The following is a 46,298-nucleotide window of genomic DNA, read 5'->3' as shown; positions in this document are numbered from 1 at the left end:
CCCGCCAGCTGATGGCGCTAATGGGCTGAAAGGCCTTTTTTCGTCTGTTGCCCGCACAAAAAACAAACGCCCCGAACAAGTCGGGGCGTTTGTTGGGCTGGCCTTCAGTGTGTTTTCACACAGTCTGCGAAGGTGCCGTTTCTGTTTGCTACCGATAACGCTTAAGCGATCAGCCCGCCAGGCCCGATTGCTGAACCAGGCTCAGCAGCGGTTGTGGGTACAGGCCGAGGAAGAACGCCAGTACCGCGATGGCCAGCAGCATCACGCCGCCTGCACGTTGTTCCCAGTGCAGTTGCGCATCGTGGCGACGCAGGTTCGGTTCGATCAGGTACAGGGTGACCATCACACGCAGGTAGTAGAACACGCCGATGGCGCTGCCCAGTACCAGCGAGCCGACCAGCCACCACTGCCGGGATTCGACGCCGGTGGCGATGATGTAGAACTTGCCGATGAAGCCTGCGGTCAGCGGGATACCGGCCAGGGACAGCATCATCACGGTCAGTACGGCGGTCAGGTACGGACGGCGCCAGAAGAGGCCGCGGTATTCGTACAGGGCATCCGCGTCACGACCGTTGTACGGCGAGGACATCAGGGTGATCACGCCGAAGGCGCCAAGGCTGGTGATCACGTAGGTGACCAGGTACACGCCAATGGCTTCCACGGCCATGCCCTTGCTTGCCACCAGGGCAATCAGCAGGTAACCGAAGTGGGCGATGGACGAGTAACCCAGCAGACGCTTGAGGTTGCTCTGGGTCAGGGCCAGCAGGTTACCGAACAGGATCGACGCGATGGCGATGATGGTCAGTACGTTGCTCAGCACGCCGCTGCTTGCTGCTGGCGAGATCTGGAACAGACGCACCATCACGGCAAACACGGCAACCTTGGAAGCAGTCGCCAGGAACGCTGCGACCGGGGCCGGAGCACCTTCGTAAACGTCCGGGGTCCACAGGTGGAACGGTACCAGCGACAACTTGAACGCCAGACCGATCAGCATCATGCCCAGGCCCAGTTGCGCCAGCGAGCTTGGCAGACCGGTAGCCGCCAGCGCCTGACCGATGCCAACGAAGCTCAGGGAGCCGGAGTCAGCGTAGAGCAGGGCCATACCGAACAACAGGAACGCGGAACCGGCCGCCGACAGCACCATGTACTTGATGCCGGCTTCCAGCGAACGCTTGTTGAAGAAGGCGTAGGCCACCAGACCGTAGACCGGCACCGACAGCAGTTCCAGGCCGACGAACAAACCGGCCAGGTGCTGAGCGCTGACCAGGACCAGGCCACCGGCAGCGGCCATCAGGATCAGCAGGTACAGTTCTTCACGGTTGCCCGGGTATCCCGAACCGCCATCGCCGAGGTAGGCGTGGGCGAGGGTGACGCAGGCAAGGGTGGCGACCAGGATCAGCGCCATGTACAGGCAGGCAAAGGTGTCGATTTGCAGCAATGGCGTCACGGCCAGGGGCGCGACTTTCAGGGCTGGCAGGATCGACAACAGTGCCAGGTTCAGACCCGCCACGGAAATCAGGAAGGTCTGCGAGTGGTTGCGGCGCCAGGCGATCGCCAGCATCACCACGACAATGGTGAGGCTGGTAATCAACAGCGGCGCTAGCGCGATAAAGTGTTGAGTCGTGAATTCCATAGCGCTCTTACCGGGCCGAAGCGAGTTGAGTGAAGGCGGTGCCGAGCCACTGCTGCACGCCATGCATCGTAGCGGCAGAGGTATCGAGGAACGGTTGCGGGTAGACGCCGATGTAGATCAGCAGCGCTGCCAGACCGACCACCATGATCATTTCGCGACCGTCCATGCCATGCATCACGGCATCCGACTTGGCCGGGCCGAAGTAGGCACGGTGGATCATGATCAGCGAGTAGACCGAACCGAACACCAGGCCCGACGTCGCAATGACGGTGACCCATGGCGCGAACGGGAAGGTGCCGATCAGGATCAGGAACTCGCCGACGAAGTTACCGGTACCCGGCAGGCCCAGGGAGGCGGCGGCGAAGAACAGGCTGATGGCCGGCAGGTAAGCGATCTTCGACCAAAGGCCACCCATTTCACGCATGTCGCGGGTGTGGGTGCGCTCGTACAGCTGACCGCTGAGGATAAAGAGTGCCGCGGCCGATACACCGTGCGCCAGCATCTGCATCACCGCGCCCTGCAGCGCCAGTTGGCTGCCGGAGTAGATGCCGATCAGTACGAAGCCCATGTGGGAAACGGACGAGAAGGCGATCAGTCGCTTGATGTCGGTTTGCGCGAACGCCAGGAACGCACCGTAGAAGATCCCGATCAGACCCAGGGTCATGGCGATCGGTGCGAACTCGGCCGACGCATTCGGGAACAGCGGCAGGGCGAAACGCAGCAGGCCGTAGGCAGCGGTTTTCAGCAAGATACCCGCCAGGTCCACGGAACCTGCGGTCGGCGCCTGGGCGTGAGCGTCAGGCAACCAGGAGTGGAACGGTACGACTGGCAGCTTGACCGCGAAGGCGATGAAGAAGCCGAGCATCAGGATGTACTCGGTGGTCATCGACATCTTGGTTTTCAACAGGTCGGCGTAGTTGAAGGTAATCACGCCGGTGTTGTTGAAGTTGACCAGTACCAGGCCCAGGATCGCCACCAGCATGATCAGGCCGGAAGCCTGAGTGAAGATGAAGAACTTGGTCGCCGCGTAGATCCGGGTTTTCTTGCCGTCCGAAGAACTGTGACCCCAGAGCGCGATGAGGAAGTACATCGGCACCAGCATCATTTCCCAGAAGAAGAAGAACATGAACAGGTCGAGGGCCAGGAACACGCCGACGACACCGCCCAGGATCCACATCAGGTTCAGGTGGAAGAAGCCAACGTGGCGCTGGATCTCTTTCCACGAGCAGAGTACCGAGAGGACACCCAGCAGACCGGTCAGCAGGATCATCAACAGCGACAGGCCGTCCAGGGCCAGGTGCACGTTGATGCCGAAGCGCTCGATCCACAGGTGCTTGAACTCAAGCGACCAGGTCGGAGCGGCACCCGGTGCCGGAGCAAATGAATAGTCACCGTGGGCCCACAGCCAGAGGCCGAGCGCAAGCAACAGGGACATGGTGATCAGCGCAATCCAGCGGGGGAGGGTGGCGCCGAAGCGCTCACCCAGCCAGCACAGCAGGCCGCCGATGAAGGGGATCAGGATTAGCCAAGGCAGAATCATGACGGGCTCAATTCCTTTCGCAAGTTCGCAAGGTTCATATCAGACCGCTACCAGCACGACGGCGCCAATTACCAGCACGGCACCAGCAGCCATCGAGGCGGCATACCAACGCAGTTGACCGGTCTCGGTACGGCTCAGGGCGGTGTGACCGCCTTTGGCCATGCGCGGGATCAGACCGATGGTCTGGTCGAGCGGGTCTTTGCGCAGGATGTGGCTGATCGCCAGGTATGGCTTGACGAACAGTTTGTCGTAGATCCAGTCGAAGCCCCAGGCAGCGAACCACCAGGCCGACAGGAAACGGCCGATGCCGCTGTTGGCAATGGCGGTCACGAAGCGACGCTTGCCGAGGAACAGCAGCGCGGCCAGCAGGATACCGGCCAGGGCGATGGCGCCCGAAGCGATTTCCAGACTGTGCTTGGCTTCGCCACCGGCATGGCCGACGCTTTCCGGCAGCACGCCGTGCAGCGGTGGAACGATCATCGCGCCGACGAAAGTCGAAAGGACGATCAGCACCGACAGTGGCAGCCAGTGAGCAATGCCGTGACCGGCGTGGGCTTCGGTCTTCGCTTCACCGTGGAACGTGATGAAGATCAGGCGGAAGGTGTACAGCGAGGTCATGAATGCGCCGACCAGACCTGCGTAAAGCAGACCGTGGTTACCGCTGGCGAACGCTTCCCAGAGGATTTCGTCCTTGGAGTAGAAGCCCGCGGTCACCAGTGGCAGGGCCGCCAGGGCTGCGCCGCCAACGATGAAGCTGGCGTAGGCCAGAGGCAGTTTCTTCCACAGGCCACCCATCTTGAAGATGTTCTGCTCGTGGTGGCAGGCAACGATCACCGCACCGGAGGCAAGGAACAACAGGGCCTTGAAGAAGGCGTGGGTCATCAGGTGGAAGATCGCGCCATCCCAGGCACCGACGCCCAGGGCCAGGAACATGTAGCCGATCTGGCTCATGGTCGAGTAGGCGAGGATACGCTTGATGTCGGTCTGTACCAGTGCGGCGAAACCTGCAAGAACCAGGGTCACGCCACCGACGATGCCCACCAGGTGCAGGATTTCCGGCGCCAGGGTGAACAGGCCGTGAGTACGGGCGATCAGGTAGACACCGGCGGTCACCATGGTCGCGGCGTGGATCAGTGCCGAAACCGGAGTAGGACCGGCCATCGCGTCCGCCAGCCAGGTTTGCAGTGGCAGTTGCGCGGATTTACCGACAGCGCCGCCCAGCAGCATCAGGGTAGCCAGGACCATCCAGAGGTTGCCGGCCTGGAATTTCTGCGGTGCCAGCACCAGCAGTTCCTGGATGTTCAGCGTGCCCAGTTGAGCGAACAGGATGAACAGGCCGATGGCCATGAACACGTCACCGATACGGGTCACGATGAAGGCCTTGAGTGCCGCGTTACCGTTGTTGCGGTTGCTGTAGTAGAAACCGATCAACAGGTACGAGCACAGGCCCACGCCTTCCCAACCGAAGTACAGGAACAACAGGTTATCGCCCAGTACCAGGAACAGCATGCTGGCGATAAACAGGTTGGTGTAGGCGAAGAAGCGCGAGTAACCGTCTTCACCGCGCATGTACCAGGACGCGAACAGGTGGATCAGGAAACCGACACCCACCACCACGCCGAGCATGGTGATCGACAGGCCGTCGATGTACAGGGCGAAGTCAGGCTTGAAGCCTTCGACCGCCATCCACTTCCACAGCACCAGGGTGTAGTGACCACCCTCGGGCGGCGCGACGTTGAATTGCCAGATCACGTAGGCCGCGACCACGGCGGACAGGCCGACGGAGCCGACGCCGATCAGTGCCGAGAGGTTTTCCGAGAGGCGCCCGCGGGAGAACGACAGCAGGAGAAACCCGATCAGGGGGAATACGAAGGTCAGAAAGATCATGTTCATCCGCGCATCTCACTGGCAGCGTCGATATCGAGCGTGTGGAAGCGGCGATACAGTTGCAGCAGGATCGCCAGGCCGATACTGGCCTCGGCGGCTGCCAGGCTGATCACCAGGATGAACATGATCTGTCCATCCGGCTGCGCCCAGCGGCTACCGGCAACGATGAACGCCAGCGCGGAGGCATTCATCATGACCTCCAGGCTCATCAGCACGAAAAGGATGTTGCGGCGGACCATCAGGCCAACCAGACCGAGGCAGAACAGGATGCCGGCGACCGCCAGACCATGCTCCATGGGGATAGCAGGCATCGTCATTGCTCCTTGGCTTCGTTGCGGCCCAAGTGGAACGCCGTGACGGCTGCGGCGAGCAGCAGCATCGAGGCGAGTTCAACCACCAGCAGGTAAGGACCGAACAGGCTGATGCCCACGGCCTTGGCGTCTACGGTGGTGTGGCCGACGGCCTGACCGCTCTGGTGGGAGAACAGCACATACAGCAGTTCCACCAGCAGCAAGGCGGCGAGGGCGACAGGGCCGCCCCATATGCCGGGCTTGAGCCAGACGCGCTCTTGCTGAACCGAGGCCGGGCCCAGGTTCAGCATCATCACCACGAACACGAACAGCACCATGATGGCGCCAGCGTAGGCGATCACTTCCAGCACACCGGCAAACGGCGCGCCGAGGGCGAAGAACGTCATGGCCACGGCGATCAGCGAAATGATCAGGTAGAGCAGGGCGTGCACGGGGTTGGTGTTGGTGATCACGCGAAGCGTGGACACCACAGCGATACCCGATGCGAAATAGAAAGCGAATTCCATCTTTCTTCCTTAAGGCAGCAAGCTCTTCACGTTGATCGGTTCGGCTTCATTCTGCGCGGAGCCTTTCGGCTTACCGGCAATCGCCATACCTGCAACACGATAGAAGTTGTAATCAGGGTTTTTGCCGGGGCCGGAGATCAGCAGATCTTCTTTCTCGTAAACCAGGTCCTGACGTTTGAACTCGGCCATTTCGAAATCCGGCGTGAGCTGGATCGCGGTGGTCGGGCAGGCTTCCTCGCAGAGGCCGCAGAAAATGCAGCGCGAGAAGTTGATGCGGAAGAAGTCCGGGTACCAGCGACCGTCTTCGGTTTCAGCTTTCTGCAGCGAGATGCAACCGACCGGGCAAGCCACGGCGCACAGGTTGCAGGCTACACAACGCTCTTCGCCGTCGGGGTCGCGGGTCAGGACGATACGCCCACGGTAGCGCGGCGGCAGGTAGACCGGTTCTTCCGGGTACTGCAGGGTGTCGCGCTTGCGGAAGGCGTGGCCGAAAATCATCACCAGGCTGCGAAGCTGGGTGTAGAGGCCATGCACGATGTCAAATATGTACTTCATGATTCTCTATCCTCACTGAGCCGCGACGGCGGGCGTGTTGAGCAACACGATCGCAGCGGTCACCAGCATGTTGACGAGGGTCAGCGGCAGGCAGAACTTCCAGCTGAAATCCATCACTTGGTCATACCGTGGGCGCGGAATCGAAGCACGCAGCAGGATGAAGATCATGATGAAGAACGCGGTTTTCAGTGCGAACCAAATGAACGGGATCTGCGGCAGGATATCGAACGGACCGTACCAGCCACCGAAGAACAAGGTCACCAGCAGCGCCGAGATCAACACGATGCCGATGTACTCGCCGACGAAGAACATGCCCCATTTCATGCCGGCGTATTCAATGTGGTAACCGTCGGCCAGTTCCTGTTCCGCTTCCGGCTGGTCGAACGGGTGACGGTGAGTCACGGCCACGCCAGCGATGAAGAAGGTCAGGAAACCGAAGATCTGCGGAATGATGAACCACAGGTGCTGGGCCTGGTAATCAACGATGTCGCGCATGTTGAACGAGCCGACCTGGATCACGATGCCCATCAGCGACAGGCCCATGAACACTTCGTACGACACGGTTTGCGCCGAAGCCCGCAAGCTGCCCAGCAGGGCGAACTTGTTGTTGCTCGACCAGCCGGCGAACAGCACCGCGTAGACCGACAGACCGGCCATGGCGAAGAAGAACAGGATGCCGATGTTCAGGTCCGCCACGCCCCAGGTCGGGGTGATCGGGATGATCGCGAAGGCAATCAGCAGGGCGCTCATGGCCACGACCGGTGCCAGGGTGAAGATCATCTTGTCGGCGAACGGTGGCGTCCAGTCTTCCTTGAAGAACATCTTGATCATGTCGGCGGCGATCTGGAACGCGCCGAACGGACCCACGCGGTTCGGACCGTAACGATCCTGCCAGAGGGCGAGCAAACGACGCTCGACCCAGCTCAGCAGCGCGCCGCAGACCACCACGGCCAGCAGAATCACGACGGCCTTGAGGACCGCGATGATGATGTCGATCACTTCAGGAGTGAACAAGGTCATTGAGCTGCCTCCTGCAGACCGTCAACGGATTTGCCAAAGATCGCTGGCGGAATGCCGGCGATGCCCGCAGGCAATGCCACCAGGCCGGCGCCCAGTTCTTCATTGATGCGCAGTGGCAGACGCAGGGTCTGGCCAGCCACGTTGAAGCTCAGCATTGCGCCATCGTTGACACCCAGGCGATCGGCTTCGGACTTGGCCAGTGCGACGTAGGCCGCCGGGATGCGTTCCTGAACCGGAGCGGCTTTCGAAGAGGTTTCTTCGCTGCCGAACAGGTGGAAGAACGGCACAACCTGCCAGGTGCCCTGGGCCGGGTTGAACGTGCGCGGGACGTTGGCGAACCAGTTCAGCGAGTCACCGGTGCTTTCGATCAGGCGGGTGCCCGGGTCGCCAGCGCGGATGTGACCACCGACTTCGTCCTGGAACTTGTTCCAGGCTTGCGGCGAGTTCCAGCCCGGAGACCAGGCGAATGGCACTTGCTGACGAGGCTCGACCGAACCCGAGTAACCTTCCATCGAGAAGGCGAACGCGGTGTCCTTGTCCTGCGGAGTACGTGGCTCGTGCACGCTGATGTCGGCGCGCATGGCGGTACGGCCGGAGTAACGCAGCGGTTCGCGCGCCAGTTTCAGGCCCTTGATGCGGAACGCGGCGGACGGTGCAGCGTCGACGATGGCCGCCAGTTGCGGGGTGCTCGAGGCGACCGCAGCGGTGACGTGGTCCAGTTGCGTCCAGTCGATCGGCTGGTTCAACAGGGTCGAACGCAGGGCATGCAGCCAGCGCCAGCCTTCGTGAACCAGGATGCTGGCGTCCATGTATTGCGGGTCGAAAACCTGGAAGAAGCGCTGGGCACGGCCTTCCTGGCTGACCAGGGTACCGTCGCCTTCAGCGAAGCTGGCGGCTGGCAGGACCAGGTGCGCACGATCGCTGGTGGCGGTCTTCTGATGGTCAGCCACGATCACCACTTTCGCGGCGGTCAGGGCAGCGTCGACCTTGGCTTTGTCGGTACGGGTGTACAGGTCGTTTTCCAGCACGACGATGGCGTCGGCCTTGCCGTCGATCACCGCTTGCAGGGCTGCATCGACCGATTCGCCACCGAGCATGGCCAGGCCGAGGCTGTTGGCCTCTGGCACGATCAGGCTGATGGAGCCGTTCTTCTCGCGCAGCTTCAGGGCCTTGGCGATGTTCGCGGCGGCTTCGATCAGGGCTTTGGAGCCCAGGGAAGTACCGGCGATGATCAGCGGGCGCTTGGCGGCGAGCAGGGCGTCGGCGATGCGCTTGGCCAGTTCGAGGGCTTCGGCGTCCAGGCCTTCAACGGCAGGCGCGCTGGCGTCGAGGGCGTGAGCCACGGCAAAACCGATGCGAGCCAGGTCGTCCGGAGCGGCATGAACGCACTCTTCCGCCACGTCGTCGAGCTTGGTCTCAGCCAGGCTGGCGATGAACAGCGGGTTCAGCGCGTGCTGGCCGATGTTCTTCACTGCGGCGTCGAGCCAAGGCTGTACGCGCATGGCTTCGGCCATGTCTTCGGCCTTGCCCTTGACCGATTGGCGCAGGGCCAGGGCCATGCGTGCAGCGGTCTGGGTCAGGTCTTCGCCGAGGACGAACACGGCGTCGTGGTCCTCGATGTCGCGCATGTTCGGTACTGGCAGCGGGCTGTCTTTCAGCACTTGCAGGACCAGGCGGATGCGCTCCAGTTCGGAGGCTTCGATACCGGAGTAGAAGTGCTCGGCACCCACCAGTTCGCGCAACGCGTAGTTGCTTTCGAGGCTGGCGCGTGGCGAACCGATACCGACGATGTTGCGACCGCGCAGCAGGTCGGCGGCTTTATCCAGCGCTTCGTCCAGACCCAGCTTGGTGCCGTTGGCCAGCAATGGCTGACGCGGACGGTCTTCGCGGTTGACGTAGCCATAGCCGAAACGGCCACGGTCGCACAGGAAGTACTGGTTCACCGAGCCGTTGAAACGGTTTTCGATACGACGCAGTTCGCCGTAGCGCTCGCCCGGGGAGATGTTGCAACCGCTGGAGCAGCCATGGCAGATGCTCGGCGAGAACTGCATGTCCCACTTGCGGTTGTAGCGCTCGGAGTGAGTCTTGTCGGTGAACACACCGGTCGGGCAGACCTCGGTGAGGTTGCCGGAGAACTCGCTTTCCAGGGTGCCGTCTTCAACGCGACCGAAGTACACGTTGTCGTGGGCGCCGAACACGCCGAGGTCGGTGCCGCCAGCGTAGTCCTTGTAGTAGCGCACGCAGCGATAGCAAGCGATGCAGCGGTTCATTTCGTGGGAAATGAACGGGCCCAGTTGCTGGTTCTGGTGGGTACGCTTGGTGAAGCGGTAACGGCGCTCGTTGTGGCCGGTCATGACCGTCATGTCTTGCAAGTGGCAATGACCGCCTTCTTCACAGACCGGGCAGTCGTGAGGGTGGTTGGTCATCAGCCATTCGACAACACTGGCGCGGAAAGCATTGGATTCTTCATCTTCGATGGAGATCCAGGTGTTGTCGGTGGCAGGGGTCATGCAGGACATGACGATGCGACCACGGGTGTCGTTCTCGTCGGTGTACTGCTTGACCGCGCATTGGCGGCAAGCGCCAACGCTGCCCAAGGCAGGGTGCCAGCAGAAATAAGGGATATCGAGGCCTAGCGACAGACATGCCTGTAACAGGTTGTCTGCCCCATCGACTTCGAGCTCTTTGCCGTCTACGTGGATAGTGGCCATGGTTCAAAGTTCTTCGTTGGCCCGGTGTCAGCGGGCGTGGCTAATGGAATCTTGTTGTTCGTCCGAATCCAAACAGCCCTTGAAAGGCGTCATCGAACGAAAGACGAAGGGCACGGACCCTTCGCCTTTTTAAGCATTTATGCGCCGACTACGATCGGCCTTGCCAGAGGCGGGGCGGCGGCGCTGGTAGGCGCGATGCCGGCTTCGAACTCTGGGCGGAAGTATTTGATTGCGCTGCCCAACGGCTCCACGGCGCCCGGTGCGTGAGCACAGAAGGTCTTGCCCGGGCCGAGGAAACCGACCAGACCCAGCAGGGTCTCGATGTCGCCTGGCTGACCCTGGCCGTTCTCGATCGCCATCAGGAGCTTGACGCTCCAAGGCAAGCCATCGCGGCAAGGGGTGCAGAAACCGCAGGATTCGCGAGCGAAGAACTGCTCCATGTTGCGCAGCAGGGACACCATGTTGACGCTGTCGTCGACCGCCATGGCCAGGCCGGTACCCATACGGGTGCCCACCTTGGCGATGCCGCCGGCATACATTTGTGCGTCCAGGTGCTCTGGCAACAGGAAACCGGTACCGGCGCCGCCAGGCTGCCAGCACTTGAGCTTGTAACCGTCGCGCATGCCACCGGCGTAGTCTTCGAACAGCTCGCGCGCGGTCACGCCGAATGGCAGTTCCCACAGGCCAGGGTTCTTGACCTTGCCGGAGAAGCCCATGAGCTTGGTGCCCATGTCTTCGCTGCCTTCGCGGGCCAACGATTTATACCAGTCCACGCCGTCGGCAATGATCGCCGGCACGTTGCACAGGGTCTCGACGTTGTTCACGCAGGTCGGCTTGCCCCACACGCCAACGGCGGCCGGGAAGGGCGGCTTGGAGCGTGGGTTGGCGCGGCGGCCTTCGAGGGAGTTGATCAGTGCGGTTTCTTCACCGCAGATGTAACGCCCGGCACCGGTGTGCACGAACAGCTCGAAATCGAAGCCGCTGCCGAGGATGTTCTTGCCCAGCAGGCCTGCGGCCTTGGCTTCTTCCACGGCACGGTTGAGGTGCTTGGCGGCGGTGGTGTATTCGCCACGCAGGAAGATGTAGCCACGGTAGGTTTTCAGCGCGCGGGCACTGATCAGCATGCCTTCGATCAGCAGATGGGGCAGTTGCTCCATCAGCATGCGGTCTTTCCAGGTGTTGGGCTCCATTTCATCCGCGTTGCACAGCAGGTAGCGGATGTTGATGGATTCGTCTTTTGGCATCAGGCCCCACTTCACGCCAGTGGGGAAGCCTGCACCGCCACGACCCTTGAGGCCGGAGTCCTTCACGGTCTGGACGATGTCGTCCTGGGCCATGTCGGCGAAGGCCTTGCGGGCGGCGGCGTAACCGTTCTTGGCCTGGTATTCGTCGAGCCAGACGGCTTCGCCGTCATCACGCAGACGCCAGGTGAGCGGGTGAGTCTCGGCCGAACGCTTGATGCGGTTGGCCGGACCGAAGGAAGTCAGGGTCATACGTAGCCCTCGAGCAATTTGGCAACGCCTGCTGGCTGCACATCACCGAACGTGTCGTCGTCGATCATTAACGCCGGCGCCTTGTCGCAGTTGCCGAGGCAGCAGACCGGCAGCAGGGTGAAACGACCGTCGGCGGTGGTTTGACCCAGGCCGATGCCGAGCTTGCTCTGGATTTCGCTGACCACGGACTCGTGGCCGCCGATGTAGCAGACCATGCTGTCGCAGACGCGAATGATGTGACGGCCAACCGGTTGACGGAAGATCTGGCTGTAGAACGTCGCCACGCCTTCAACGTCGCTGGCCGGAATGCCGAGGATCTCGCCAATGGCGTACAGGGCGCCATCCGGCACCCAGCCACGTTCCTTCTGGACGATCTTCAGGGCTTCGATCGACGCCGCGCGCGGGTCTTCGTAGTGATGCAACTCGTGCTCGATGGCCGAGCGCTCGGTTTCGCTCAGGGCGAAACGGTCTGTCTGGATAAGCGTGCTGTTCATGCTTAGCGGTCCACGTCGGCCATAACGAAATCGATACTACCCAGGTACGCAATCAAGTCCGCGACCATGCTGCCTTTGATCACCGAAGGGATCTGCTGCAGGTGCGGGAAGCTTGGGGTGCGAATCCGGGTGCGGTAGCTCATGGTGCCGCCATCGCTCGTCAGGTAATAACTGTTGATGCCCTTGGTCGCTTCGATCATCTGGAAGGATTCGTTGGCCGGCATGACCGGGCCCCACGAAACTTGCAGGAAGTGCGTGATCAGGGTCTCGATGTGCTGCAGGGTGCGCTCTTTCGGTGGCGGCGTGGTCAGCGGGTGATCCGCCTTGTACGGGCCTTCCGGCATGTTGCGCAGGCACTGGTCGATGATCTTGATGCTCTGGCGCATCTCCTCGACGCGCACGATGCAGCGGTCGTAGGCATCGCCATTGGCCGCCAGCGGCACTTCGAATTCGAAGTTCTCGTAGCCCGAGTACGGACGCGCCTTGCGCAGGTCGAAGTTGCAACCGGTCGAACGCAGGCCGGCACCGGTGACGCCCCATTCCAGGGCTTCCTTGGTGTTGTAGGCCGCGACGCCGATGGTACGGCCGCGCAGGATGCTGTTGTCGAGGGCGGCTTTCTGGTATTCGTCCAGACGCTTTGGCATCCACTCGACGAAATCCTTGACCAGTTTCTCCCAGCCGCGCGGCAGGTCATGGGCGACACCACCGATGCGGTACCAGGCCGGGTGCAGACGGAAACCGGTAATGGCTTCGATCACCGTGTACGCCTTCTGGCGGTCGGTGAAGGTGAAGAACACCGGGGTCATGGCGCCAACGTCCTGGATGTAGGTACCCAGGAACAGCAGGTGGCTGGTGATCCGGAAGAACTCGGCCATCATGATGCGGATGACGTCGACCTTCTCAGGCACCTTGATGCCGGCCAGCTTCTCGACGGAGAGCACGTACGGCAGGTTGTTCATCACGCCGCCGAGGTAGTCAATACGGTCGGTGTACGGAATGAAGCTGTGCCAGGACTGACGCTCGGCCATCTTCTCGGCGCCACGGTGGTGGTAACCGATGTCCGGTACGCAGTCGACGATCTCTTCGCCGTCCAGCTGCAGGATGATGCGGAACGCACCGTGCGCCGAAGGGTGGTTCGGACCGAGGTTGAGGAACATGTAGTCCTCGTTCGGGCCGGAGCGCTTCATGCCCCAGTCTTCCGGCTTGAAGCGCGCGGACTCTTCCTCGAGTTGCTGCTTGGCCAGGTTCAGGGTGAACGGGTCGAACTCGGTGGCGCGCGCAGGGAAGTCCTTGCGCAGCGGGTGACCTTCCCAGGTCGGCGGCATCATGATGCGCGACAGGTGAGGGTGGCCTTTGAAGTCGATGCCGTACATGTCCCAGACTTCACGCTCGTACCAGTTGGCGTTCGGCCAGATGCTGGTGACGGTTGGCAGGCTGAGGTCGCTCTCGGACAAGGCGACCTTGATCATTACGTCACTATTACGTTCGATCGACATCAAGTGATAGAACACAGAGAAGTCGGCGCCGCTTGGCAGTCCTTGACGCTTGGTGCGCAGACGCTCGTCCACGCCGTGCAGGTCATAGAGCATGACGTACGGCTTGGGCAGGTTGCGCAGGAATGTCAGGACTTCGACGAGTTTGGCACGGGCAACCCAAAGCACCGGCATGCCGGTGCGGGTAGGCTGGGCGGTGAACGCCTCGGGGCCAAAACGGTTGTTCAGTTCGACGACCACATCCTGGTCGTCTGCCTTATAAGGCGGGATGTACAGAGCACTGCCTGTAGTCATGGTTATTTATCGCTTTCGGTCAACGTAAAGAATGAAGCCAGCTTCTCGTTTCTTTGAAACAGCAGATCTGGATCAGACTTCGTCGGGGCTGCGCAGGTTGGTTACCTGAATACGCTGTTCGCGGCGCTTTTCCTTCTCGGAAGGCATCTCGGCGCGATAAACGCCTTGATCACCTACGACCCAGGAAAGTGGGCGACGCTCCTGGCCAATCGACTCCTGCAACAGCATCAAGCCTTGCAGGAAAGCTTCAGGGCGGGGCGGGCAGCCAGGCACGTAGACGTCCACGGGCAGGAACTTGTCCACCCCTTGAACGACAGAGTAGATGTCGTACATGCCACCGGAGTTGGCGCACGAACCCATGGAGATGACCCATTTTGGTTCGAGCATTTGCTCGTAGAGACGCTGAATGATCGGCGCCATCTTGATGAAGCAGGTACCGGCGATAACCATGAAGTCCGCCTGACGCGGTGATGCCCGGATAACTTCGGCGCCAAAGCGCGCGATGTCGTGGGGCGCCGTGAAGGCGGTGGTCATTTCCACGTAGCAGCACGAAAGACCGAAGTTATACGGCCACAGGGAGTTCTTGCGCCCCCAGTTGATCGTGCCGTTAAGCACGTCTTCGAGCTTGCCCATGAAAATGTTTTTGTGGACTTGATCTTCTAACGGATCGGAAACGGTTTCCCGTTCGCCAATCGGGTACTGCTCGTTAGGAGCATCGGGGTCGATCCTGGTGAGATTGTATTGCATTGCCAAAGCCTCATTGTTTCAGCTTCGCTTGCCGCTTGCGCCGAGCTTCCGGAGCCCAGTCAAGGGCGCCCACTCGGAATAGGTAGACAAGACCTGCCAACAGAATTGCTATGAAAACGAGAGCTTCGACGAATCCGGTCCAGCCGCTTTCGCGGACGGACACAGACCATGCAAAGAGAAAGAGGGCTTCGATATCGAAGATCACGAACAACATCGCGACCAGATAGAATTTGGCTGAGAGCCGCAAGCGGGCGCCACCTGTAGGTAGCATGCCGGACTCGAACGGTTCGTTTTTGCTGCGGCCCCAGGCTTTTGACCCAAGGAGGCTGGAGACGCCGAGCATGAAGGCACAGAGGCCGACTACGCCCAGAAGGAAAATGGCAAAGCCCCAGTTGTGGGCCATGAGTCCTGTCGCTTCGGGCATGCTGGTAATCCTTAACAGAGAGCAAAGGTCTCTGAGCTTGAAAAGAAACAAAGCAGTGACGATATGTCGCAGCAATCAATCCCGCTGATTTTATGGCTAAACACCCGGCAAGTAAAATTCCTATAGCGAAATTATTTATAGGAATAAGGACATAGCGAGCGACAAAAGCGCCGTGGCCCTTGTGTTGCGGGCATTAGCCGGTTTTTCGTCAACAATGTTTTGTAGGGAATGTAACGAACATAGCTAGGCCTAAATGATAATCAATATTGTTTGAGTTGGTTTTTATTCTGTTTAACGGGCTGGTGTTCGTGAAGTTGTCTTATATGCGCGTTACTGCAAGTAGCGGCGGTGATCTTTTTAGCGGATTTTTCCGATGCTGATGCCGCTCTGGATCAGTATTTTTCCAGATCGCCACCAACCCCTGCAGGAGCGAGCTTGCTCGCGATGGTGGTCAACGATGACGCTGGGGGCCTGACACCCCGCGGGGTCCTCAGGGGCATCGTGAGCAAGCTCGCTCCTGCAGAGGGGGCGTTCATTGAAACGCAGGCAAAAAAAACGCCCCGAACCAGTCGGGGCGTCAGAGGTGCAGCGCTGCGGTTAGCTTTCTATTCGTCCGCAGCGGCCGTTATTTCAGGTGAAGCAGATCAGTGGAACTGTTCTTCTTCAGTCGAACCGGTCAGCGCGGTTACCGAAGACGAGCCACCCTGGATCACGGTGGTCATGTCGTCGAAGTAGCCGGTGCCCACTTCCTGCTGGTGAGCCACGAAGGTGTAGCCCTTGGCGGCGTCAGAGAATTCCTGCTCTTGCAGTTTCACGTAGGCGGTCATGTCGTTGCGGGCGTAGTCGTGCGCCAGGTTGAACATGCTGTGCCACATGTTGTGAATGCCGGCCAGGGTGATGAACTGGTGCTTGTAACCCATGGCGGACAGTTCGCGCTGGAACTTGGCGATGGTCGCGTCGTCCAGGTTTTTCTTCCAGTTGAAGGAAGGCGAGCAGTTGTACGACAGCAGTTGGTCCGGGTATTCCTTCTTGATCGCTTCAGCGAAGCGACGAGCCTCTTCCAGATCCGGCTTGGCGGTTTCGCACCAGATCAGGTCGGCGTACGGCGCGTAGGCCAGGCCGCGAGCGATGGCCTGGTCGAGACCGGCGCGAACTTTGTAGAAGCCTTCCTGGGTACGTTCGCCAGTGACGAATGGCTGGTCGTATGGATCGCAATCGGAAGTCAGCAGGTCAGCAGCGTTAGCGTCGGTACGAGCCAGGATGATGGTCGGAGTACCGGCAACGTCAGCCGCCAGACGAGCAGCGGTCAGCTTCTGTACGGCTTCCTGGGTAGGAACCAGAACCTTGCCGCCCATGTGGCCGCACTTCTTCACGGAAGCCAGCTGGTCTTCGAAGTGAACGCCGGCGGCGCCTGCTTCGATCATGCTCTTCATCAGTTCGTAAGCGTTCAGTACGCCGCCGAAACCGGCTTCGGCGTCTGCCACGATTGGTGCGAAGTAGTCGATGTAGCCGTCATCGCCCGGGTTCTTGCCGGCTTTCCACTGGATCTGGTCGGCACGACGGAACGAGTTGTTGATGCGCTTGACCACGGTTGGAACCGAGTCCACCGGGTACAGCGACTGGTCTGGGTACATGGATTCGGCGGAGTTGTTGTCCGCGGCTACTTGCCAGCCCGACAGGTAGATTGCCTGGATGCCGGCTTTCACTTGTTGTACAGCCTGGCCGCCGGTCAGGGCGCCCATGCAGTTGACGAAATCTTTCTCAGGACGGAAGGCTGGCTTGGCACCCTGGGTAACCAGGTTCCACAGCTTCTCGGCGCCCATTTTTGCAAAGGTGTGCTCAGGTTGAACCGAGCCACGCAGACGGACGACGTCAGCAGCGGAGTAAGTGCGTGTCACGCCTTTCCAGCGCGGGTTTTCAGCCCAGTCTTTTTCGAGGGCTGCAATTTGCTGTTCGCGTGTCAGTGCCATGGGAGATAAACCTCGTCGCGTCTTTATGGAAAGTTGTTCTGCGGTGGAAAATTCCTGCGCTCGCTGACCAGAAGCTTAAGCGGTCAAGCCGGGTTCGGCGGGGGTGGCGACGGGATGAACGATGGGCTCGAGGGGAAGTGAGCAGGTAAGGGCGATACTGGCGGGCGCATTCGGGCGTCGTGGGCCTTGGTGCGAACTTCAGTGTGATGCCGGGTTTACCTAAATACGCTTCCGTCCCTCGGGACAACTTCGTTCCAGTCGGCAACCTCGTCAAACACACCTTGTGGGCGGTACAGACACGAAGCGGTTCGCGGGATAGGTGCGAACATCGCCTCGAAGGCCCTTGCCAGGGCCCCTGATTAGCGGGAGCGAGGCCATCATGCCTTCGCTTTTTTGGCTCGTCAAACATTTTGTAGTGCTTTTTTTCAAGCACTACATCTTTGGTCTAATACGACTTGTCAGTCAGTTTTTGGTGACTTAGTCCAAAGTATCGACTTTCACCCGCAACGTCATGTCGTCCCGGCCCTGTGTCGAGTAGCTGCGGCTGAGGCCCTGTTTGTCGGCCTGTGTCTGGCTGTTGACCCCGGCCAGCAGGATCCATTCGCCCAGTCGCCCGGTGACGGTTGTGTCGGTGCTTTGTACGTTCACTACATCGGGACGTTCCTGGCTCATGCGGTCACGATTGGTACTGATCGACAGGTGAACGATGTCGCCGGTGACAGTCGCCGTGACGTAAAAGCCCTGGGTGACGTTGCGGTATTCGGTCTGACTGCGCAAAACGCCATAGGCGTCGGTCTGGGTGCTGGTCAGCGGTACGCTCTGGCCTACCTGGATCAGTGCTGGCGCACCTTCGCTGGCCTGGACCTGCTGAATGCCACCGTCACGGCTGGTTGTGCTGCGGTTGATGATGCGGGTCTGGCTCGGCTTGGCGCCATTGACCGAATAGCCCTGGTCGCCTTGGAAATTGTTTTCGTTGGTATCGACAGTGATCAGCAGGCGTTTCGGGGCGGTATCGAGTTGGCTTAAGAGCACCTTAAGTTCGTCGATTTTGCGCTGATCGGCGTTGACTATGAGCTGATTTTCGTAGGCGCTGACCTGGCCTTCCTTGCCGATGAAATCTCGTGCGACCGGCAACAGATCGGAGCTGGTGTGGTAGTTCAATGGCACGATTTCGGTCGCAGCCATGACCGAAAAACTGCAGGTCACCAGCAGCGCGGTGAGCAGGGTGCGTAGGGACATTTCCGTTATCTCCGACATTGTGATTTGTGCAGGAACGAGCTTGCTCGCAATGAGCTTCGGAACGCCACGTTTATCCAATGAAAACGCGTCATCGTTGACGACCATCGCGAGCAAGCTCGCTCCTGCAGATGTTGATAGTGCCAGTTTGTCGGCCCGCAGTGGGGCAAGTTGAATCCTGGGCAGCAAAACGCCCCGGCATCCGAAAATGGCGGGGCGTTCTGTGCTGTTCTTTCGTGCTTCTTCGCGAGCCGGCTCGCTCCCACAAGGTCTTGCTCAAGCATTGTGGGAGCGAGCCTGCTCGCGATGGGCGCGACTGGGTATCAAGCCGAATGGCGAACCATATCGACATGCGGAATCCCTGCTTCCAGGAACTCCTCGCTGACGACGCTGAAACCCAGGCGCTCGTAGAACGCGGTGGCTTGCACTTGGGCACTCAACTTCTGGTGTTTCAGTCCGCGCTTCTCGGCTTCGCAGATTACCGCTTGCATCAGCGCATCACCGACTTTCAGACCGCGCCAATCCTTGAGTACCGACACTCGGCCAACGTGACCGTCGGGCAGCAGGCGCGCTGTACCGATCGGAAAATCGCCTTCGAGCGCGAGAAAGTGCACCGCGCCCTGATCGTCGGCATCCCATTCCAGTTCAGGCGGAACGGACTGCTCGGCGACGAACACCGCTTCACGAATGCGCCGGATCTCGGCGTTGTCCTTTTGCCAGTCTGCGACACGTACGTGAATCTTATTCATCGGCGAACCCCAGGCTACCTTGCTTGACCAGTTCACACAGCAGACCGCGGCCGTCTTCGTCGCTCAGCCAGTCACCCAGGTTGTCCGCGTGCAAGGCATCGGCGGCGCAGATCATTTTCAGCAGCTCGCGCAGTTTGCCCGGCAGATAACGGCTTTGGCCGCTGGCAAACAGCAGCAGATCGTCATCGACTTCCGACCAGGCCAGGCGTGCGCTCGGGTTGCGGATCAGCACGGCGCCTTGCTCCAGGGCGCCGAGAACGTCTTCTTCTTCGACGTCTTCAGGGCCGACGACCAGTTCCGGATAGCGCGGCTCGGTCATGAACTGGCCGAACCAGGTCAGCAGCAGGCGCTCGTCGCTCATGTGCTCGGCCAGCAGGCTTTTCAGGCGGTCGAGCGCGTCTTGCTGGATCTGGTGGGGGTCGACCGCAGGCAGGGCGTCGGCGTCTGTATAGCGCTCTTCGTCCGGCAGGAACTGGCTGAGGAAGTCGGTGAAGTGGGTCAGCACTTCAGAGGCGCTTGGCGCGCGGAAACCCACGGAGTAGGTCATGCAGTCATCGACGGCTACGCCGCAGTGGGCCAGGCGCGGCGGCAGGTAGAGCATGTCGCCCGGTTCCAGTACCCACTCATCGGTGGCTTCGAAATCAGCGAGGATGCGCAAGTCCGCATGTTGCAGTAGCGGGCTTTCGGAGTCGCACATCTGGCCGATTTTCCAGTTGCGCTTGCCGTGGCCTTGAAGCAGGAACACGTCGTAGTTGTCGAAGTGCGGGCCCACGCTGCCACCTGGCGCGGCGAAGCTGATCATCACGTCGTCGATGCGCCAGCTCGGCAGGAAGCGGAAATGTTCGAGCAGCTCGCTGACTTCCGGCACGAACTGGTCAACGGCTTGAACCAGCAGGGTCCATTCGCGTTCCGGGAGTTTGCTGAATTCGTCTTCGGCAAACGGGCCACGGCGCAATTCCCATGGACGCTCGCCGTGCTCGATGATCAGGCGCGATTCGATTTCTTCTTCCAGTGCCAGGCCGGCCAGTTCGTCGGGATCGATCGGGCTTTCGAAATCAGGAATCGCCTGACGAATCAGCAGCGGTTTCTTTTGCCAGTAGTCGCGCAGGAACTCCCGTGCCGTGATGCCGCCCAGAAGTTGAAGAGGAATGTCAGGATTCATGTGTAACCTATTGAAAAAATGCGCTTTTCATACGGGAATGAAAACGCCCGGCGCTGCCGGGCGTCTCAAAGGGTCATGCGGTCGATCAGATGCGTTTGGCTTGAGCTACAGCGTTGCCGATGTAGTTCGCCGGGGTGAGCAATTTCAGCTCGGCCTTGGCGGCGGCCGGCATGTCCAGGCCGTCGATGAAAGTTTGCAGCGCTTCAGGGCTGATGCCCTTGCCGCGAGTCAATTCTTTCAGCTTTTCGTACGGGTTTTCGATGTTGTAGCGACGCATCACGGTCTGGATCGGCTCGGCCAGGACTTCCCAGCACGCGTCCAGGTCGGCGGCGATTTTCTGCTCGTTGAGCTCCAGCTTGCTGATGCCCTTGAGGCTGGCTTCGTACGCGATCACGCTGTGGGCGAAGCCGACGCCGAGGTTGCGCAGGACTGTGGAGTCGGTCAGGTCGCGCTGCCAACGGGAAATCGGCAGCTTGCTCGCCAGGTGCTGGAACAGTGCGTTGGCGATGCCCAGGTTGCCTTCGGAGTTTTCGAAGTCGATCGGGTTGACCTTGTGCGGCATGGTCGACGAACCAATTTCGCCCGCGATGGTGCGCTGCTTGAAATAGCCCAGGGAGATGTAGCCCCAGATGTCGCGGTCGAAGTCGATCAGGATGGTGTTGAAGCGGGCGATTGCGTCGAACAGCTCGGCGATGTAGTCGTGCGGCTCGATCTGCGTGGTGTAGGGGTTGAAGGCCAGGCCCAGCTCGTCTTCGATGAAGGCGCGGGCGTTGGCTTCCCAGTCGATCTCGGGGTAGGCCGACAGGTGTGCGTTGTAGTTGCCGACGGCGCCGTTGATCTTGCCCAGCAGCGGAACGACAGCGACTTGAGCGATTTGACGCTCCAGGCGGTAAACCACGTTCGCCAGTTCTTTGCCCAAGGTGGTCGGCGAAGCCGGTTGACCGTGGGTGCGCGACAGCATTGGCACTTCAGCGAAGCGCAGTGCCAGTTCGCGGATGGCGTTGGCGGTCTGGCGCATCAGCGGCAGCATCACGTCATCGCGGCCTTCGCGCAGCATCAGAGCGTGGGACAGGTTGTTGATGTCCTCGCTGGTGCAGGCAAAGTGGATGAACTCGCTGACCTTGGCCAGTTCCGGCAGCTTGGCCGCTTGCTCTTTGAGCAGGTACTCAATGGCTTTTACGTCGTGGTTGGTGGTGCGCTCGATCTCTTTGACGCGCTCGGCGTGTTCCAGAGAGAAGTTTTCCGCCAGGGTGTTGAGCACCGCGTTGGCTTCGGCGGAGAACGCCGGCACTTCGCTGATGGCAGGGTGAGCGGCCAGACGCTGGAGCCAGCGCACTTCAACCAGAACGCGGGCACGGATCAGGCCGTACTCGCTGAAAATTGGGCGCAGGACCTGGGTTTTGCCGGCGTAGCGGCCGTCAACAGGGGAAACCGCAGTGAGCGAAGAGAGCTGCATGGGGTGTTCTCGGACAGTCGGGCAACGAAATGGGGCGCGTATCATACATGAAAAAATCCGCCGGTCCGTTGCCAACTGACCAGCGTATTACGCGTTACTGACTACAAAAGGGTGTCGCGGATGCGCCTCAGCTGGCGCGCATCAAGGGGTAAAGCTCTTTCAGCAATTTGCGCCGGCTGATCACCAACTGCCAGCGATGACCGCCCAACTGCCGCCACAAGCGTGCCGAGCGGATGCCGGCCAGCAGCAACGCGCGGATTTTCGAAGCGTTGCTCGGTTGCTGCAGGTTGCGCATGTCGCCGTGGACCTGGATGCGTTGGCGCAGGGTACTCAGGGTGTCCTGGTACAGCGCGCCACACGCGGCGATCACGTTTTCATGAACCGGGCCGAAGTGTTCTACCTGGGATTGAATCTGGGGCAGGCGTTTGCCGATGATGTCCAGCATGTCGCTGCGTTTGGCCAGCTGGCGCTCAAGGCCAAGCATGGCCAGCGCATAGCGCAGCGGTTCGCGCTGCAAGGCACTCGGATCGCGTTCAAGGGCGCCAATCAAGGCGCGATAGCCTTCGCGCAGATTGATATCGTCGCCGCCATAGACTTCCAGGGTGTCCTTGGGGTCGCGGATCAGCAGGCTGCCCAGCATGCAGCTCAGGCCGGCCTCATTGGTCTGGCCGGTCTTGGCGATCCTGTCGACCAGCACGGCGGCGAGAAACACGCCGCCCAGCGCCGTCAGTTGCTCCTGAGTCGGGCTCATTGGGCCTGGCCCTTGCTGGTCCAGGGTTCAGCTACTTCGATGACCCCGCCACCCAGGCAAATTTCACCGTCATAGAACACCACGGACTGGCCCGGAGTGACCGCGCGTTGCGGGTCGTCAAACGTGGCGCGGTAGCCGGTGGCGGTTTTCTCCAGGGTGCAGGGCTGGTCGCTCTGGCGATAGCGGACCTTGGCGGTCAGTCGGCGCGGCTCGCTCAGGTCGATTGGATTGACCCAATAGATGTCTGAAGCGAGCAGGGCGCGGGAGAACAGCCACGGGTGGTCATTGCCCTGGCCGACGATCAGTTCGTTATGTTCCAGGTCCTTGATCAGCACGTACCACGGCTCGTCGCTGGCGTCTTTCAAGCCGCCGATGCCCAGGCCCTGGCGCTGGCCGATGGTGTGATACATCAGGCCATGATGGCGGCCGATGACTTCACCTTCGGTGGTCTTGATCTCGCCCGGTTGTGCTGGCAGGTACTGTTTGAGGAAGTCGCTGAAGCGACGTTCGCCGATAAAGCAGATCCCGGTGGAGTCTTTTTTCTTCGCGGTCGCCAGTTCGTATTTCTCGGCAATCGCGCGTACTTCCGGTTTTTCCAGTTCGCCGACCGGGAACAGGGTTTTGGCGATTTGTTCGCCGCCGACGGCGTGCAGGAAATAGCTCTGGTCCTTGTTCGCGTCCAGGCCCTTGAGCAATTCGGTGCGACCGTCGATGTCACGGCGGCGCACGTAGTGGCCAGTGGCAATCAGGTCGGCACCCAGCATCATGGCGTAGTCGAGGAACGCCTTGAACTTGATTTCGCGGTTGCACAGGATGTCCGGGTTCGGCGTGCGACCGGCCTTGTATTCGGCCAGGAAGTGCTCGAAGACGTTGTCCCAGTACTCGGCGGCGAAGTTGGCGGTGTGCAGCTTGATGCCAATCTTGTCGCACACGGCCTGGGCATCCGCCAGGTCATCCATGGCGGTGCAGTATTCCGTTCCATCGTCTTCTTCCCAGTTCTTCATGAACAGGCCTTCCACCTCATAACCCTGCTCGATCAGCAGGAGGGCGGAAACGGAAGAGTCCACGCCGCCGGACATACCGACAATGACGCGCTTCTTTTGTGTGTCAGAAGGGGCTGGATCACGCATAGGGATTCAATGAGTGTCTTGAAAAAGGACGCGATTCTAACAGGCTGGAGCCCGCAAGGCTAAAGAGAAGGGCGGATCAATTCGAGACCGAAGTGTTTACCGTCCAGATAGTCGTCGATACAGCGGATAATCAGCTCGCTGCGCCAATTGTCACGCTGTTCGATTAATTCCTCGCGGGTCAACCACTTGGCGCCGACTATGCCGTCGTCCAGTTGATAGTCCGGATGGTGTTTGAGGGGCTTGGCGATGAAGCAGACCCGTTGGTAGGTCACGCCGTTGCTCGGTGCGGTATAGAGATAAATGCCCAGCACGCCGGTCGGCTCGACGTCCCAGCCGGTTTCCTCAAGGGTTTCGCGCACGGCGGCCTCGGTCAGGGTTTCGTTCGGGTCGAGGTGGCCGGCCGGTTGATTGAGTACCACGCGCCCGTGCTTGAGTTCTTCGACCATCAGGAAGCGGCCATTGTCTTCGACGATGGTGGCGACGGTGATATGGGGTTTCCAGTCCATGAGCTGTCCTCGATGTTGAAATACTGTCCCGCAGGGTTTTGTGTTTCTACAAAAGCCACAAACACAAACCCCGGCACGGGGCCGGGGCTTGTGATGTTCCCTTACAACCTTACACCAATGCAGCAATCGCCGCGTTGAGCGTGGCGCTTGGGCGCATGGCCTTGCTGATCAGTTCGGCATTGGCGTGGTAGTAACCGCCGATGTCCACTGGCTTGCCCTGAACGGCGTTGAGCTCGGCAACGATGGTCGCTTCGTTCTCGGTCAGGGTCTTGGCCAGGGTCGCGAACTGCGCTTGCAGGGCCGTGTCTTCGGTCTGGGCAGCCAGGGCTTGAGCCCAGTACAGCGCCAGGTAGAAGTGGCTGCCGCGGTTGTCGATGTTGCCGACTTTGCGCGATGGCGACTTGTTGTTGTCCAGGAACTGGCCGGTGGCCTGGTCCAGGGTCTTGGCCAGAACCAGCGCCTTGGGATTGTTGTAGGTCACGCCCAGGTGTTCCAGGGACGCGGCCAGGGCCAGGAATTCACCCAGCGAGTCCCAGCGCAGGAAGTTTTCTTCCAGCAGCTGTTGAACGTGCTTCGGTGCCGAACCGCCAGCGCCGGTTTCGAACAGGCCACCGCCGTTCATCAGCGGCACGATCGACAGCATCTTGGCGCTGGTACCCAGTTCCATGATCGGGAACAGGTCGGTCAGGTAGTCACGCAGAACGTTGCCGGTCACCGAGATGGTGTCCTTGCCTTCGCGGGTGCGCTGCAGGGTGTACTTCATCGCGTCAACTGGCGCCATGATCTGGATGTCCAGGCCGGCGGTGTCGTGATCCTTCAGGTAAGCCTGAACTTTCTCGATCACTACGCCGTCGTGGGCGCGCATCGGGTCCAGCCAGAAGATGGCTGGAGTGGCGCTTGCGCGAGCACGGTTGACCGCCAGTTTGACCCAGTCCTGGATCGGCGCGTCTTTGGTCTGGCACATGCGGAAGATGTCGCCGGCTTCAACCGACTGTTCCAGCAGCAGGGTGCCGTGGGTGTCGGTCACACGGACAACACCGTTGGTCTTGATCTGGAAAGTCTTGTCGTGGGAGCCGTACTCTTCGGCTTTTTTCGCCATCAGGCCAACGTTCGGCACGCTGCCCATGGTGGTTGGGTCGAAAGCGCCGTTTGCCTTGCAGTCTTCGATCACTGCCTGGTAGATGGTGGCGTAGCAGCGATCCGGGATCACGGCCTTGGTGTCGTGCAGTTGACCGTCGGTGCCCCACATCTTGCCGGAGTCACGGATCATCGCTGGCATCGAGGCGTCGACGATGACGTCGCTCGGCACGTGCAGGTTGGTGATGCCTTTGTCGGAGTTGACCATGGCCAGCGATGGGCGCATGGCGTAGACCGCCTGGATGTCGGCTTCGATGGCGGCTTGCTGCTCGGCCGGCAGGGCCTTGATGCGAGCGTACAGGTCGCCGATGCCGTTGTTCAGGTTGAAGCCGATCTGCGCCAGCACGTCAGCGTGCTTGGCCAGCGCGTCTTTATAGAACTCGGCAACGATCTGGCCGAACATGATCGGGTCGGAGACCTTCATCATGGTGGCTTTCAGGTGAACCGACAGCAGTACGCCCTTGGCTTTGGCGTCTTCGATTTCGGCGGCAATGAAGTTGCGCAGGGCGTTTTTGCTCATGACTGCGCAATCGAGGATCTCACCGGCTTGCACGGTGGTTTTTTCTTTCAGGACGGTGGTGGTGCCGTCTTGAGCGATCAATTCGATTTTCACAGCGCCAGCGGCGTCGATCAGGGCAGCCTTTTCGCTGCCGTAGAAATCGCCGGTGTTCATGTGCGCGACGTGCGACTTGGAGTCAGCTGCCCAGGCGCCCATTTTGTGCGGGTGCTTGCGGGCATAGTTCTTGACCGACAGCGGGGCGCGACGATCGGAATTGCCTTCGCGCAGAACCGGGTTCACGGCGCTGCCCTTGACCTTGTCGTAACGGGCCTTGGCTTCTTTGTCGGCTTCAGTGGTCACGGTTTCCGGGTAGTCCGGCAGTGCGTAGCCCTGGGCCTGCAGCTCTTTGATCGCGGCTTGCAGTTGCGGAACCGAGGCGCTGATGTTCGGCAGCTTGATGATGTTGGCTTCAGGCGTAACGGCCAGGGCACCCAGTTCGGCGAGGTGGTCGGCTACGGCTTTGTCGCCCAATTGCTCGGGGAAGCTGGCCAGGATGCGCCCTGCAAGAGAGATATCGCGGGTTTCAACGGCGATATCAGCCGAGGCGGTGAAGGCCTCTACGATAGGCAACAGTGAATAGGTGGCGAGGGCGGGAGCTTCGTCGGTGAAGGTATAGATGATCTTCGAGCGGGTGGGCATATTCGGATTAACTCTCTCTTCTTTGCTAAAGCGTGCGCAGAAACTCGAGGGCGCCGGGTAAGCGCGTTCGTTCAAAGTCATCCATGAGCCGAATATCGAGGTTTCGTTGCTGTGATGTTGGGTGCATCAGTAGAGCGTCAAGCAAGCGGGCTGCGGTAACAGGCCGGCTTATGCGGCGGAAAGGCTCATCGTGGAGCAGTTCAGTCGTCGTGACCCTTTGGTCAGCGGGCGGCATTATACATAGGTAGCTGGCAATCTGCCGATGGTTCATACACAACGATTGTCGTCCATTGGTCTAAAGGTCGCAGGGGCGCGTCGGGCGTAGAGTCATTCGTCGTGCTGTAGTTTGGCGCTTTTCCCTTTGCTTTCAGGCTTGTAGGTCGCCAGTTGTGCAGCTTTGCGGCACGTGGAAGGAACATAGGGTTTGCGCGCAGATTTAACTGGGTTACGCTCGAACGAAGCCAGATGTTCAATCCAATCAATGGAGTTCAGCATGGGTTACAAGAAGATTCAGGTTCCAGCCGTCGGCGACAAAATCACCGTCAATGCAGACCATTCTCTCAATGTTCCTAATAACCCGATCATTCCCTTCATCGAAGGCGACGGCATTGGGGTTGATATCAGCCCGGTCATGATCAAGGTTGTCGATGCTGCTGTGAAGAAGGCTTACGGCGGCGAGCGCAAGATTTCCTGGATGGAAGTGTACGCCGGGGAAAAAGCGACTCAGGTTTACGATCAGGACACCTGGCTGCCTCAGGAAACCCTGGACGCAGTCAAGGATTACGTGGTTTCCATCAAGGGCCCGCTGACCACTCCGGTGGGTGGCGGCATTCGCTCGCTGAACGTGGCGCTGCGCCAGCAACTCGATCTCTATGTCTGCCTGCGCCCGGTGCGCTGGTTCGAAGGCGTGCCGAGCCCGGTCAAGAAGCCAGGCGACGTCGACATGACGATCTTCCGCGAGAACTCCGAAGACATTTATGCCGGTATCGAGTGGAAGGCCGGTTCGCCTGAAGCCACCAAGGTCATCAAATTCCTCAAAGAGGAAATGGGCGTTACCAAGATCCGTTTCGACGAAAACTGCGGTATCGGCGTCAAGCCGGTTTCCCTGCAGGGCACCAAGCGTCTGGCGCGCAAGGCGCTGCAATATGTGGTCGACAACGACCGCGATTCGCTGACCATCGTGCACAAAGGCAACATCATGAAGTTCACCGAAGGTGCCTTCAAGGAATGGGCCTACGAAGTGGCGGCTGAAGAGTTCGGCGCGACCCTGCTCGACGGCGGTCCGTGGATGCAGTTCAAGAATCCGAAAACCGGCAAGAACGTCATCGTCAAGGATGCCATCGCCGACGCCATGCTTCAGCAGATCCTGTTGCGCCCGGCCGAATACGATGTCATCGCGACCCTGAACCTGAACGGCGACTATCTCTCCGACGCCCTGGCGGCGGAAGTAGGGGGTATCGGTATCGCGCCAGGTGCCAACCTGTCCGACACCGTGGCCATGTTCGAAGCCACCCACGGTACTGCACCGAAGTACGCCGGCAAGGACCAGGTCAACCCGGGTTCGCTGATTCTGTCCGCGGAAATGATGCTACGCCACATGGGCTGGACCGAGGCGGCCGACCTGATCATCAAGGGTACCAACGGCGCGATTTCGGCCAAGACCGTGACCTATGACTTCGAGCGTTTGATGGACGGCGCCACGCTGCTTTCGTCTTCGGCGTTCGGCGATGCCCTGATCTCGCATATGTAAGCGAATACTGGCAACAAAAAAACACCCGACTCAAGCGATTGAGTCGGGTGTTTTCATTTGACCGGGGCGTATGTGGTTCAGGCAGTGACGGTTTGTTGTCCGGAAGGTGTTGCGACTGCGCTGGTGTCCTGTGGCAAGCCAATGTTGACGGCGTGCAGGCCTTTAGGGCCCTGGATGATCTCGAAGACGACAGCCTGGCCGGCTTTCAGGGTTTTATAACCATCCATCTGGATGGCCGAGTAGTGAGCGAACAGGTCTTCGCTCTTGCCATCCTCATTGATAAATCCGTAACCCTTGGCGTTATTGAACCATTTCACCTTGCCACTGACCTTGACGCCTGACATATCCATATCCCTCTGCAACAGACTCCATCACTGGAGTATCATCCAGTTCATCCGCAGTCACTTCTTCGAAAAAAGTTGACTCCGCGGACCTTTTTTACCCACTGTGGGCTCTATTGGTTGTAACACCGTTTTGCTGATAGTCAAGCTGACCAGGCAGTCGGAGTTGAAATCGTCCATGGTCGCCCCCACCACTGTATTTGCACAACTGACGAACCTTTCTTTCCATGCATGCAATCAGCCAGATTCGACTAACATTCAATCAGGATCGCCCGACTCTCCAGAAAGATCGCCCGGAGGAGCATGACGACGATTCCGCAGGCATTGCTGTTCAGGAGGCCAAGCCTGCGCTACAGGCGCCGCCGATGTACAAGGTGGTTTTGTTCAATGATGACTACACACCGATGGATTTCGTCGTCGAAGTGCTCGAGGTGTTTTTTAACCTGAATCGCGAGCTGGCGACCAAGGTCATGCTGGCCGTCCATACAGAAGGGCGGGCAGTATGTGGAGTGTTTACCCGCGACATCGCCGAGACCAAGGCCATGCAGGTCAACCAGTACGCCAGGGAAAGCCAGCATCCGCTACTCTGTGAAATCGAGAAGGACGGTTAATCGCCGGACACTTGGGTATGAGGTGAAGCTATGTTAAACCGCGAGCTCGAAGTCACCCTCAATCTTGCCTTCAAGGAGGCCCGTTCGAAGCGTCATGAATTCATGACCGTCGAGCATCTCCTGTTGGCCCTATTGGACAATGAGGCTGCCGCCACCGTTTTGCGTGCCTGCGGCGCAAACCTCGACAAACTCAAGCACGACCTGCAGGAGTTCATCGACTCCACCACGCCGTTGATCCCCGTGCATGACGAGGATCGTGAAACCCAGCCAACCCTGGGCTTCCAGCGTGTACTGCAGCGTGCTGTGTTTCACGTACAGAGCTCGGGCAAACGCGAAGTGACTGGCGCCAACGTGCTGGTCGCGATCTTCAGTGAGCAAGAGAGTCAGGCAGTGTTCCTGCTGAAACAGCAGAGCGTTGCCCGTATCGATGTCGTCAACTACATCGCCCATGGCATTTCCAAGGTGCCAGGGCACGGCGATCACTCTGAGGGCGAGCAAGATATGCAGGACGACGAGGGCGGTGAGTCTTCTTCTTCAGGCAACCCACTGGACGCTTATGCCAGTAACCTTAACGAACTCGCGCGCCAGGGTCGTATCGATCCGTTGGTCGGTCGTGAGCTGGAAGTCGAGCGCGTTGCGCAGATCCTGGCGCGTCGTCGCAAAAACAATCCGCTGCTGGTAGGTGAGGCAGGCGTGGGTAAAACCGCGATTGCCGAAGGCCTGGCCAAGCGCATCGTCGACAACCAGGTGCCGGACCTGCTGGCCAATAGCGTGGTTTACTCCCTTGATCTGGGCGCCTTGCTGGCCGGGACCAAATACCGCGGCGATTTCGAGAAGCGCTTCAAGGCGCTGCTCAATGAACTGAAAAAACGTCCGCAGGCGATCCTGTTCATTGATGAAATCCACACCATCATCGGTGCGGGCGCAGCGTCCGGCGGCGTCATGGATGCCTCGAACCTGCTCAAGCCGTTGCTGTCTTCCGGTGATATCCGTTGCATCGGTTCGACCACCTTCCAGGAGTTTCGCGGCATCTTCGAGAAAGACCGTGCCCTGGCTCGGCGCTTCCAGAAAGTCGATGTGTCAGAACCTTCGGTGGAAGACACCATCGGTATCCTTCGCGGCCTGAAAGGGCGTTTCGAGACCCATCACAACATCGAATACAGCGATGAAGCCCTGCGTGCCGCTGCCGAACTGGCGTCGCGCTACATCAATGACCGGCACATGCCGGACAAGGCCATCGACGTCATCGATGAAGCGGGTGCCTACCAGCGCCTGCAGCCGATCGACAAGCGCGTAAAACGCATCGAGGTAGCTCAGGTCGAGGACATCGTCGCGAAAATCGCGCGGATTCCACCAAAACACGTCACCAGTTCCGACAAGGAACTGCTGCGCAACCTGGAGCGTGACCTGAAGCTGACGGTGTTTGGCCAGGATGCCGCGATCGACTCCCTGGCGACCGCGATCAAACTGTCCCGTGCCGGCCTCAAGTCGCCTGACAAGCCTGTCGGTTCGTTCCTGTTCGCCGGTCCTACCGGTGTCGGTAAAACCGAGGCGGCACGTCAGCTTGCCAAGGCCCTGGGTGTCGAGCTGGTTCGTTTCGACATGTCCGAGTACATGGAGCGTCACACCGTCTCGCGTTTGATCGGTGCGCCTCCGGGCTACGTCGGGTTCGATCAGGGCGGTCTGCTGACCGAAGCCATTACCAAGCAGCCACACTGCGTGCTGTTGCTCGATGAAATCGAGAAGGCGCATCCGGAAGTCTTCAACCTGCTGCTGCAGGTGATGGATCACGGTACGTTGACCGATAACAACGGGCGCAAGGCGGATTTCCGTAACGTGATCGTCATCATGACGACCAACGCCGGTGCCGAAACCGCAGCGCGTGCTTCGATCGGTTTCACCTATCAGGATCACTCTTCCGACGCGATGGAGGTGATCAAGAAAAGCTTCACGCCGGAATTCCGTAACCGCCTGGACACCATCATCCAGTTTGGTCGCCTCAGTCACGAGGTTATCAAGAGCGTGGTGGACAAGTTCCTTATCGAGCTTCAGGCGCAGTTGGAGGACAAGCGTGTGCTGTTGGAAGTCACCGATGCTGCCCGCAGCTGGCTGGCGGCCGGTGGTTACGACGTAGCGATGGGTGCTCGACCCATGGCTCGCCTGATCCAGGACAAGATCAAGCGTCCACTGGCGGAGGAGATTCTCTTTGGCGAACTGGCCGAACATGGCGGTGTGGTGCACATCGACATCAAGGACGGCGAGCTGACCTTCGAGTTCGAGACGACGGCCGAAATGGCCTGACGTTAAACCGTTACAGAGCAAATAGGCGCCGATTGGCGCCTATTTGCTATCCGGCATCTGGTGATGAAGGTGGAGTCTCCATCGAAATCCCACACAAACAAAAACGCCCGGCAGTGCCGGGCGTTTTGTGTTGACTTGATCAGCGAGCGGACCCTGTCTCTGTAGGAGCGAGCTTGCTCGCGATGGTCGTCAACGATGATGCGGGGAGTCTGGCTAGACGCGTAACCCTCAGGTTTATCGCGAGCAAGCTAGCTCCTACCTTAGCGAGCGCGGTAAGTGATGCGCCCTTTGCTCAAGTCATAGGGCGTCAGCTCGACGCGCACTTTGTCACCGGTAAGAATACGAATGTAGTTCTTGCGCATCTTGCCGGAAATATGCGCGGTTACGACGTGCCCATTTTCCAACTCCACACGAAACATGGTGTTGGGCAGGGTGTCGACGACAGTGCCTTCCATTTCGAAGCTGTCTTCTTTCGACATGCAGTAAAGCCCTCGGTGTCCAATGAATGGCCCGGTGCAACTGCGCCAGGCAAAAGCGGCGTGCATTGTGCCCGAAAAGTGGGGTTCAAGCCAAGGGGTTTAGGCCGTGCTCTAGTTCAGAACAACCCAGCGCTGATTAATCAGCAGTTCAATGGGTCGATATTGCGTCTTGTAACTCATTTTTTTGCAGTTTTTGATCCAGTAACCGAGATAGACCGCGTCCAGCCCCAGGCGCCGGGCTTCGGCAATTTGCCAGAGAATCGCGTAACGCCCCAGGCTGCGTCGCTCTTCGCCAGGCTCGTAGAAGGTGTAGACCGCCGACAGACCGTTGGGCAAAAGGTCGGTGACGGCGATGGCCAGCAGCCGTCCATCGAGGCGGAATTCGTAGAAGCGTGAAAACGGCAGATCGCGTACCAGAAACGTCGAAAACTGATCGCGACTCGGTGGGTACATGTCGCCATCGGCATGACGCTGTTCGATATAGCGTTGGTAAAGGTCGAAATACTCTTCGCTGAAGCCTGGCTTGGCCGGGCGTACCTGCAAGTCGGCATTGCGTTTGAAAATGCGTTTCTGCTGACGGTTAGGCGTGAATTGCCCTACAGGGATGCGTGCAGGTACGCACGCATTGCAGTTTTGGCAATGCGGCCGATAGAGGTGGTCGCCACTGCGACGAAAACCCATTTCCGACAGGTCCGCATAGACATGCACATCCATGGGCTGGCTAGGATCGAGGAACAGGGTTGTCGCCTGCTCTTCGGGCAGATAACTGCAAGAGTGGGGCTGAGTGGCATAGAACTTCAAACGCGCCAACTCGGTCATGATCAACCCTCGGGATAAGCTTTTGAATAAGTGTAAGCCACGCGCGCAAAAGTCGCTCAGCAAACCCAGGTTGCGCGGCTGGGCTGGTCCAGATACTGCGCCAGATAGCCGGCAAACGCGCGACGGGGAATCGCTCGGGCGCCCAGACTGTGCAGGTGATCGGTCGGCATCTGGCAATCGATCAGCACGAACCCCGAGTCTTTCAGATGTCGCACCAGGGTGGCAAAGCCATATTTGGAGGCGTTGTCCGCGCGGCTGAACATGGATTCGCCGAAAAACAATTGCCCCATTGCCAGGCCATACAACCCGCCAACCAGTTCGCCCTGATCCCAGACCTCCACCGAATGGGCGTAGCCGCGTTTGTGCAGCTCCAGATAGGCGTCCTGCATGGTTTGCGTGATCCAGGTGCCGTCAGCGTATTCCCGCGGCGCGGCGCAGGCGCGGATGACTGCGGCAAAATCCTGATCGAATGTCACTTGGTAGCGTTGTTGGCGCAGCAATTTGTTCAGGCTGCGCGAGACGTGCAGTTCGTCGGGAAACAACACAGTGCGGGGGTCCGGCGACCACCAGAGAATCGGCTGGCCTTCCGAGAACCAGGGAAAGCAGCCGTGACGGTAGGCCCGGATCAGCCGATCGGCGGACAGATCGCCCCCGGCGGCCAACAGGCCGTTGGGGTCGCGCATGGCTTTTTCCAGCGGCGGGAAAGTCAATGTGTTGCGTTGTAACCAAGTCAGCATGGCGTTCGGGCTTGCAGAGAGGGGAGGGCGGTGGCGGATTGTCGGTCCGCCACTCAGTGTGCCGTCAAACGACGGGAATGTCGTCCAGGTATTTTTCCGCATCCAGCGCCGCCATGCAGCCCGCTCCGGCCGAAGTGACGGCCTGGCGATAGACATGGTCGGCCACATCACCGGCAGCGAATACGCCAGGGATGGCCGTCGCCGTGGCGTCGCCTTCGTTGCCGCCCTTGACCAATAGGTAGCCGTCCCGCATTTCCAGCTGGCCGACGAACAGGTCGGTGTTGGGCTTGTGGCCAATGGCGATGAACACGCCGGCCAGGGGTAATTCCTGTGTGGCCCCGGTATGGCTATCGCGCAGGCGCGCGCCGGTGACGCCGCTGGCATCGCCCAGCACTTCATCCAGATGCTGGTTCCAGTGCAGGCGGATATTGCCATTGGCGGCTTTTTCGAAGAGCTTGTCTTGCAGGATTTTCTCCGAGCGCAACTTGTCGCGACGATGAATCAAATGGACTTCCTTGGCGATGTTCGACAAGTACAGCGCTTCTTCAACCGCGGTATTACCGCCACCGATCACGGCGACGACCTGATTGCGATAGAAAAAGCCGTCACAGGTCGCGCAGGCTGAAACGCCTTTGCCGGCAAACGTCTCTTCCGAGGGCAGCCCCAAGTATTGCGCGGATGCCCCGGTGGCGATAATCAGCGCATCGCAGGTGTAGGTTCCGCTGTCTCCCGTAAGTTCAAACGGGCGCTGTTGCAACTTGGCCGTGTGGATGTGGTCGTAAACGATCTCTGTGTCAAAGCGTTCGGCGTGTTTTTGCATGCGCTCCATCAGGGCGGGGCCGGTAAGGCCTTCGACATCGCCGGGCCAGTTATCGACTTCGACGGTGGTGGTGAGCTGGCCACCTGCCTGTATGCCGGTAATGACAACGGGTTTGAGGTTGGCGCGGGCGGCATACACGGCTGCGCTGTAACCGGCGGGGCCGGAACCCAGAATGATCAGGCGGTGATGCTTCGCTTCGCTCATAAAAACACCTCATAAGCCTTTGTCACAAAAGAGAATGCGTGCTCAAATTGAGTCGCACGTCATGTGCTTTTGACTATGCTACAAGCTAAGGTTTCAAGCATGGCATCGGACGAACAAACCCGTACAATGCCTGGCTGTAACAGTGTTTGTAACAAAATAAGCATTGCGCTTCGTGTTTATAAAAACCAAGGCGCAGTGTTAAAAGTAGTCCCTGTTACGTCCGTTAACTTTTTTACCTGCCTGGATTGGGCAGTTTTTTTGGCAGTTTCCATAGTCATTCAACAGATGGACGCGCCGCAGGCGCAGGAAAAGAAGCGTTTTGAAGAAATCCACCGCAGCACCTAAACCAGCCGTCGTTCCGCTCTGGCGCCAGCATCTGCACTACCGACTCAAGGAAGGTGCATTGATCGCCATTGGTGCCTTGTGCCTGTTCCTGATGATGGCCTTGTTGACCTATGGCAAGGACGATCCGGGCTGGAGCCATAACAGCAAGATCGATGACGTACAGAACTTTGGAGGGCCGGCGGGTTCCTACAGCGCCGATATCCTGTTCATGGTGCTCGGCTACTTCGCCTACATCTTCCCGTTGCTGCTGGCGATCAAGACGTACCAGATATTCCGTCAACGCCATGAGCCATGGCAGTGGAGCGGCTGGCTGTTTTCCTGGCGCCTGATCGGCCTGGTGTTTCTGGTACTGTCCGGCGCTGCATTGGCGCACATCCATTTCCATGCCGCGACCGGTCTGCCGGCCGGGGCGGGCGGCGCACTGGGGGAAAGCCTCGGCGATCTGGCAAAGAACGCCCTGAACATCCAGGGCAGTACGCTGCTGTTCATTGCGCTGTTCCTGTTCGGCCTGACGGTGTTTACCGACCTGTCCTGGTTCAAGGTGATGGACCTCACCGGCAAGATCACCCTCGACCTTTTCGAGCTGTTCCAGGGCGCGGCCAATCGCTGGTGGGCAGCGCGTACCGAACGCAAGCAACTGGTCGCGCAGTTGCGAGAAGTCGACGATCGGGTGCATGACGTGGTCGCGCCGACCGTTACCGACAAGCGCGAACAGGCCAAGGTCAAGGAGCGTCTGATCGAGCGTGAGCAGGCGCTGAGCAAGCACATGTCCGAGCGCGAGAAGCAGGTGCCGCCGGTGATCGCGCCGGCCCCGGTCAAGGCCCCCGAGCCAAGCAAGCGCGTACAGAAAGAGAAACAGGCGCCGCTGTTCGTCGACAGTGCCGTGGAAGGCACCTTGCCGCCGATCTCGATTCTCGACCCTGCGGAAAAGAAACAGCTCAACTATTCACCGGAGTCCCTGGCGGCGGTCGGTCACTTGCTGGAAATCAAACTCAAGGAGTTCGGCGTCGAAGTCACCGTGGACTCGATCCATCCGGGGCCGGTGATCACCCGCTACGAAATCCAGCCGGCGGCCGGGGTCAAGGTCAGTCGTATCGCCAACCTGGCCAAAGACCTCGCGCGCTCCCTGGCCGTGACCAGTGTGCGGGTCGTGGAAGTGATTCCCGGCAAGACCACGGTCGGTATCGAGATCCCCAACGAAGACCGGCAGATCGTGCGTTTCTCCGAAGTACTCTCGACGCCCGAATACGACAATTTCAAATCGCCGGTCACCCTGGCCCTGGGTCATGACATCGGCGGCAAGCCGGTGATCACCGATCTGGCGAAAATGCCGCACCTGCTGGTGGCCGGTACCACCGGTTCCGGTAAGTCGGTGGGTGTGAACGCGATGATCCTGTCGATCCTGTTCAAGTCCGGCCCGGAAGACGCCAAACTGATCATGATCGACCCGAAAATGCTGGAACTGTCGATCTACGAGGGCATTCCGCACCTGCTGTGCCCGGTGGTGACCGACATGAAGGACGCCGCCAACGCCCTGCGCTGGAGCGTTGCCGAGATGGAGCGGCGTTACAAGCTGATGGCGAAGATGGGGGTACGGAACCTGTCGGGCTTCAACGCCAAGGTCAAGGAAGCCCAGGACGCCGGCGAACCGTTGAGCGACCCGCTGTACAAGCGCGAAAGCATCCACGACGAAGCGCCATTGCTGCAAAAACTGCCAACCATCGTCGTGGTCGTCGACGAATTCGCCGACATGATGATGATCGTCGGCAAGAAGGTTGAAGAACTGATTGCCCGTATCGCCCAGAAGGCGCGTGCCGCCGGCATTCACTTGATTCTCGCGACCCAGCGTCCGTCGGTGGACGTGATCACCGGCCTGATCAAGGCCAACATCCCGACCCGCATGGCGTTCCAGGTATCGAGCAAGATCGACTCCCGGACCATCATCGACCAAGGCGGCGCCGAACAACTGCTGGGCCACGGTGACATGCTGTACATGCCGCCGGGCACCAGTCTGCCGATTCGTGTCCACGGCGCGTTCGTTTCCGATGACGAGGTTCACCGGGTGGTCGAAGCCTGGAAACTGCGCGGTGCGCCGGAGTACAACGACGACATTCTCAACGGTGTCGAAGAGGCCGGCAGTGGCTTTGAAGGCAGCAGCGGGGGCGGTGACGGTGACGATCCGGAAGCCGACGCGCTGTACGACGAGGCGGTGCAGTTCGTTCTGGAAAGCCGTCGCGCGTCCATTTCCGCGGTTCAGCGCAAGCTGAAAATCGGCTACAACCGCGCTGCGCGCATGATCGAAGCCATGGAAATGGCCGGGGTCGTGACGTCCATGAACACCAACGGTTCGCGTGAAGTCCTGGCCCCTGGCCCGGTGCGCGACTGACCTGATTTTGAAGGGCGGCGTCTTCAGGCGCCGCCTGCACTCCCACGAATGTTATGAGGACTTCCATGCGTCTTATCCGCATGCTGCTGCCGGTACTGGCCTTGACCACGCTCTCGGCCCACGCCGATGAAAAGGACGTGGCGCGCCTGACTCAACTGCTGGAAAAATCCCAGACCCTGACCGCGCGTTTCTCCCAGCTGACCCTTGATGGCACGGGCACCCAATTGCAGGAAACCGCCGGTGAGATGTCCCTGCAACGCCCGGGATTGTTCTACTGGCACACCAATGCGCCAGCCGAGCAGACCATGGTCTCCGACGGCAAGAAAGTGACCCTGTGGGACCCCGATCTGGAACAGGCCACCATCAAGAATCTCGACCAGCGCCTGACCCAGACTCCGGCCTTGCTGCTGTCCGGTGACGTGTCCAAGATCAGCCAGAGCTTCGACATCAGCGCCAAGGAAGCCGGCGGCGTGATCGACTTCACCTTGAAGCCGAAAACCAAGGACACCTTGTTCGACAGCCTGCGCCTGTCGTTCCGCAATGGCCTGGTCAACGACATGCAACTGATTGACAGTGTCGGTCAGCGCACCAATATCCTGTTCACCGGCGTGAAGGCCAACGAGCCGATCCCGGCCTCGAAATTCAAGTTCGACATCCCCAAGGGTGCGGACGTGATCCAGGAATAAGACGCAACACCCTTGTAGGAGCGAGCCTGCTCGCGATGGGCGTTAACGATAACGCTGGCGGCCTGACACCCAGCGGTGCCCGTAAGTCCATCGCGAGCGGGCTCGCTCCTACAATGGGGACGGTGTCCAATTGAGGTTTCAGAGGTAGTGATGGACCTGTTTCGCAGTGCCCCGATTGCCCAACCATTGGCCGCCCGCTTGCGTGCGACCAATCTGGACGAGTACGTCGGTCAGGAACACGTGCTCGCTCGCGGCAAGCCATTGCGCGAAGCGCTGGAGCAGGGTGCCCTGCATTCGATGATCTTCTGGGGGCCGCCGGGCGTGGGCAAGACCACCCTGGCGCGCCTGCTCGCGGAAGTCTCGGACGCGCATTTCGAAACGGTGTCGGCGGTGTTGGCCGGGGTCAAGGAAATCCGCCAGGCCGTGGAAATCGCCAAGCAACAGGCCGGGCAATACGGCAAGCGCACCATCCTTTTCGTCGACGAAGTGCATCGCTTCAACAAGTCGCAGCAGGACGCGTTCCTGCCATACGTTGAAGACGGCACGCTGATTTTCATCGGCGCGACCACGGAAAACCCTTCGTTCGAACTCAATAACGCCTTGCTCTCCCGCGCCCGCGTCTACGTGCTCAAGAGCCTCGACGAAGCGGCGCTGCGCAAACTGGTACAGCGTGCGCTGACCGAAGAGCGTGGCTTGGGCAAGCGCCAGCTGACCCTGAGCGATGAAGGCTTCCAGATGCTGTTGTCGGCCGCCGATGGCGATGGCCGGCGCCTGCTCAATTTGCTGGAAAACGCCTCGGATCTCGCCGAAGACAACAGCGAAATGGGTGTAGATCTGCTGCAAAGCCTGCTGGGCGATACCCGTCGTCGTTTCGACAAGGGTGGCGAAGCGTTCTACGACCAGATTTCCGCGCTGCATAAATCGGTACGCGGCTCCAACCCCGATGGCGCGCTGTACTGGTTTGCGCGGATGATCGACGGCGGTTGCGATCCGTTGTACCTGGCCCGGCGCGTGGTGCGCATGGCCAGCGAAGACATCGGCAATGCCGACCCGCGCGCGCTGAGCCTGTGCCTGGCGGCGTGGGAGGTGCAGGAGCGCCTCGGCAGTCCCGAAGGCGAATTGGCGGTGGCCCAGGCCATCACCTACCTGGCCTGCGCGCCTAAAAGCAACGCGGTGTACATGGGTTTCAAGGCCGCGATGCGCAGCGCCACCGAGCACGGCTCCCTGGAAGTGCCGCTGCACCTGCGCAATGCCCCGACCAAACTGATGAAACAGCTGGGCTATGGCGACGAATACCGTTATGCCCACGACGAGCCGGATGCCTATGCCGCCGGCGAAGACTACTTTCCGGAAGAGCTCGAACCTCAACCCTTCTATCAGCCCGTACCACGCGGCCTGGAATTGAAGATTGGCGAGAAGCTCAATCACCTGGCGCAACTTGACCGTTTAAGCCCCCGGCAGCGGAGAAAATAGTGGTTCCCTTGATCATCGCGGTTTCCGTCGGCGGGATGGCCGGCACGCTGTTGCGCTTCGCCACCGGTAACTGGGTCAATGCTAATTGGCCGCGGCACTTCTATACCGCGACGCTGGCCGTTAATATCGTGGGCTGTTTGCTGATCGGCTTTCTATACGGTCTGTTTTTGATTCGCCCGGAGGTGCCGTTCGAGGTACGCGCCGGGTTGATCGTCGGCTTCCTCGGAGGGCTGACGACTTTTTCATCCTTTTCACTGGATACGGTGCGCCTGCTTGAAAGCGGGCAGGTGCCGCTGGCACTGGGCTATGCTGCCATCAGCGTATTCGGCGGGCTGCTCGCCACCTGGGCTGGCCTGTCCTTGACCAAACTTTGATAACGAGAGACCGACATGCTCGATTCCAAACTGTTACGTAGCAACCTTCAGGACGTAGCGGACCGCCTGGCATCCCGCGGCTTTGCCCTGGATGTCGCGCGCATCGAAGCGCTGGAAGAACAGCGCAAGACCGTCCAGACCCGCACCGAAGCCCTGCAGGCTGAACGTAATGCGCGCTCCAAATCCATCGGTCAGGCCAAGCAGCGCGGCGAAGACATCGCGCCGTTGATGGCGGACGTCGAGCGCATGGCCGGCGAGTTGAGTGCCGGCAAGGTCGAACTGGACGCGATCCAGACCGAGCTGGACTCGATCCTGCTCGGTATTCCAAACCTGCCACACGAGTCCGTACCGGTCGGCAAAGACGAAGAAGACAACGTCGAAGTGCGCCGCTGGGGTACTCCGACCGCGTTCGATTTCCCGGTTCAGGACCACGTTGCCCTGGGCGAGAAATTCGGCTGGCTGGACTTCGAAACCGCCGCCAAGCTCTCCGGCGCACGTTTTTCCCTGTTGCGCGGGCCGATTGCCCGTCTGCACCGCGCCCTGGCGCAGTTCATGATCAACCTGCACGTCACCGAGCACGGCTACGAAGAGGCTTACACGCCTTATCTGGTCCAGGCCCCGGCGCTGCAAGGCACCGGCCAGTTGCCCAAGTTCGAAGAAGACCTGTTCAAGATCGCCCGTGAAGGCGAGGCTGATCTGTACCTGATCCCGACCGCCGAAGTGTCCCTGACCAATATCGTGGCCGGTGAAATCGTCGATTCGAAACAGCTGCCAATCAAGTTCGTTGCCCACACCCCATGCTTCCGCAGCGAAGCCGGTGCGTCGGGTCGCGACACCCGCGGCATGATCCGCCAGCACCAGTTCGACAAGGTCGAGATGGTGCAGATCGTCGAGCCTTCGACCTCGATGGAAGCGCTGGAAGGCCTGACCGCCAACGCCGAGAAAGTCCTGCAACTGCTGGAACTGCCTTATCGCACCATTGCACTGTGCACCGGTGACATGGGCTTCGGCGCGATCAAGACCTACGATCTGGAAGTGTGGATCCCGAGCCAGGACAAGTACCGTGAAATCTCGTCGTGCTCCAACTGCGGCGACTTCCAGGCCCGTCGCATGCAGGCACGTTTCCGCAACCCGGAAACCGGCAAGCCGGAACTGGTCCACACCCTGAACGGCTCCGGCCTGGCGGTCGGTCGTACCCTGGTGGCAGTGCTGGAGAACTACCAGCAGGCCGACGGTTCGATCCGTGTGCCTGAAGTGCTGAAGCCGTACATGGGTGGCCTCGAGGTCATCGGCTGAATGAACTATCTGCCGCTGTTCCATAACCTTCGCGGCAGTCGTGTGTTGGTCGTCGGCGGGGGGGAAATTGCCTTGCGCAAATCCCGCCTGCTGGCCGATGCCGGTGCGCTACTGCGGGTGGTCGCACCTGAAATCGAAACTCAATTGAGCGAACTGGTCACCCTCAGTGGTGGCGAGTGCGTGCTGCGCGGTTACGTCGAGGCGGACCTGGACGGTTGCGGGCTGATCATTGCCGCCACCGATGACGAATCGCTGAACGCGCAAGTCTCCGCCGATGCCCATAGGCGTTGCGTGCCGGTCAATGTGGTGGACGCGCCGGCCCTGTGCAGCGTGATCTTCCCGGCCATCGTCGACCGCTCACCCCTGGTGATTGCCGTGTCCAGCGGCGGCGATGCGCCGGTCCTGGCACGCTTGATCCGCGCCAAGATTGAAACCTGGATTCCCTCCACCTACGGTCAACTGGCCGGTCTGGCGGCACGCTTCCGTAATCAGGTCAAAGGCCTGTTCCCGGATGTGCAACAGCGCCGGGCATTCTGGGAGGACGTGTTCCAGGGACCGATTGCCGACCGGCAACTGGCCGGGCAGGGCGCCGAAGCCGAGCGTTTGCTGCAAGTGAAAATTGACGGTGAAGCGCCCGTGGCGACCGGCGAGGTGTATCTGGTAGGCGCCGGCCCCGGTGATCCCGACTTGCTGACCTTCCGTGCCCTGCGCCTGATGCAGCAAGCCGATGTGGTGCTGTATGACCGCTTGGTGGCACCGGCGATTCTCGAGCTGTGTCGGCGCGATGCCGAGCGGGTTTATGTCGGCAAGCGTCGCGCCGATCACGCCGTGCCGCAGGATCAGATCAACCAGCAACTGGTGGACCTGGCCAGGCAAGGCAAGCGTGTGGTGCGGTTGAAGGGCGGTGATCCGTTCATCTTCGGCCGCGGCGGTGAAGAGATTGAAGAACTGGCGGCCCAAGGCATTCCGTTCCAGGTCGTGCCGGGTATCACGGCGGCCAGCGGTTGCGCGGCGTACGCCGGGATCCCGCTGACTCACCGTGATTACGCGCAGTCAGTGCGGTTTGTCACCGGCCATCTCAAGGACGGTTCCACCGATCTGCCATGGGCCGATCTGGTTGCCCCGGCGCAGACCCTGGTGTTTTACATGGGCCTGGTGGGCCTGCCGATCATCTGCGAACAGCTGATCAAGCATGGTCGCGACGCCAATACCCCGGCGGCGTTGATCCAGCAGGGCACCACGGTCAACCAGCGAGTGTTTACCGGCACCCTGGCCGATCTGCCACGGCTGGTGGCGGAGCATGAAGTGCATGCGCCGACATTGGTGATCGTGGGTGAGGTGGTGCAACTGCGCGAGAAACTGGCGTGGTTCGAAGGGGCTCAGGCGCAGGTCTGAAAAACGGGTTGCCCCGATCGCGAGCAGGCTCGCTCCCACAGGGGATTTGTGAACGACACAAATCAAATGTGGGAGCGAGCCTGCTCGCGATTACGTCCTTAAAACACCGCAAGATTCAGATCAGACTCCGGCCCTGCGCCAAACCCCTTTGCCGTTCAACCGAGCCCGATCATGGGCTGCGCTGAAGTCCTGTTTCGGGCCTTTGGGTACGATGCCGGTCGGGTTGATGGTCCTGTGGCTACCGTAGTAGTGATGCTTGATGTGGGTGAAGTCCACCGTCTCGGCAATGCCCGGCCACTGATAAATCTCCCGCAGCCAGTTCGACAGGTTCGGATAATCGGCAATCCGCCGCAGATTGCACTTGAAGTGCCCGTAATACACCGCGTCGAATCGAATCAATGTGGTGAACAGGCGGATATCCGCTTCGGTCAGGTATTCCCCCGTCAGGTAGCGGTTGGCACCCAGCAATTGCTCCAGTCGATCCAGTTCTGCGAACAATTCATCGAACGCTTCTTCATAAGCCTGCTGCGACGTGGCAAACCCGGCACGGTACACGCCATTGTTCACCGCCGGATAAATCCGCTCGTTCAGCGCATCGATCTCGTTGCGTAGCGGCGCCGGGTAGAAGTCCAAGTCATTGCCGGTCAGCGCGTCGAACGCGCCATTGAACATGCGGATGATTTCCGCCGATTCATTGTTGACGATGCGCTGCTGTTGCTTGTCCCACAGCACCGGCACGGTGACACGCCCGGTGTAGTCGGCGGTATCGGCGGTGTAGCGCTGGTGCATGAAGTCGAAGTGATCAAGCTTGTCGCCGGTTGAGCCATGGGACTTGTCGAAGGTCCAGCCGTTTTCCAGCATCAGATAGCTGACCACCGACACGTCGATCAGATTTTCGAGGCCCTTGAGTTTGCGCAGGATCAGCGTGCGATGGGCCCACGGACAGGCCAGGGAAACATAAAGGTGATAACGACCGGCCTCGGCCGCAAAGCCGCCGACGCCGGTCGGTCCCGGCTTGCCGTCGTCCGTCACCCAGTGACGGCGCTGCGCCTGTTCTCGCTGAAACGCGCCGTCCTTGCTGCTTTCGTACCACTTGTCCTGCCAGCGACCTTCGACTAACAAACCCATGCTCAGACTCCTAAACCCATAATCGTTGGAGTGGAGTCTATTCCCATGAGTTCGAACAAAAAGCGCAAAGGTTGGGCGGTTATGATCGATTAAATCGATTTGTCCCGAGCATCCCAGTACCGCTGTGCGGTTTCGAACGCCTGTTCGCGGCTCTGTCCGAGGCCGCGTAATGCCAGGGCCATGGTGGAAATCAGGGCCATCTGCGGATAACTGTCGACCACATCCCCGCGCCAGACGGCTTTCAGGTGTTCGGGGTCGAGGCTGGCCGGTTTGACGTGGCGCTGGCTCGACAGCTGCGGCCATTCCTCGTCCCAGCTCTCGCCACCCGTGGTGCCATACAGGTGACTGTCGGCATCGGGATTGATCTCGATCTCGCCGCCATCGCCCTTGACCACAATCGCGGTGTCACCGAGCAAGCCGCTGGCATCGCGGTGCACCGCCTGATAGCCAGGGTGGAAAATGCTTTGCAGGCCGCAGCGCGCACCCAACGGGTTGAGAATGCGCGTCAGGGAGTGGATCGGCGAGCGCAGGCCCAGGGTGTTGCGCAGGTCGATCATGCGTTGCAGTTGCGGCGCCCAGTCCACCAACGGCATGAAGGCCAGGCCGCCGTTGTCCAGTGCCTCGCGGACCTGCTGCCAGTTGCGGCACAGCGGGATCTGCAGTAAATCCAGCAATTGTTCGCTGTACAGTCGGCCCGCCGTATGGGCGCCAGCGCCGTGCATGAAGATGCGTACGCCGTTTTGCGCCAGGCACTTGGCCGCCAGCAGATACCACGGCAAATGACGCTTCTTGCCGGCATAGGTCGGCCAGTCCAGATCCACCGCCAGAGAGGGCGACTTCAAGCGCTCACGCAAGGCTTCGGTGAACCCGGCCATTTCCTCGGCGCTTTCTTCCTTGTGCCGTAGCAGCATCAGGAACGCGCCGAGCTGGGTGTCCTCGACCTTGTCGTCAAGCACCATGCCCATGGCTTCACGGGCTTCCTCGCGGGTCAGGTCACGGGCACCGCGTTTGCCTTTGCCGAGAATCCGCACGAACTGGGCGAACGGGTGTTCGGCGGGCGTTTCGAGGGTCAGCGCTGGATAGTCGATCATACGCAATTCGTCGGTTTGGGCAGGCCCGCCAGTTTCGCGGCGAGTTTGGCAGGGGTGCCTTTGAACAATCGGTTCAGGTGCAGGCTGTTGCCCTTGGTCGGACCGAGTTTCAAAGCGGTGTATTTGATCAGCGGACGGGTGGCCGGCGACAACTGGAATTCGGCGTAGAAACTGCGCAGCAGCTCAAGGATTTCCCAGTGTTCAGGGGTCAGTTCGATGTCTTCGGCTGCCGCCAGGGCGGTGGCAACTTCAGTCGACCAATCACTGAGTTCGAGCAGAAAACCGTCCTTGTCCAGCGCGATGGTACGTGTGCCGACTGTCAGGGAATTCATAGCCAACTGTTGACCTTGTCGTGGTGGATCGACAGCTCGACGAAGGCCGAGTAATCAATGGCCGTGGCCCAGTCTGGAACGGCGATGGCCCGCGCTTGGGCATCTTCGGCCAACACGTAGAGGGTCAGGCCGCGAGCGTTCAGCGCCGCGCAAGGCGCAGTGCCCGGCTGCAAGGCATAGGCCGCGTCGCCGGACAGCAGCAGCGCGTCGTTGGCGCCGATCACGCGCAGGCAACTGTTCAGGCGCGAGTCGCCGAAGGGGGAATGAGACAACACATGCAAAGTCGACATCAGAGGGTAATCACCTGATCGTAACGGTCAATGAGCGCCGTGATTTCGTTGGCAGTCAGCACCCGGGCTTCTTCCAGCGACAGGGCACTGGTGTCCAGGCCACGTTCGGCGGCGCTGTCGGCACAGAAAAACAGCTCCTCGACACCGAACATCGGCAGGGCCTGAAGGTTGGCGCTCAGGTCTTTCTGTTGCAGGGATTTGGCGTTCTGTCGTGCGGCGAGCTGCAATACGCCGTCATCGAGAAACAGCAGGCCAATGGGCAGATCGAAGGCACCGCCGGCCAGCACGATGTCCAGCGCTTCGCGAGCGCCCGGCCCGGACCAGGGCGATTGGCGACTGATGATCAGCAGGGATTTGGCCATTTCAAGCACCTCCGAAACAGATCAGGCGGTCGGCATCTTGAACCGCATCATGCAGCTGACCGAGGCCGGACAATTCCCACGGCGCGCCGACGGCGACGGCTTCACGTTGATAGCGGCTGGCTTCTTCTTCGTTCAACACACCGCGGCGCAGGGCGGCGGCGATGCACACCACGCCATCGAGTTGGTGCTCGGAAACAAAGGCGCGCCATTGCTTGGGCAGGTCCTGCTCGTCCTGGGGCGTGACCACGCTGCTGGAGGCGTTGTACACGCCGTCCTGGTAGAAAAACAGCCGGACAATTTCATGCCCGCCGGTCAGCGCGGCCTGGGCGAACAGCAGGGCACGGCGCGAGGAGGGCGCATGGGCGGCGGAAAACAGCGCGATGGCGAACTTCATGATGGACTCGATCAGCAAAACTGCGGCCATGATAAAGCTTTATCGGTGGGCCGGCGAAGGGCGTTTTTGCGGGGACCGGGTTGCCGCCAATCGCTGGCAAGCCAGCTCCCACAGGTAATGCGTCGATCACATAATCGTCGTTCGCCGCAGATCTACTAATGAAATGGCTATCCCCTCACACCCTGTGATCGCTCTCTAAGCTTTCACAGGGTGTCTTTCGGAGGCCATTGCCATGAACAACGTAACTATTGTCGCCATCGATCTGGGAAAACATACCTTTC

General features: G+C 60.1%; 43 protein-coding genes. 10 read left to right on the top strand and 33 right to left on the bottom strand.

Translation table 11 applies throughout. The features are described from left to right. Positions 1–169: 169 nt before the first annotated feature. The 22 genes from nuoN to F7R06_RS29525 all read right to left on the bottom strand — a co-directional run bounded on the left by nuoN (position 170) and on the right by F7R06_RS29525 (position 26,403). Entirely contained in the window at positions 170–1,633 is a 1,464-nt protein-coding gene (nuoN, locus tag F7R06_RS29635; RefSeq protein ID WP_090323516.1) for an NADH-quinone oxidoreductase subunit NuoN, read from the bottom strand. Between the two features lie 7 nt (positions 1,634–1,640). Then, complete coding sequence (nuoM, locus tag F7R06_RS29630; RefSeq protein ID WP_090323515.1) at positions 1,641–3,173, bottom strand: NADH-quinone oxidoreductase subunit M; 1,533 nt, start codon at positions 3,171–3,173, stop codon at positions 1,641–1,643. 39 nt (positions 3,174–3,212) lie between these two features. After that, complete coding sequence (gene nuoL, locus F7R06_RS29625) at positions 3,213–5,066, bottom strand: NADH-quinone oxidoreductase subunit L (protein WP_090323514.1); 1,854 nt, start codon at positions 5,064–5,066, stop codon at positions 3,213–3,215. After that, complete coding sequence (gene nuoK, locus F7R06_RS29620) at positions 5,063–5,371, bottom strand: NADH-quinone oxidoreductase subunit NuoK (protein WP_007946416.1); 309 nt, start codon at positions 5,369–5,371, stop codon at positions 5,063–5,065. Before nuoK ends, nuoL begins: the two co-directional genes overlap by 4 nt. A gap of 2 nt (positions 5,372–5,373) precedes the next feature. After that, positions 5,374–5,877: an NADH-quinone oxidoreductase subunit J gene (nuoJ, locus tag F7R06_RS29615; RefSeq protein WP_085718312.1), complete on the bottom strand. Its 504-nt coding sequence runs from the start codon at positions 5,875–5,877 to the stop codon at positions 5,374–5,376. Between the two features lie 9 nt (positions 5,878–5,886). After that, the gene (gene nuoI / locus F7R06_RS29610; RefSeq protein WP_178132024.1) at positions 5,887–6,432 is read right to left on the bottom strand and encodes an NADH-quinone oxidoreductase subunit NuoI; all 546 of its coding nucleotides are present in this window, start codon (positions 6,430–6,432) and stop codon (positions 5,887–5,889) included. Positions 6,433–6,444: 12 nt separating this feature from the next. Further along, the gene (gene nuoH, locus F7R06_RS29605; protein WP_090323512.1) at positions 6,445–7,452 is read right to left on the bottom strand and encodes an NADH-quinone oxidoreductase subunit NuoH; all 1,008 of its coding nucleotides are present in this window, start codon (positions 7,450–7,452) and stop codon (positions 6,445–6,447) included. Further along, the gene (gene nuoG / locus F7R06_RS29600; RefSeq protein WP_090323510.1) at positions 7,449–10,163 is read right to left on the bottom strand and encodes an NADH-quinone oxidoreductase subunit NuoG; all 2,715 of its coding nucleotides are present in this window, start codon (positions 10,161–10,163) and stop codon (positions 7,449–7,451) included. Before nuoG ends, nuoH begins: the two co-directional genes overlap by 4 nt. 137 nt (positions 10,164–10,300) lie before the next feature. Then, the gene (nuoF, locus tag F7R06_RS29595; protein ID WP_090323509.1) at positions 10,301–11,656 is read right to left on the bottom strand and encodes an NADH-quinone oxidoreductase subunit NuoF; all 1,356 of its coding nucleotides are present in this window, start codon (positions 11,654–11,656) and stop codon (positions 10,301–10,303) included. Further along, on the bottom strand, positions 11,653–12,150 hold the full coding sequence (gene nuoE / locus F7R06_RS29590) for an NADH-quinone oxidoreductase subunit NuoE (protein ID WP_007970445.1): 498 nt from the start codon (positions 12,148–12,150) through the stop codon (positions 11,653–11,655). Before nuoE ends, nuoF begins: the two co-directional genes overlap by 4 nt. Before the next feature lie 2 nt (positions 12,151–12,152). Then, positions 12,153–13,937 (bottom strand): NADH-quinone oxidoreductase subunit C/D, encoded by a 1,785-nt coding sequence (gene nuoC, locus F7R06_RS29585; RefSeq protein WP_090323507.1) that lies wholly within the window; start codon positions 13,935–13,937, stop codon positions 12,153–12,155. A gap of 72 nt (positions 13,938–14,009) precedes the next feature. Continuing rightward, positions 14,010–14,684, bottom strand: a complete 675-nt coding sequence (locus F7R06_RS29580; protein ID WP_047527662.1) for a NuoB/complex I 20 kDa subunit family protein — start codon at positions 14,682–14,684, stop codon at positions 14,010–14,012. Between the two features lie 10 nt (positions 14,685–14,694). Next, the gene (locus F7R06_RS29575) at positions 14,695–15,108 is read right to left on the bottom strand and encodes an NADH-quinone oxidoreductase subunit A (protein WP_003223812.1); all 414 of its coding nucleotides are present in this window, start codon (positions 15,106–15,108) and stop codon (positions 14,695–14,697) included. Positions 15,109–15,752: 644 nt separating this feature from the next. Then, positions 15,753–17,078 (bottom strand): isocitrate lyase, encoded by a 1,326-nt coding sequence (gene aceA / locus F7R06_RS29565; protein WP_090323504.1) that lies wholly within the window; start codon positions 17,076–17,078, stop codon positions 15,753–15,755. A 477-nt stretch (positions 17,079–17,555) separates the two neighbouring features. Beyond that, complete coding sequence (locus F7R06_RS29560; RefSeq protein ID WP_090327437.1) at positions 17,556–18,317, bottom strand: secretin N-terminal domain-containing protein; 762 nt, start codon at positions 18,315–18,317, stop codon at positions 17,556–17,558. A gap of 320 nt (positions 18,318–18,637) precedes the next feature. After that, on the bottom strand, positions 18,638–19,063 hold the full coding sequence (locus tag F7R06_RS29555; RefSeq protein WP_090323502.1) for a GNAT family N-acetyltransferase: 426 nt from the start codon (positions 19,061–19,063) through the stop codon (positions 18,638–18,640). Then, entirely contained in the window at positions 19,056–20,225 is a 1,170-nt protein-coding gene (locus F7R06_RS29550) for a ribosomal protein uL16 3-hydroxylase (protein WP_090323501.1), read from the bottom strand. The genes F7R06_RS29555 and F7R06_RS29550 overlap by 8 nt, the downstream gene beginning before the upstream one ends. Before the next feature lie 85 nt (positions 20,226–20,310). Then, the gene (gene purB, locus F7R06_RS29545) at positions 20,311–21,681 is read right to left on the bottom strand and encodes an adenylosuccinate lyase (protein WP_090323499.1); all 1,371 of its coding nucleotides are present in this window, start codon (positions 21,679–21,681) and stop codon (positions 20,311–20,313) included. A 127-nt stretch (positions 21,682–21,808) separates the two neighbouring features. Further along, positions 21,809–22,432 (bottom strand): high frequency lysogenization protein HflD, encoded by a 624-nt coding sequence (gene hflD / locus F7R06_RS29540; protein ID WP_090323498.1) that lies wholly within the window; start codon positions 22,430–22,432, stop codon positions 21,809–21,811. After that, positions 22,429–23,562 carry a tRNA 2-thiouridine(34) synthase MnmA gene (gene mnmA, locus F7R06_RS29535; protein ID WP_090323496.1) on the bottom strand — a complete coding sequence of 378 codons (1,134 nt, stop codon included), beginning with the start codon at positions 23,560–23,562 and terminating at the stop codon, positions 22,429–22,431. The genes hflD and mnmA overlap by 4 nt, the downstream gene beginning before the upstream one ends. Positions 23,563–23,621: 59 nt before the next feature. Then, positions 23,622–24,068 (bottom strand): NUDIX hydrolase, encoded by a 447-nt coding sequence (locus F7R06_RS29530; RefSeq protein WP_090323494.1) that lies wholly within the window; start codon positions 24,066–24,068, stop codon positions 23,622–23,624. Between the two features lie 109 nt (positions 24,069–24,177). Then, positions 24,178–26,403: an NADP-dependent isocitrate dehydrogenase gene (locus F7R06_RS29525; protein WP_090323492.1), complete on the bottom strand. Its 2,226-nt coding sequence runs from the start codon at positions 26,401–26,403 to the stop codon at positions 24,178–24,180. Between the two features lie 493 nt (positions 26,404–26,896). Here F7R06_RS29525 and icd point away from each other — a divergent pair, with 493 nt between their 5' ends. Continuing rightward, a complete protein-coding gene (gene icd / locus F7R06_RS29520; protein ID WP_090323489.1) occupies positions 26,897–28,153 on the top strand; it encodes an NADP-dependent isocitrate dehydrogenase in 1,257 nt (418 codons plus the stop codon). Positions 28,154–28,230: 77 nt separating this feature from the next. Here the strand turns inward: icd and cspD are convergent, their stop codons facing one another. Further along, positions 28,231–28,497 carry a cold shock domain-containing protein CspD gene (gene cspD, locus F7R06_RS29515; protein ID WP_139204802.1) on the bottom strand — a complete coding sequence of 89 codons (267 nt, stop codon included), beginning with the start codon at positions 28,495–28,497 and terminating at the stop codon, positions 28,231–28,233. 224 nt (positions 28,498–28,721) lie between these two features. Here cspD and clpS point away from each other — a divergent pair, with 224 nt between their 5' ends. Next, positions 28,722–29,105, top strand: a complete 384-nt coding sequence (gene clpS / locus F7R06_RS29510; RefSeq protein WP_020799529.1) for an ATP-dependent Clp protease adapter ClpS — start codon at positions 28,722–28,724, stop codon at positions 29,103–29,105. A gap of 30 nt (positions 29,106–29,135) precedes the next feature. Then, a complete protein-coding gene (gene clpA / locus F7R06_RS29505) occupies positions 29,136–31,406 on the top strand; it encodes an ATP-dependent Clp protease ATP-binding subunit ClpA (RefSeq protein WP_090323486.1) in 2,271 nt (756 codons plus the stop codon). Between the two features lie 260 nt (positions 31,407–31,666). On the opposite strand, the gene infA is transcribed toward clpA, so the two are convergent. The 4 genes from infA to trxB all read right to left on the bottom strand — a co-directional run bounded on the left by infA (position 31,667) and on the right by trxB (position 34,465). After that, positions 31,667–31,885 carry a translation initiation factor IF-1 gene (gene infA / locus F7R06_RS29500; protein WP_002553999.1) on the bottom strand — a complete coding sequence of 73 codons (219 nt, stop codon included), beginning with the start codon at positions 31,883–31,885 and terminating at the stop codon, positions 31,667–31,669. A 111-nt stretch (positions 31,886–31,996) separates the two neighbouring features. Continuing rightward, positions 31,997–32,704 carry an arginyltransferase gene (locus tag F7R06_RS29495; RefSeq protein ID WP_090323484.1) on the bottom strand — a complete coding sequence of 236 codons (708 nt, stop codon included), beginning with the start codon at positions 32,702–32,704 and terminating at the stop codon, positions 31,997–31,999. A gap of 56 nt (positions 32,705–32,760) precedes the next feature. Then, a complete protein-coding gene (gene aat / locus F7R06_RS29490; RefSeq protein ID WP_090323483.1) occupies positions 32,761–33,441 on the bottom strand; it encodes a leucyl/phenylalanyl-tRNA--protein transferase in 681 nt (226 codons plus the stop codon). A 64-nt stretch (positions 33,442–33,505) separates the two neighbouring features. Further along, positions 33,506–34,465, bottom strand: a complete 960-nt coding sequence (gene trxB, locus F7R06_RS29485) for a thioredoxin-disulfide reductase (RefSeq protein ID WP_090323481.1) — start codon at positions 34,463–34,465, stop codon at positions 33,506–33,508. A 99-nt stretch (positions 34,466–34,564) separates the two neighbouring features. Here trxB and F7R06_RS29480 point away from each other — a divergent pair, with 99 nt between their 5' ends. The 7 genes from F7R06_RS29480 (at position 34,565) to cysG (ending at position 42,420) form a co-directional block, all read left to right on the top strand. Next, complete coding sequence (locus F7R06_RS29480) at positions 34,565–34,810, top strand: hypothetical protein (RefSeq protein WP_139204801.1); 246 nt, start codon at positions 34,565–34,567, stop codon at positions 34,808–34,810. After that, positions 34,785–37,196 carry a DNA translocase FtsK gene (locus F7R06_RS29475; protein ID WP_090323480.1) on the top strand — a complete coding sequence of 804 codons (2,412 nt, stop codon included), beginning with the start codon at positions 34,785–34,787 and terminating at the stop codon, positions 37,194–37,196. The genes F7R06_RS29480 and F7R06_RS29475 overlap by 26 nt, the downstream gene beginning before the upstream one ends. A 65-nt stretch (positions 37,197–37,261) precedes the next feature. Next, positions 37,262–37,882: an outer membrane lipoprotein periplasmic chaperone LolA gene (gene lolA / locus F7R06_RS29470; RefSeq protein ID WP_047527704.1), complete on the top strand. Its 621-nt coding sequence runs from the start codon at positions 37,262–37,264 to the stop codon at positions 37,880–37,882. A gap of 150 nt (positions 37,883–38,032) precedes the next feature. Then, on the top strand, positions 38,033–39,355 hold the full coding sequence (locus F7R06_RS29465; protein ID WP_090323478.1) for a replication-associated recombination protein A: 1,323 nt from the start codon (positions 38,033–38,035) through the stop codon (positions 39,353–39,355). Continuing rightward, the gene (gene crcB, locus F7R06_RS29460) at positions 39,355–39,729 is read left to right on the top strand and encodes a fluoride efflux transporter CrcB (RefSeq protein ID WP_090323477.1); all 375 of its coding nucleotides are present in this window, start codon (positions 39,355–39,357) and stop codon (positions 39,727–39,729) included. Before F7R06_RS29465 ends, crcB begins: the two co-directional genes overlap by 1 nt. A gap of 15 nt (positions 39,730–39,744) precedes the next feature. Further along, the gene (gene serS / locus F7R06_RS29455) at positions 39,745–41,025 is read left to right on the top strand and encodes a serine--tRNA ligase (RefSeq protein ID WP_090323474.1); all 1,281 of its coding nucleotides are present in this window, start codon (positions 39,745–39,747) and stop codon (positions 41,023–41,025) included. Continuing rightward, positions 41,026–42,420: a siroheme synthase CysG gene (gene cysG, locus F7R06_RS29450; RefSeq protein ID WP_090323472.1), complete on the top strand. Its 1,395-nt coding sequence runs from the start codon at positions 41,026–41,028 to the stop codon at positions 42,418–42,420. A 120-nt stretch (positions 42,421–42,540) separates the two neighbouring features. On the opposite strand, the gene F7R06_RS29445 is transcribed toward cysG, so the two are convergent. From F7R06_RS29445 to tusD, 6 genes are all read right to left on the bottom strand, one after another. After that, positions 42,541–43,548 carry a glutathione S-transferase family protein gene (locus F7R06_RS29445; RefSeq protein WP_090323470.1) on the bottom strand — a complete coding sequence of 336 codons (1,008 nt, stop codon included), beginning with the start codon at positions 43,546–43,548 and terminating at the stop codon, positions 42,541–42,543. 89 nt (positions 43,549–43,637) lie between these two features. Continuing rightward, complete coding sequence (locus tag F7R06_RS29440; RefSeq protein ID WP_090323468.1) at positions 43,638–44,639, bottom strand: glycosyl transferase family protein; 1,002 nt, start codon at positions 44,637–44,639, stop codon at positions 43,638–43,640. Next, positions 44,636–44,971: a TusE/DsrC/DsvC family sulfur relay protein gene (locus F7R06_RS29435; protein ID WP_090323467.1), complete on the bottom strand. Its 336-nt coding sequence runs from the start codon at positions 44,969–44,971 to the stop codon at positions 44,636–44,638. Before F7R06_RS29435 ends, F7R06_RS29440 begins: the two co-directional genes overlap by 4 nt. Further along, positions 44,968–45,261: a sulfurtransferase complex subunit TusB gene (tusB, locus tag F7R06_RS29430; protein WP_090323465.1), complete on the bottom strand. Its 294-nt coding sequence runs from the start codon at positions 45,259–45,261 to the stop codon at positions 44,968–44,970. Before tusB ends, F7R06_RS29435 begins: the two co-directional genes overlap by 4 nt. After that, complete coding sequence (gene tusC, locus F7R06_RS29425; protein ID WP_090323464.1) at positions 45,261–45,623, bottom strand: sulfurtransferase complex subunit TusC; 363 nt, start codon at positions 45,621–45,623, stop codon at positions 45,261–45,263. Before tusC ends, tusB begins: the two co-directional genes overlap by 1 nt. Position 45,624: 1 nt before the next feature. Next, positions 45,625–46,017 carry a sulfurtransferase complex subunit TusD gene (tusD, locus tag F7R06_RS29420; RefSeq protein WP_090327434.1) on the bottom strand — a complete coding sequence of 131 codons (393 nt, stop codon included), beginning with the start codon at positions 46,015–46,017 and terminating at the stop codon, positions 45,625–45,627. Positions 46,018–46,298 lie beyond the last annotated feature (281 nt).

Source organism: Pseudomonas moorei (assembly GCF_008801475.1).
Classification (GTDB): Bacteria; Pseudomonadota; Gammaproteobacteria; order Pseudomonadales; family Pseudomonadaceae; genus Aquipseudomonas; species Aquipseudomonas moorei.
The sequence above is the reverse complement of the archived record's forward strand: the minus strand, read 5'-3'. Positions and strand labels throughout refer to the sequence as shown.

Bases quoted from the DNA above. Each gene is read 5' to 3' on its own strand.
- F7R06_RS29445 (WP_090323470.1), bottom strand. From the start codon at position 43,548: ATGGGTTTGTTAGTCGAAGGTCGCTGGCAGGACAAGTGGTACGAAAGC.
- clpS (WP_020799529.1), top strand. From the start codon at position 28,722: ATGCATGCAATCAGCCAGATTCGACTAACATTCAATCAGGATCGCCCG.
- cspD (WP_139204802.1), bottom strand. From the start codon at position 28,497: ATGTCAGGCGTCAAGGTCAGTGGCAAGGTGAAATGGTTCAATAACGCC.
- aat (WP_090323483.1), bottom strand. From the start codon at position 33,441: ATGCTGACTTGGTTACAACGCAACACATTGACTTTCCCGCCGCTGGAA.
- nuoN (WP_090323516.1), bottom strand. From the start codon at position 1,633: ATGGAATTCACGACTCAACACTTTATCGCGCTAGCGCCGCTGTTGATT.
- nuoG (WP_090323510.1), bottom strand. From the start codon at position 10,163: ATGGCCACTATCCACGTAGACGGCAAAGAGCTCGAAGTCGATGGGGCA.
- infA (WP_002553999.1), bottom strand. From the start codon at position 31,885: ATGTCGAAAGAAGACAGCTTCGAAATGGAAGGCACTGTCGTCGACACC.
- F7R06_RS29560 (WP_090327437.1), bottom strand. From the start codon at position 18,317: ATGTCCCTACGCACCCTGCTCACCGCGCTGCTGGTGACCTGCAGTTTT.
- trxB (WP_090323481.1), bottom strand. From the start codon at position 34,465: ATGAGCGAAGCGAAGCATCACCGCCTGATCATTCTGGGTTCCGGCCCC.
- F7R06_RS29495 (WP_090323484.1), bottom strand. From the start codon at position 32,704: ATGACCGAGTTGGCGCGTTTGAAGTTCTATGCCACTCAGCCCCACTCT.
- clpA (WP_090323486.1), top strand. From the start codon at position 29,136: ATGTTAAACCGCGAGCTCGAAGTCACCCTCAATCTTGCCTTCAAGGAG.
- aceA (WP_090323504.1), bottom strand. From the start codon at position 17,078: ATGGCACTGACACGCGAACAGCAAATTGCAGCCCTCGAAAAAGACTGG.
- F7R06_RS29435 (WP_090323467.1), bottom strand. From the start codon at position 44,971: ATGAATTCCCTGACAGTCGGCACACGTACCATCGCGCTGGACAAGGAC.
- tusB (WP_090323465.1), bottom strand. From the start codon at position 45,261: ATGTCGACTTTGCATGTGTTGTCTCATTCCCCCTTCGGCGACTCGCGC.
- nuoJ (WP_085718312.1), bottom strand. From the start codon at position 5,877: ATGGAATTCGCTTTCTATTTCGCATCGGGTATCGCTGTGGTGTCCACG.
- icd (WP_090323489.1), top strand. From the start codon at position 26,897: ATGGGTTACAAGAAGATTCAGGTTCCAGCCGTCGGCGACAAAATCACC.
- nuoL (WP_090323514.1), bottom strand. From the start codon at position 5,066: ATGAACATGATCTTTCTGACCTTCGTATTCCCCCTGATCGGGTTTCTC.
- nuoM (WP_090323515.1), bottom strand. From the start codon at position 3,173: ATGATTCTGCCTTGGCTAATCCTGATCCCCTTCATCGGCGGCCTGCTG.
- F7R06_RS29465 (WP_090323478.1), top strand. From the start codon at position 38,033: ATGGACCTGTTTCGCAGTGCCCCGATTGCCCAACCATTGGCCGCCCGC.
- nuoI (WP_178132024.1), bottom strand. From the start codon at position 6,432: ATGAAGTACATATTTGACATCGTGCATGGCCTCTACACCCAGCTTCGC.
- F7R06_RS29440 (WP_090323468.1), bottom strand. From the start codon at position 44,639: ATGATCGACTATCCAGCGCTGACCCTCGAAACGCCCGCCGAACACCCG.
- nuoH (WP_090323512.1), bottom strand. From the start codon at position 7,452: ATGACCTTGTTCACTCCTGAAGTGATCGACATCATCATCGCGGTCCTC.
- nuoF (WP_090323509.1), bottom strand. From the start codon at position 11,656: ATGACCCTGACTTCCTTCGGTCCGGCCAACCGCATCAAGCGTTCGGCC.
- cysG (WP_090323472.1), top strand. From the start codon at position 41,026: ATGAACTATCTGCCGCTGTTCCATAACCTTCGCGGCAGTCGTGTGTTG.
- F7R06_RS29580 (WP_047527662.1), bottom strand. From the start codon at position 14,684: ATGCAATACAATCTCACCAGGATCGACCCCGATGCTCCTAACGAGCAG.
- mnmA (WP_090323496.1), bottom strand. From the start codon at position 23,562: ATGCGTGATCCAGCCCCTTCTGACACACAAAAGAAGCGCGTCATTGTC.
- F7R06_RS29525 (WP_090323492.1), bottom strand. From the start codon at position 26,403: ATGCCCACCCGCTCGAAGATCATCTATACCTTCACCGACGAAGCTCCC.
- nuoK (WP_007946416.1), bottom strand. From the start codon at position 5,371: ATGCCTGCTATCCCCATGGAGCATGGTCTGGCGGTCGCCGGCATCCTG.
- hflD (WP_090323498.1), bottom strand. From the start codon at position 22,432: ATGAGCCCGACTCAGGAGCAACTGACGGCGCTGGGCGGCGTGTTTCTC.
- F7R06_RS29550 (WP_090323501.1), bottom strand. From the start codon at position 20,225: ATGAATCCTGACATTCCTCTTCAACTTCTGGGCGGCATCACGGCACGG.
- tusC (WP_090323464.1), bottom strand. From the start codon at position 45,623: ATGGCCAAATCCCTGCTGATCATCAGTCGCCAATCGCCCTGGTCCGGG.
- purB (WP_090323499.1), bottom strand. From the start codon at position 21,681: ATGCAGCTCTCTTCGCTCACTGCGGTTTCCCCTGTTGACGGCCGCTAC.
- nuoC (WP_090323507.1), bottom strand. From the start codon at position 13,937: ATGACTACAGGCAGTGCTCTGTACATCCCGCCTTATAAGGCAGACGAC.
- serS (WP_090323474.1), top strand. From the start codon at position 39,745: ATGCTCGATTCCAAACTGTTACGTAGCAACCTTCAGGACGTAGCGGAC.
- F7R06_RS29530 (WP_090323494.1), bottom strand. From the start codon at position 24,068: ATGGACTGGAAACCCCATATCACCGTCGCCACCATCGTCGAAGACAAT.
- tusD (WP_090327434.1), bottom strand. From the start codon at position 46,017: ATGAAGTTCGCCATCGCGCTGTTTTCCGCCGCCCATGCGCCCTCCTCG.
- nuoE (WP_007970445.1), bottom strand. From the start codon at position 12,150: ATGAACAGCACGCTTATCCAGACAGACCGTTTCGCCCTGAGCGAAACC.
- F7R06_RS29480 (WP_139204801.1), top strand. From the start codon at position 34,565: ATGGCATCGGACGAACAAACCCGTACAATGCCTGGCTGTAACAGTGTT.
- F7R06_RS29555 (WP_090323502.1), bottom strand. From the start codon at position 19,063: ATGAATAAGATTCACGTACGTGTCGCAGACTGGCAAAAGGACAACGCC.
- F7R06_RS29575 (WP_003223812.1), bottom strand. From the start codon at position 15,108: ATGCCCGAAGCGACAGGACTCATGGCCCACAACTGGGGCTTTGCCATT.
- lolA (WP_047527704.1), top strand. From the start codon at position 37,262: ATGCGTCTTATCCGCATGCTGCTGCCGGTACTGGCCTTGACCACGCTC.